This window comes from Caballeronia glathei, from assembly GCF_000698595.1.
Taxonomy (GTDB): domain Bacteria; phylum Pseudomonadota; class Gammaproteobacteria; order Burkholderiales; family Burkholderiaceae; genus Caballeronia; species Caballeronia glathei.
In genome coordinates this window covers 1-55,430 of record NZ_JFHC01000056.1, presented here as the reverse complement: position 1 = coordinate 55,430, position 55,430 = coordinate 1, and the positions used below count along the sequence as shown (strand labels likewise).

The window sequence follows — 55,430 nt, the reverse complement described above, 5'->3', positions numbered from 1 at the left end:
GAACTAATTTCGCAACAGCTTCTTAGTGTGTTCCCCATCGAACACGGTAAGGTTTGTTGCCCTATATTGGACGAACAAGTCGCAACGGATTCAGGTCAACACCTCGTTAGCGACATGCTTCAACGTCAAAGGGCGCGGTCTCGTGGTGATTACCTCTTGCAGCCACCGCGGCGTCGTGAATACGGTCAGACGCGCGATGGAGGTCTCCAGAATCAAGAAAGTGCATGCTGTGGCAGGCGGCTTTCACCTGGCGCCGCAAAAGGAAGACTATGTCAGGCAGACCGTCACGGCACCAAAGGAAACCGATCCCGACTACGTCATTCCGATGCACTGAACCGGCGAAATCTTCGTCCAGATCTTGCAGAAAGAGATGCCTGAGAAGTTCATTCGCTCGTACACGGGTAGCCGTTACGTGTTTGGGGCTTGACGATTTGCGGGGAGGTTGGGACGTTGCCAGTCGCGTGCGCCGGTTGATCTGGAGCGCACCTTCGGTTTTGGCCGCGCAGAGCAAGACGAACCCGGAGCAAACAAAGACGCTGCAAACAAGCGACGCTAAACGGGGACACCAGAGGACCGCGCGGATTCAGCTTCGCGTCACTTCGTTCCGGCCTCGCCGCGCTCGGAGAAAGTACGGTTCTAAGAGGCGCATAATCCGAGCTGAATTGAGTTCCCTCAGGCGGCAGACGTGCCGCAAGCGGCGCATCCCTTGCCTGTAACGTCGGCGGATTAACGAAGATCCCTAATCTGAAGGAGGTTGAAAATGACTCCCAGCGGCGCGGCGGCAGGTGAACCAATCAACGTTGGTCAATTGTGCATTCAGTACCTGATTGATGGAACGGCCACAGGTGGGATGGGTGTTTTCGAGTTGACGGTGTCACCCAACTCGCAAGTTCCGCCGCCGCACTGCCATACGCGCAGCGAAGAATGCGTCTATGTTCTTGAGGGCGTGCTTCGGTACTCGGTCGACGGGATCGTCCGGGACCTGAAGCCCGGAGAATGGATGTTTACCCCACGAGGATCGGTTCATCACTTCAGCAACCCGCACAATGGCACAGCCCGCGCACTGATCGTCCTTACGCCCGATATCGGCGCGCAGTATTTTCGTGATGTCGCGACGATCGTAAATGCCGGTGGGCCGCCCGACCGCGAGAAGCTGATCGGTGTCATGTCCAGGTACGGGCTGGTGCCGGCACCCGTTCAATGAACCGACGACCACGTCGGCAACCGCCGTTCGATGCGGCAGGACGCGAGGCCGAAGTCTGGCGAGCTGCAGCCGTGCGTCCTTGAATTCAGCCAGCCTTTAGCCAGACAACGGATCTGCATTCCGTAATCCGTTCGAAAGCGCGCTCACTCAGATAGTTTTTCTTTGCCGCCGCTACAGATCTTCTCGTTTGCCGCGCCGTTCGCCGGCGCCGATAGTTGAGTCACCGGGACGCAGCGCTGCTTCCGATTATTCGAATGACTCAACTCTCATGCAGGAGCAAACATCATGAAGCTGGCAAACAAGGTGGCACTGGTGACGGGCGGCACGTCGGGGATTGGTCTCGAAACCGCCAGGCTGTTTCGCGACGAAGGCGCGAAGGTCGTCGTTATCGGCACCAGCGAGCAGCGGCTGCGGGAAGCGGAACATGTGCTTGGCGAAAACGCCATGATATTGCGCGCCGATTTGCGCGATCCGCTGCAAATCGACAAGGCAGTGGCCGAAGTGGTCGAAACGCACGGCGCGATCGATATCGTCTTCGCCAACGCCGGAGCAGGGAAGTCCGCGCCCTTCGATGCGGTCACGCCAGAACAGCTCGGCGATCAGTTCGCGCTCAACGTCGGCGGTTTGTTCTTCACCATCCAGAAGAGCGCGCCGCATCTGCGCGACGGCGGCAGCATCGTCGTGACCACGTCGTTCCTCAACGCGGTCGGCACGCCGGGCCTGGCTGTCCTGTCCGCCACGAAGGCCGCGGTGCGCTCGCTGGTTCGCTCGATCGGCGCCGAGCTTGCGCCGCGCCGCATCCGTGTGAATGCGGTGAGCCCGGGCCCGATCGATACGCCGTTTGCGAGCAAGCTGGGGCTGCCAGAAGACGATCTGCGCAAGTCGGGCGAAGCGCTCGCCGCGGCGGTGCCGCTCAAGCGCATCGGCAGTGCGGTGGAAGTCGCGAAAGCTGTGCTCTTCCTCGCCAGCGACGACGCGTCGTACGTGACCGGCACCGAACTGGTGGTCGACGGCGGCTTGTCGCAAATCTGAGGGCCCGATGGCGGCGAACGGCCGGCAATGAAGCGATGCCGGCCGGTCTTCCCCGCCAACGTGGGTTGCGCCCGAACGCACCGGCGGCTGACGCAATCGTTCGGCAACGCGGTAAAGTCGGGGCTCTCCACCGTCCCATCCGACGACAATGCGCGCACCGAACAACCTCAACGCCCTGCGAGCCTTCGAAGCGGTCGCAAGACATCTGAGCTATACCGCGGCGGCAGCGGAACTGAACGTGACGCCCGCCGCGGTCGGTCAGCTCATCCGCAGTCTGGAAACCTATCTGGACGTCGAGCTGTTTCATCGCTCCGCGTCCGGGCCATCGCGGCTTACCCTGACCGATGCCGCGCGGGCCGCGCTGCCCGATCTGCAAGGCGGCTTCGACCTGCTGTCGAACGGGGTGGAACGGATCAAGGCAAGCAAGTCGCGCATCGCTTTCACGCTGACCGTACCGCCCGCCTTTGCGGACAAGTGGCTGCTGTGGCGCGTCGAACGTTTTCAGCGCAGGCATCCCTATTACGATCTGCGCATCGATACGAGCCGGCATCTGACGGATTTCACCGCGGAACGCATCGACGTCGGCATCCGCTACGGCGCGGGCGTGTGGCCCAATCTGGTCGCGACGTTTCTGCTGCGCGACGAGTTTTTTCCCGTGTGCAGCCCGGCGCTGCTGCGCGGCCGGCACGCGCTGAAAACGCCGGCCGATCTGCGACATCACGCGCTGATCCACGATATTTCGATGAGCGATTTTGGCGTCTTTCCGACGTGGCGCTCGTGGCTGCTGCACGCCGGCTGTCGCGACGCCGTGGACACTGACCGCGGGCTGCAGCTCAACGACTCGGCGCTCGCGATCCAGACGGCCGTTTCCGGCAACGGTGTCGCGCTCGGCAGAACGACGCTGGTGGAACGCGACCTCGCCGAAGGTCGCCTCGTGAAGCCGTTCGAAGCGGTGCAGGGCTGCGAACTCGCCTACTACCTCGTGCACCGGAAGGAAAGCGGCCAGTCCGCGCCCGTACTCGCGTTCAAGGAGTGGCTGCTGGAAGAAGCGGGCACGCGTTAGGCCATCTTCAGCGCTTGGCGCGCGCCTGATGAGTCACCAGCGACGTCTTCAAGTCGCGGACATTGAAGCGGACGGCAGCAGCGCTTCTTTTGCGGCCGTCCGGGATCTTGTGCACCGAACGGCCGCCTGCCACTCATCCATGAACACCGGGTGACTACAGCGAACGTTCGATCGCCTTCCCGAGCAGTTCCAGACCCAGGTCGATCTCGTCCTCGTGGACGGTCAACGGAGGCGCCATCCGGAAGACACCGCCCATACCGGGCAACTGCACGATGTTCATGCTGAGCCCCAGATTCATGCACTCGCGGGTGATCCTTGAGCCGAGTCCATCCGCCGGCTCCTTCGTGCGGCGGTCCTTGACGATCTCCATACCCAGAAGCAGCCCTCGTCCGCGAATGTCGCCGATGCACCCGAAGCGTTCCATCAGATCCATCAGGCCGCGCCTGAGTCGCTCGCCCATCAGGTTCGCGCGCGCAACCAGTCCCTCGCGCTCGACCACGTCGAGCACTCGCAGACCGACAGCTGCGGGAAGCGGATCGGACACATGGGTCGTATAGAACAGGTAGCCCAGTTCATGGGCCCGCTCCTCTATCTGTGCGGAGGTCACGACGGCCGCGAGCGGCAGGCCGGCGCCAAGCGTCTTCGACAGGGTGAGGATGTCGGGCGTGACGCCATCGCGCTGACAGGCGAACATGGTGCCCGTGCGCCCGATCCCGGTTTGCGCTTCATCGAGGATCATCAACATGCCGCGCTCCTCACATTTGCGCTTCAGTGCGGCCATGTAGCCTTCCGGCAGTTCGATGATCCCGCCGGAACTGAGGATCGGCTCTGCAATGAAGGCGGCAAGATTACCGCTGGACTGACGATCGATGAGATCGAAGGCGTAGTCCAGTTCCGACAGGTAATCGTATTCACCGTTGCGCTCGAAACGCGGCCGGTACAGGAACGGGGCGGGGATCGCGAACGAGCCGACGGCTGCCGGACCGACGCCCTTGCGACCTGCACTGTAGGTCGCGGATGCCGCTCCCCCCGTCATGCCGTGCCAGGACTGCGCAAAGCCCACGATTTCATATTTGCCGGTGACCAGCTTCGCCATGCGAATGGCGGCCTCGTTCGACTCCGCGCCCGTACTGAGCAGCAGCGCCCGGTCGAGCCCGTCGGGCGTGATCTCGGCCAAGCGGGTCGCCAAGTCGACCACCGGTCGCGAAAGCATCCCGCTGAAGAGATGGTCGAGCTTGCCAGCGTATTCGTTGATGACCGACACGATCTCCGGATGGCTGTGCCCGAGCACCGCGCTCATCTGCCCCGAGGTGAAATCCAGGATCGCGCGGCCGTCCGCGTCATAGACGAAGCTGCCCTGGGCGCGCTCGATGATCATCGGCTCGAAGGTGCCTCCATAGCGGATGAGGTGCTGCCTGGCGTTACGCCAAAAAGTTGCATCGTTGTTCCGGGACACCTTGCTTCTCCTTGACGGGTGGCGAGAATAACTTGCAGTCTAGAGGGCTCTCTGCTTTCATAGAATCGAATAGTTCTTATGGAAGATAGAAGCGAGCCTAATATCTTGAGTCTTTCACTCGAAATCGATCTGCTGCGTTCGTTTATCGTCGTTGCCGAAGTCCGCGCGCTGAGTCGCGCGGCCAGCCGGGTCGGCCGGACCCAGTCCGCGCTGAGTCAGCAGATGAAGCGGCTCGAAGAAATCGTAGATCAGCCGCTGTTTCAGCGCACGGGGCGTGGCGTGGTGCTGACGAATCCCGGCGAACGCCTGTTGATCCACGCCCAGCGCATTCTGCGGCTGCATGACGAGGCGATGGCCGATCTTTCCGGCAAGGGGCTGTCGGGGACGATCCGCTTCGGCTGCCCGGACGACTACGCTGCCGTTTTTCTCCCGCATTTGCTGCGGCAGTTTTCAAGCCAACACCCGCATGCGCTGGTGGAGGTCATTTGCGCCCCGACCCCGCGATTGCTCGAACAGCTGGAGATGCATGCGCTGGACCTTGCCATGATCTCGTTGCCGGAAGACACGGCGAACGAAGACATCATTCGCCGCGAACCGCTCGTCTGGGTTGGCTATCCGGGGCTGGATTCCGCGCACTTCGACCCGTTGCCGCTCGCGCTTTCCGATCCGGACACGCTCGATCACGTGGCTGCTTGCGAAGCGCTGCAACGCTCGGGGAGAGCCTATCGCATCGCCTGCGCGAGCAGCAGTCTTGCGGGCCTCACGGCCCTGGTCCGTTCGGGGCAGGCCTTTGCCGTCATCACACAGACTGCCGTCGCGCCGGATCTCTGCATACTCAATGCCGATCCGGCGCTTCCGCCTTTGCCCGGCATAGGCATTACGCTGAAGTTCGAACGGGAGCGTCCGTCCCTTCTGATCACGGCATTCGCGGAGCACATCCGGCTTACGTTGCCCTTGCTTTGATTGAACAGGCTTTGGGCAGAGGTCGGCGACGTCTCGTCGCCGCTTTGCCGCTACGGCCTGGCGTGTTTCATCGACTGGCCGAATGCACACCCTGATTCCGGTCATTCGATGACGAAGCGCACGAACGGCCGAACGGGGTATCGCTGGCTTCGTCCAGGTTTCAGGCGCTAAGTGCCTGTTTAAACGGTTGCGCGTCGGTTGCCCGATCAACCGTGGATTCCGTTCGACGCTCGAGCGACACCTTGCGCTTTTCTTCAGCGTTCGCGATGAAGTCGGACAGTTCGCGCTCCATGGCTGAATCCTTGGCGCCCGGCTTCCATGTCGCGGCGCCGTATCGCCGGCGCGTGGTCCGGGCAAGTGCCAAGGCTGCCATCGCAGCCTTCGCACATTCGTATTCGACCTGGCCGCAAACGTCGATCGGCTCGCCGAATTCGCGGAACGCTTCCACATACTCCCGCGCGGCGTGCGCCGTTGCCGGGTACTCGCGCAGCTCGGAGATGACCTTGCGGCTCAGGACGTGCCACTGAAGCTTGTCAGGGTAGGCGAAGGCGGGGATGGAGACGCCCTTGCTGGCTTCGCGGCTCATGGGGCCGGCGGGCTCCGCTGTTGCCCAGGCGGCCTTATGCATCATCGTGCGGCAGGTTCGAGCGTAGCTTTCCAGCGATAGCGCAAGCTCCAATGCCGTGTCGCGCCGCTGACGCTTGCGCTCCCTGGCATCCCTTGCCGAGATCCACGCGAGCGTGATGACAGAGCCAACCGCCCCTGACGTCAGTGCCAAAGTCAGCGGAGTGTTCCAGCCAAGTTGCTGGAGATGTTCAAGCCATTCGTGCCACATACGATGCGCCTCGGAGATAGAGGTGCACAGAGTATAAGCAATCGTTTGCGGAGTATTGAGAGCAAAGAATGCGGTGTGTGTTTTCGCCACAAACGTTTCGATGGGGCGCTGCGCATCTTGACAGACCGTGCCGAACGAGGCCAATCGTTGGTCCCAGCGCCAGGACCGCGAACCTCGCGACATCGGAGAGCACGGTGCGGCCCTTCGGCGATCGGGCGGCGGCCGTGTCGGAGGCGGGCGACGGACGGTCGAAGGGGCGGGGCATCGGGTCAGCGCGCGGTGGTTGAGTGCCTCATGCATACCGGCATCGCGGCATCGATTCCGTTCTTCTGCGGCTTCGTGGGCTCACTCACGGCCGGCTGGTTCTCCGATCTCATCACGAGCGGCAGCACGAATCGCCGCTCTGGCGCGAAGCCGGCAACCGATTTGCGCCGCCCGGCCGCGCAGCAATCAGATATTGTCCTCGACGACAACGGCCACCGCCCCGGCATTCACCGTGATCCGTGTCCTCTTCGCAAGCGCCGCCGCCGGTGCGCTACCGTCCGCATTGAGGGGCTTCACCTTGTTGAAGATCGCCACGAACTGCCCCGGTGTCACCGTCGCCGAGGCGTACCCGATTCCGTCATGATCGGCATAGGCCATGTCGGGATTGTTCTGCCGGACGAACGCATCGACCGCCTGTGGCGACGCGACCAGCGCTCCGAGCGGCATGCCGGCCGAATAAGTCTTGATGTCCTCGAAGAAAGGCCGGCTGCTGATCCCCGCCGACATCAGGTCGACCATCACCGGCGTACCCGTCGCGGGATTCGGCACGTCGCGCACGACACCCGCCTGGAACGCATGCAGGTCGCCGGTAATCGCAACGAGGTTGCTGATTCCCTGGGACTTCAGGAACGACATCAGTTCGGCCTTGTGCGCCGGATAGCCGTCCCAGGCGTCGCAGTCGAGCACGAACACGACGTTCCCGGGCGCCGGGGCAATCGCGCTCAGATCGAGCCACAGGCGATTCATCATCACCTCGTTGCCCCAGACCTTCCATGTCGCGATCGAACCCTTGAGCGTGTCTTTCCACCATTGTGTCTGCGCGGGGCCGAGGATCGACGGCGGCCGCCCGAGCCGTTGCGTGGCGAGCGTCTCGAACTGCGAGAGCACCGCCTGCGGCACGAAGTAGCGGGAGCCGACGAGGTCATTGTCGTTGACCGGATCGTGCCCGAGCGTTTGCGCGATTGCCGCTTCGCTGACGACGTGATCGTCGCGATACAGCCGCTCGTCGGTCATGACGAGATGCACGAGCGAGCCGAAGTGGAAGTCGCGATAGAGACGGATGTTGTCGTAGTTGCCGTTGCGCAGGTCGAACGACACATCGCCCCAGTCGACGGGCAGATATTCCGCCCATGCCTGATTCGCGTTGCGCCGCCGCTGGGTCTCCTGCCGGTTCTCGTTCGTGTAGGTCTGATGGTCTTGCCAGCAGTCGTCGGAGAACTCGTGATCGTCCCAGATCGCGATCATCGGAAAGCGCGCGTGTATCGCCTGCAGACGCGCGTCGCCGCGATACGTGCGGTAGAGCGTGCGGTAATCCGCGAGCGAATTCGCGTAGGTGCCGCCGCTGCGAAGCGGCAATCCGTCTGGCAGCGTGAGCGGCGGATGCGCCGGCTCCGCCGGGCCCGGCTGAGCAGCCGGCCCGACCGTCTCGTAGATGTAGTCGCCCAGGTGCACGACGAAGTCGAGATCCGTTTCGGCTGCGAGCAGCGACATCGCCTGCCAGTGGTTCGCGCTCCAGTTCTGACAGACGAACCAGGCGAAGCGTACGCGCGGGTTCGCTTCATTGGCGGAGGGCGCGGTGCGCGTCGTGCCCGTCGCGCTGATGTCGCTGCCCGCGACGAAGCGGTAATAGTAAGTGGTCTTCGGTGTCAGCCCGGTAACTTTTGCGCGCACCGTATGGTCGAAGTCGGGCACCGCGCTGAGTTGAACGCTGGCGGCGAGTTGCGAGAAATCCTGCAACGGCGACACCTGCAACACCAGTGCGACCGCGCCTGGCGCCGCGCCGCTCGAGCCCGTGCAGCGCGTCCAGAAGACGGCGGAGACATCGCGCGGGTCGCCGCTCGCGACGCCCTGCGGGAATGCGAACGTGCCGGTCGGCGGAGGAGGAGGCGTGCTGCTGCCCGGGTTGTTGTCGTCATCGTGGTGACACGCGGTGAGCGTCCCGGTCGCGGCGGCGACCGTATAGAACGCGGACAGCGAGAGGAAACGTCGACGGTCCATGGCAGCGCCTCGCTCCTGTGGGCAGGTGGCGCTTGCGCCGCACGTTCCGGGCCCGGGCATGAGCCATGACGGGGGACGCGAGCGCGGCCTTGGTGATTGGAGCGGTAGCGGGGTGTGACCGTCGATGGACGAAGCGCGGGACGCCAGTCGTGTGGACGTTTTACAAGCTATGAACCGCCGCTCATTGCGTCAGGGAAGGCATTGCATGCGGGGGCGTACATCCAGTGCAAACGCGTTTGCGCCACCCATGCAGTCTCGCCCGCGTACATGCTTGTGCCCCTGCACATGGACTCGCAAGAGAGGGGCCATGCGTGTCTTCGGTCTTTCTCGTCATCACAGCGGCGCGAGATCGAGGCGGAAAAAGAGCGAATTGCGGTCCGGAAAGTCATAGCGAACTGGCAGGTCGGCTGCCGTGACCTGTACGAATCCCTGCCGCTTGTAGAATTGATGCGAGCGTACCGACACCGATGGCGTATCCAGGACGATGGTCGTGATGCCGTTCCTTCCAGCGTGTGACATCAACTCATCGAAGAGGCGGGAAGCACAGCCCATGCCGGCCCCTCGCCAGGCCGCCGAGACGAAAAACTTCTTGAGCACCGCGACCTGTGGTGTCTTGATCTGCAGACCGATCGTGCCAACGACATGCCCGGTGCCATCCAGCGCGACCCAGAAACCGCCTCCCGTATCCGAATAGTTTCGCGGAATATCGAGCAGGTCGGGCTGGTCTTCGAGCGCAATGCCGACTCCCGATTCGGCGTTCTGGATGTGCAGGATCAGGCCGATGACTTCGTCCTTGTGCGCGTGTCGATAGGTGGTGACGGCAGGCTGACCGGGTTGGGCGTTCGAGGGCATGGGCGCGGAGCGGAGTATGTTGACCCCCCCGACTCTAAGGCCCGACCGTAGGGCGATCTAGAACGTTCTTGCGCTGTTTCGCATGGCAACGGCGCTGGGCGTCATACCGAACATGGACTTGAAGTGGCGCCCCATGTGGCTTTGATCCGCAAAACCCGTCGCGACGGCCGCTTCGGAAGGCGCCATGCCGCGCATCAACAGCCGCTTCGCATCGACGAGGCGTAGCACCAGGTGATATCGGTGCGGGCTCAGCCCGAAGGCTGCGGCAAAGCGCCGGCAAAACTCGGGCACCGAAAGAGACGCTTCGCGCGCGAGTTCGTCGAGCGTCACATGGCGGTGGGGGAACGTCCGCATGAAGTCACGGGCTCGAAGGAGGCGCCTGTCCGGCGCAACCGCTGACGGCAGCCGCGTGGTGGCATCGTTCGGATGCAGTGCGCCGAGCATGCGCTCGCAAAAGAGCGTCCATTCGCCATGCCAGGTGGACAGAGCCTGCGGGCGCTCCAGGGACATGGCCGCGAATGCCGCAAACCGTGCGACCAGGCCGGGATTCCGTACGGAAGACGCAAGGACGTGTGGCGACACGCCTTGAATGGCGCACTGCGTCTTCCATTCATCGTCAGGGATGTAGATCATCACGTACTCGCACCCCCGATCGCCGACGCATTTGCCCGCATGCGCCACGTTGGGTGGAATCGCGTAGACCCGGCCTGCGTCGAGAACCTGCGGCTGTCGCTCTTTCGCCGCGATGTCTTTCGTTCCGCGCACGACCGCGCCGATCGCCCACGTGTCGTGCGCGTGCGCAGTGAAGCGGTGATGATCGAAGCGAGCGTGGAAGACTTCGACGCCAGTGCCTTCAAGAAAGCCGTAGCGCGTGAACTGCTTCGAGGTCGTCTTGTGGACACTGACTGACATGCGGGAGACCTGTCTGGCGGGAAATCCGAGGGGACGTGTCTTCTCCGTTCATGTCCGCTCGTGGGTAAGGTACATCGCTTGATGGCTGATGCGCGGCGGCGTCAGCGCGCGCATTGGACAGTTTAACCGATCCCGCAAGCCGGGGCAGGCCCGGTCCTCAAGCGCGACTGCGTCGCGCGGCAGGTCCGGACCGGCTGCTGACAAACGCGTGCTGACACGCGCAGAGGGCTTCGCGCGACCACGCGCACCTGTGTCGTGACAGCATGGCGACGTGCGGCTTGGCGCTCGGCCACTTGTGCGAGCTGTGCGAGCGGTGCGTCATGCGCGGAGTCGAGACCGCCATGGGCATCGGTATCGAGGTGACGCCACGCGGCGATGCGATGCCCGGTTTCCATCAGTAACGCGCTCGCCTTTCGCCCGTGTCAGGCTGTCGGCGCTCTTTATGGAACAAGCGCGCCGCTCGTCCTTGCCCCGACACGCGCAACTGGCGAGAGGCATTGCGAGGCGGGTGACGACAATCGCAAGGCCGCATGCCGGCCTTCGATGTGCAGTGCCGGACACGTGTTCCCAGGGGCGTGCGCCGTAGTGCATTCGAATCTCGCCTGTAACGGAAAGGTCATGCGCAGCCGCGCCCACGATTCCGGTTGACCCGGCGACTGCTACGAATTATTTCGTCCGTTTTGCGCCGCTTCGCCAGTGTTCGGTTTCGCGCTTCGAAGATGTAACCACGTAACGCGCGGACAAATTGCTGTAGCCGGATTGGCAGCTTCGCTCACTAGGATGTGACTTACGCGCTGTCTTCGAACAAACGTCCGACGCCCTGGAGAACGGAATGCTGAGTCCCCATGAGATTTCCACGCTGCTCCTGATCCAGCGTTCGCCCTATCAGGTGGAAGCGCTTGGGGATGAAACGGCGCGTCTGCGGCATGAACGTCTCGTTGAGGTCGAATTGCTTGCGTCCGGTCACGCGTTTGCGCGGCTGACCTCGAGTGGCCTCGAAATGCTGCGCAGGCTGGATGCTTTCAGCAAGCGCCAGGCGCTCCCCCGCGATGAGCGCAGCGAGCGCCGCGCGTGAACAACCACGCTCCTGCGCAGCGGCACGCCCGATGACGGTTCCCACGGCCTGAATGGTCCTCGAAGGGATGCCGCGCAGCGTTCGATGTCACCGCCCGCGGCGCCGAGCCATGTGAATCGCCGGATAGCGTCGCCTTATCGATCCGCCAGCCGGCCGGAAATGGCGCGCACCATCACCGCGCCAATCACCATGAATGCAGCGACGGCATAGAGTCCGATGCGGTTGTCGTGCGTCGTGACGTTGAGCCAGCCGACCATGTAGGGCGAAACGAAGCCCGCCAGATTGCCGACGCAGTTGATCCCGGCTATGCCCGCCGCCGCCGATGTACCCGCGAGGAACGCCGAAGGCATGCCCCAGAACAGCGACAGCGCCGACAGGATGCCCGCCGCCGCGACGCACAGCGCGATCACCGCGAGCGCCGGCTGATGCCCGACGTAGCCGCTCGCCGCGAATCCGGCCGCGCCGATTACGAGCGCCACCGAGAAGTGCATGCGCCGCGAACGGAAGCGATCCGCGCTCATGCCGGTCAGGATGATCGCCGGAATCGCAACCAGATACGGAATCGCGGAAAGCCAGCCGATCAGAGAGACGTTGGTGAGGCCGCTGTCCTTGATGATCGACGGCAGCCAGAAGCTGATGCCGTAAAGCCCGATGATCTGGCAGAAGTACACGGCGCTGAGCTTCCAGATGTTCCTGTCAGCGAGAAAGTCGCGGGCGCTCGCATGGGTCGTCTTCGCGGCATCCTCGCGCTCGATCGCCTGCGTGACGTTCCACTTCTCGTCGTCGGTCAGCCACTTCGCGTGATGCGGCTTGTCGACCATCAGGCCCAGCACGGCGAAGCCTGCGATCAGCGCGGGAATCGCTTCGAGCAGGAAGAGCCATTGCCATGCGGCCATCACGGTCGAGTGCGTGAACGCGCTGAGAATCCAGCCCGAGAGCGGCCCGCCGACCACGCCCGCGAGCGGGATCGCGATGTAGTACACGCCGAGCGCGAAGCCGCGTTTTTTAGCCGGGAACCAGTAGGTGAGATACAGCATGATGCCGGGCGAGAATCCCGCCTCCGCCACGCCGAGGAAGAACCGCACGATGTAGAACTGCAGCGGCGTCTTCACGAAGAGCGTGAGCGCGGAGACGATCGCCCAGGTGATCATGATGCGCGCGATCCAGCGCCGCGCGCCCACGCGATGCAGGATCAGGTTGCTCGGCACCTCGAAAATGAAATAGCCGATGAAGAAGATGCCCGCGCCGAGGCCGTAGACGGCGTCGCTGAAGCCGAGATCGGAGAGCATCTGCAGCTTCGCGAAGCCCACGTTCACGCGGTCGAGATACGCGCACAGATAACAGATCACGATGAACGGCATGATGCGCCACGTGATCTTCCGGTAGACATCGGCGCGCGAAGACGGCGCGACGACGACGGTATCGCTGATATGGCTCATGTCTCCTCCGTCGCCCTTTGGCGGGCGTTGAGAGATGAAGTGCCCCGCGCCCCGCAGGGCGCGCGGGCGATGTGTGCTTCAGCTCGCGAGCTTGCGCGCGGGCACGTCGAGCTTCATTTCGGCGCGGAACATGTCCTCCATCTCGCGGCGCACGCGCACGGCCTCCTTGCCGGAATCGAACGCGACGTCGCTCCAGCGCACCGGCTGTCCCGCCGCCACCGGCCGTTGCAGCACCATGTTGTGCGCGAGGCCGATCGGCAGCGCGCCGAGCACCAGCGAGTCGGCTGCGGGCATCAGCTTGCCGTAGACCGTATGGCCGCCTTCGCCGTCGAGCCGCTCGCCAGCGCGCAGGTCGCGCTTGGCTGTCGCCGCGACGTCGCCGCTGAAGCCGGCGGTGGCGCCGGTCGCTTCGCCGCGCACGGCGATGCTGGCAATCGAAACGCCCAGTTCCAGCCCGATCAGGTGATACGGCTTGTACATCGCCGCGTAGCGGCCGGTGCTGTCCGTTTTCAGGCCGTATTGAGAGAAACAGTCCCGCACATAGTCGGTCGGGGCCTCGAAGACGGCGTACACGCCCCAGCGCAGATCGCGGAATACAGGACGTCCGTCGCGCTCCAGCGACGACACGACTTCCACGCTGCCGCGATGGGGCAGGATGCCGCCGTCGGAGGCGGGGCGCAGCAGGTTCGGCAAGTCGTCGACGCCGCATGCCGGGAATGCGAGGCCGTCGGAAGGCGGACGCAGTTCACAGGCGTTCGCGACCGCCGCCATTTCGAGCGCCGACTTGGTGCCGTCGAGAAACGAGTTGAACATCTGTGCGTTGAAGTCGCCCGAGCCGACCTGTTCCTCGGTGAAGCCGTAGTAGCTCCACACGGTATCCGGCGTCGACTGGTGATAGACCGGCAGATACTTCGTGCCCTTGCCCGCGCAGATCACTTCGAAACCCGTCGTGCGGGCCCAGTCGACGAGTTCGGCGATGAGCGCCGGCTGGTCGCCAGAGGCCATCGAATAGATGATGCCGGCCTCGGCCGCGCGGCGCGCGAGGAGCGGCCCGGCGAGCACGTCGGCCTCCACGTTCACCATGACGATGTGCTTGCGATGCTTGCAGCAGAGGAGCGCGTGATGAATGCCGGCCGCCGGGCTGCCCGTCGCGTCGATGACGATGTCGACGTGATCGCTCGCGATCATCGCGTCGGCGTCGTCGGTGATGAAGGTCGAGCCGTTCCTGATCGCTTCGCTCCACGAACCCGCGCCGTAACGCTCGGCTTCCCAGCCCACGCGCTGCAACGCGGCGCGTGCGCGGTCCGGCGAAAGATCCGCCACGCCGACGAGATGGACGCCCGGCGTGCGCGGCGCCTGCGACAGATACATGGAGCCGAATTTTCCGGCGCCGATCAGCCCGACCTTGACCGGCGTTCCAGCGTCTGCACGGGCCTTGAGTTTCGCGATGAGCGACATGCTGTCTCCTTCGTTGTAGAGGTGTTGGGCGGCGCGGCTTGCTGCCGCTTGCTTCACTGAGTGCCCGACTGCGTGATCGAGCGGGGTGAAGGCAAGATAGCAGGCTGTTTCCTGCAATAGAATGCGCATATCGACAACCACGCTGTGCAAAAATCCCCATGCGCCAATTCGACTGGGACGATATTCAGGCTTTCCTCGCGATCTCGCGTGCGGGCCGGCTGACTGCGGCAGCGCAGCAAATGGGCGTCGATCATTCGACGCTGAGCCGGCGCATCGCCGCACTGGAAACGGGGCTCGGGGTGCGGCTGTTCGATCGGCGGTCGGTTGGTTTCGTGCTGACGCCGGAAGGCGAACGGGTCCTTGCCGACGCCGAGGCGATGGAAAGCCTTGCGATGCGCATGCGGCACCGGCTCGAGGACGCGTCGGTGGGGCTGACCGGCAGCGTGCGCGTCGGTACGCCCGAGGGCTTCGGCACATACTTTCTCGCGCCGCGCATTGCGAAAATCTCGGCGGCGCATCCGCGGCTCGAAATCGAACTGATCGCCAATCCGCGCATGTTCAGCCTGTCCAAGCGCGAGGCGGATCTCGCCGTGAGCATGACGCGTCCGGCACAGGGGCGCGTCTACGCGTACAAGCTTACCGACTACACGCTCGGCATCTACGGATCGCGTGCCTATGTCGAGAGCCACGCGCCGATCACTAGCCTGCACGACGTGCTCGCGCACCCGTGGATAGGTTACGTGGAAGACCAGATGTGGTCGGCGGAGCTCAACTACCTTCCGCAGATATCCACATCACTCGTGCCGAATGTGCGCATCTCGAACGTGATCAGTCAAATGGCCGCGGTGACGGGCGGCGCGGGGCTCGGTGTCCTGCCGTGCTTCATGGCGCGCACGGATTCCAGTCTGGTGCGCCTGCTTGCGGACGAAGTCGCGTTGACACGTTCGTATTGGATCATCACTCACGCGGAAACGCGCGACGTGGCGAGGGTCAAACTGATCGCAGATTTCATACGCTCGGAGGCCGGGCAGTTGCCTGGCTTTTGGGACGCTTGAGACGTCTTGCGTGCTTGAAGGGGAAAGTCTCCTTGCCACGGGCGGGCGCGCCAACATTGTCGATCCGTGTCCAGGAAGCTCCGGGCGCAGGCAGAGCGTGAGCCCATTGGCGACGCATTCGACTCTCGCATCGCTTCGGACTCTGCCGAAGTGTATTTCTCATATTGGGAATTTTTCCGTCGAATTTGTTTACATAGACTCCGTTCCAGATGCATGCCGGCCCGCCCACCACGGACGACGCTGCGGCGGCGAAGAGGGCGGCGCCCTGTGCGCCGCATCTGAACCAACAACAGGACGGAGTCAATCATGTCTGAAAACAGCTACGAAACCGGTCGGCTCAATTTGCCGTTCGTTGGAATCTGCACGTTCGCGAAGTCTCCTCTGTGCCTCGACTGGGACAAGATCGACGCGGACGTCGCGGTGATGGGCGCCCCCTTCGACTGCGGCACGCAGTGGCGGGCTGGCGCCCGGTTCGGTCCGCGCTCGATTCGCGATGCGTCGACGCTTTTCTCGTTTGGACACGGCGGCGCGTACGATTTCGAGGACGACGTCGTGTATCTGCCCAGCAACGAAGTTCGCATCGTCGATATCGGCGATGCCGACATGGTTCACACCAACACGGAGAAGAGCCACGCCAACATCGAGTACGGCGTGCGCAAGATTCTGGCTGCGGGCGCCTTGCCGGTGGTGATGGGCGGCGATCACTCGATCAACATTCCGTGCATCAATGCGTTCGAAGGCCAGGAGCCGTTTCATATCGTCCATATCGACGCTCACCTCGATTTCGTCGACGAGCGCCATGGCGTGCGTCACGGCCACGGCAATCCGCTGCGGCGTGCGGCGGAAAAGAGCGTCGTATCGGGCATGACGCAGATCGGCATCCGCAACGTGTCGTCGACGGCGCGTGAAGGCTATGCGCAGGCGCGCGAGATGGGCTCGGACATCATCTCGGTGCGCGACCTGCGGCGCCTCGGCATCCAGGGCGTCCTGGACCGGATTCCGAAGGGCGTGCGCTATTACCTGACGATCGATATCGATGGCTTCGATCCGTCGATTGCGCCCGGCACGGGCACGCCGAGTCACGGCGGCCTGCTGTATTACGAGGGACTGGAACTGTTCGCCGGCCTTGCGGCGCAGGGTGACGTGATCGGCATCGACCTCGTGGAAGTCGCGCCCGACTACGACCATTCGGGTTCGACTTCGATCCTGGCGGCGCAATTGCTGTTGAACACGATTGGCCGCGTGATGCATCAACGCAAAGTCAAACGAAACCTTTCCCGTTGAACCGGGCGCTGTCGAGCCACCGCTCAGGGCTAGTCGAAGGCAATCGGGAACCGGACAGCGGGGCCACGAAGCGATGTTTTTCTGTGCCAAAGCGCGGCGCGCTCGCCACCTCCGGTGACGGCGCAGTCTGGCGCGTCACCATATGAGGAGAGCGCGATGAAAAAGCCGTACGCAGGTGCAGGCTGGCTGACAGCAGTGGCTTTGAGCACGATGTCCGTGGGAGCGACGGCGGGCGAACAGGTGGTCAGAATCGGTCTGACCGGACCCTTGACCGGCCCGCAGGCCGCCATCGGCAAGGACGATGAAAACGGCGTCAGAATGGCGATCGAGCGCCTGAATGCCGAGGGTCTCGTGATCGGCGGTCAGAAGACCCGGTTCGAACTGGTTTCGCAGGATGACGCCGCCGATCCGCGTACCGGCATGACGGTTGCGCAAAGCCTGGTCGACGCCGACGTGAAGGTCATCTTCGGACCTTTCAATTCGGGCGTTGCGATCCCGATTTCAAACCTGGTGAACGTATCGGGCATCGTGATGGCGACGGTTGCCTCGAACCCGTCGATCACGCAGCACGGCTATCCGTTCGTGTTTCGCATCTCCGCCAGCGATACGCAACTTGGCAGCCGCATGGGCGAATTTGCGGCAAAGGAACTCAAGGTCAAGCGTATCGCCGTGATCGACGACCGCACTGCGTATGGGCAGGGTGTCGCCGATGAGTTCATCAACGCGGCCAAGGCCAACGGCATCGAAATCGTGGATCGTCAATACACGACCGACAAGGCGACCGACTTCGTCTCCATCCTCACGCACGTCAAGGGTGCGAACGCAGAAGGCGTTTTCTACGGCGGCTACTACGCCCAGGCCAGCGCCTTGCGCAAGCAGATGAAGCGCCTCGCGATGAACGGCTACCTGCTCGGCGGTGACGCGATGTGCAACGCGGAACTGGCAAAACTGGGCGGCGAGGCGGTCGATACACGCGTGTATTGTCCGCAGGGCGGCCCTGTTCTTGACCAAACCCAAAAGGGCCGTCAGTTCAAGGCGGACTACAAGCAGCGCTTTCATACTGAGCCGTTGACTTACAGCGCGGCCTTGTACGATGGCGTGAATATCGTCGCGCAGGCGATGCGGAAGGCCAACTCGATCGAACCGGCCCAATATCGCGCTGCGCTGGCGAGCATCGATTCTCACGGCGTTTCAGGACACTATCGGTTCGACAAGAACCGCGACCTGACGGACTCGCCAATCACGATCTATACCTATCGAAACGGGGTGCCGACTCCGCTCGCATCCTCCCAGCCCTAGAGCGACGTTGTTCGACCATCGCGAAGGATCGGGACGCGTGACGCCGGCGTAGCCGTGCGGTGCCATGCGAACGAGCGGGGCGCGTGAGGCGTCTTGCCATCGTGCCTGTTCACGCCCGCGGGCGATGGCCGTGCGGTGTGGTGCGAACGCGCCGCACCGCTTACGTCGTATATGCCGTCCGCTGCACCAGCCGGTAGCTTTCCATCAGGTCGACCATGAATACCTGCAGGATGGTAGGGGCAACGGCGGCCCGCCGTATGATCGCGCAAAATGGCCACTGGGAGCCGAACTGGTCGGGGCATATCTGATGCATGTCGCCGCGCGCGACCCATCGGGCAGCGTAGTGAATGGGCAGAAAGCCGATATACGCGCCCGATAGAATGAGAATGGCCTGCGCCTCGATATTGTCCACGGTCGCTGCGGCCTTGCTGACCTTGAGCATTCGCAGGTCGTGCTGCTGCAGATAGCCGCGCGCGACGACCCGGCTCGACGCGATGGCCTGTTCGAGTGCGGCACCGTCCGGCGAGTGGCCGGCGAGCGCATGATTTTTCCCACAATACAGACCGTCCGGTTCGCAATAGAGATCGGTGTAGGTCAGTCCAGGCACGTGCAGCGGAAAATGCCCGACGGCGATGTGCAGCCGCCCGTCCAGTACCCGCTCCTCGAGTTCGGCAGGCGTGCCGACGTAGAGATCCAGATGCACATCGTGCCCCCTCGACACGAACGCCTGCAGCGCCTGCGGCAGTGGCGAGGCCGAGTCGGTCACCGTGTTGTCGATGATGCCGAGGTACAGCTTCCCCGAGATGTGCTTTTTCAGCGCAGCGGTATCCACACAGAAGCTTTCTACTGCCACCTGCAGCCGCTGCGCCGCCTCATAAGTCGCTACGCCGTGTTCGGTGAGGCGAAATCCACTCCGCCCCCGCTCGCAAAGCTTGAGTCCCAGACGCGTTTCGAGCGTCGTCATTTGCTCGCTGATCGTCGACTGGCTGACGTTCAGCGTCGCCTGGGCAGCGGAAAATCCGCCGCACCGCACCACCGTCATGAAAACCCTCAGCAGTTTGAGGTCCACGTCCTGCAACTGGATCACCGTCGCCGCTCCTCTTGCACGCTTGCTTCGAAATTCCCGATGTGAATATCTGATTCACGTGATTTTCACCCCCGGGCGTGTCGTCCATAGTCTCTCTAAACGCCGCGCCGCCACAAGCCGCGTTTATATCGATGGCCCCGGCCGTTTGTGAGCGGCTCGACCTGCCGCCGCCTCCGCGAGGTCGTCGAATAAGCGTTGCAGGAACGCGAACCTATCTGCGCGAAACCGGCCCACGAGAGGCCGAATCGCAGCCAATCCGTAAGACAGGAGACAATGATGGATACCGTCGTACAAAATTATCTGGAGCAGTTCGGCGTCCGGGAAGAGACGCGCCGCTTCGTTTCCAGGGCGCAGAAAATGCTCATTGGCGGCGCCTGGGTGCCGCAAGGCGACCGGGAATCGTACGCGGTGATCGAGCCGTCCACAGGGGGCGTGATCACGCACATTCCCCTCGGCACGACCGCCGATCTGGATCGCGCGGTCGAAGCTGCCCGCAAACAATTCGACGGTGGCCCGTGGCGGCGGCTCAAGCCGCTCGAGCGTGAACGGCTGCTCCATCAGCTCGCGGACCTGATCGAAGCCAACGCAACGGAGTTGGCGGAGATCGAATCGATCGACGTGGGCAAGTCTGTCGCCAATGCGCGTGACGTCGACATTCAAGGCACGATCGATACCTTCCGCTATTTTGCCGGATGGGCCTCGAAGCTTCATGGCCGCACGGTGGAACCCTCGCTGCCTGGCAATTACGTTGCGTACACGCGCAAGGAACCCATCGGGGTGGTCGGCGTGATCGTTCCGTGGAACTTCCCGCTGCAAACCATGGCGTGGAAGGTGGCGGCTGCGCTCGCTGCCGGTTGCACGACCGTCATCAAGCCCGCCGAACTCACCTCGTTGTCCACGCTTCGCTTCGCGGAGCTGGTGCAGGAGGCCGGAATCCCGGACGGCGTCGTCAACGTCATCACCGGGCGGGGGCGCGACATCGGCGCGGCCATGGCCGCCCATCCGGGCATCCACAAGATCACGTTCACCGGTTCCACCGAGATTGGCCGCACTGTCGGTCAAGCGGCCGTGGGCGGCATCAAGCGCATGACACTCGAGCTGGGTGGCAAGTCCCCGGTGCTGGTGCTGGAGGACGCCGACATCGAGGCGGCGGCCCACGCCGTCGCAAACGGCATCTTCTTCAATTCCGGGCAGGTGTGCGATGCGGGCAGCCGGGTTTACATCCAGCGCGGCATTCACAACAAGTTCATCGGCGCTCTGATCGAATACACGCGCACGCTGAAGATCGCGCCGGGCCTCGATCGGGATTGCTTCATCAGCCCGCTCGTTTCCGAGCTTCAGAAGGATCGCGTCGCTTCCTATATCGAAGCCGGGCGGCGCGAAGGCGCGGAAGTGGTGCATGGCGGCCATGTACTGGATCGGCCAGGCTACTTCGTCGAGCCGACCATCTTCACGCATTGCCGCAGCGACATGAAGATCGTCCGTGAAGAAATCTTCGGCCCCGTGCTGGTGACGACCCCCTTCGACGACATCAACGATGCGTTGTCGCAGGCGAACGATTCGCCGTATGGTCTCGCCGCCGCGATCTACTCCAATGACCTGAACCGCGTGCACAAGCTGATCCCGCAATTGCACGCCGGTACGGTCTACGTCAATGCGCACAGCACCATCGACCCCTCGATGCCATTCGGTGGATTCAAGGCGTCTGGCTTCGGCAAGGACCTCGGCCCCGAACAACTCGATCATCTGATGGAGAGCAAGGCGGTCTGGATCACGCTGCACTGAATTGCCGGACCGCTGACGGCGTTCTCGACGAACGTGGGCCAGGCGCCGCGTGACGAGGCCGCGTTGCGGTCCCCACGCATGCCGGGTCGAGCCTTATTCCATCAACCTCTTATTGCAGCCAGGGGTACATGATGCAAGCAACAGACGAAACAGTTACGTGCGCCGTAGCCGGGGTCGAGCACGGCGCAATCGAAGGTCATTCGATCGATTTCATTCCCGATAACGAACGAACAGACAGGCTATCCAGACAGGGTCCGTTCTGGTTTCTGGGGAACTTCACGTTCTTCACGATGACCATCGGCTTTGTCGGTCCCAGCATTGGTCTGAGCGCCCTGTGGACCACGATAGCCGGCACGCTGGGCATCATGTTCGGCACCCTGTTCATGGCTTTCCACGGATCGCAGGGCCCCCATCTCGGCCTGCCGCAGATGATTCAGTCGAGAGCGCAGTTCGGCTATCGCGGGGTCATCGTGGTCTTGCTGGCGACGCTATTCGTGTTCGCGGGATTCAATATCGTCAACCTCGTGCTGATGATGCAGGGTCTCAAGTCACTGTTCAACTGGGACCCGTTCAAAGTGGCACTGGCAGTCACCGTGCCGGCTTCGATTCTCGCGATTCTCGGCCACGACTGGATGCACCGCAGTTTCAAATGGGCGTTGTACCTGTCGCTTCCCCTTTACGGCCTCGTCACGGTGGCTGTCCTGATGCACTGGGTGCATGACGTGCCGCTCGCCGCCGTTGCGCCGGGTGCTACGCCGGCAGCGCCGCTCGGCTTCAACTGGACCGCATTCATTGCGCAATTCGCGGCGGCCGCCAGCTACAACATCGCCTATGCGCCCTATGTATCCGACTACTCGCGCTATCTGCCGAAAAACACGCCGAGCGGCAAGCTGATCGCGGCGGTGTTCCTTGGCGCATCGCTGTCGGGCGCGTGGATGATCGCGATTGGCGGCTGGCTCGCGGACCATCTGCACGCGACCGATGTGCTGGTCGCCTTGAATCAGGTGGGTAGCGACATGGTGCCCGGCATGGGAAGCGTCGTGGTGGGTGTCACGATCCTCGCATTTCTGCCCGTGATCGCGATGAACATCTATAGCGCCAAACTGACGGCCATCACGGCACTGGATTCGTTCCGGAAAGTCAGGCCGACGCCAAAGGCGCGCATTCTGGCGATTCTCTTCGTGGTCGTCCTTCAGCTTGGCGTGGCGCTCAGCATCTATACCTCGGGCAAGGGCCTCTCCGTCCTGAATATTTACCTCGTCATCATGCTGTATTTTCTGGTGCCCTGGACCGCTGTCAATCTGACGGACTACTTCTTCGTCCGCAGGGGCCGCTATGCCATTCCGCACTTCTTCATGCCTCACGGCAACCTGTACGGGAAGTGGGGCGCGCGCGGTCTGATCGCGTATGCAATCGGCTTTGTCGCGATGATTCCGTTCTTCTGCGTCCTCGACGGCGCCAACGAAGTGTACGTCGGCCCGCTTGCCCGTTCGATGGGCAGCGTCGATCTGGCCTGGCTGGTCGGTCTGTTCGTCTCGGGCATTGCGTATTACGCGTTGTCGCGCTCACTCGATCTGAAGTACGAGGAATCGGTGATCGCTCATATCGAGAAGAAAACCCCGCAGTACACGACCGGCGACAAGGGTCGCTGCTGAACGACAGGCAAGTTCGTCACGATCCAGGAAACAGGTAAATATCATGGCTACCGATCAATTCGATTACATCATTGTGGGCGCCGGATCGGCCGGCTGCGTATTGGCCAACCGGCTCACCGAGGACCCGGCAGTCCGCGTTCTGGTGCTGGAGTACGGCGGCAGCGACCGCAGCGTCATCATTCAGATGCCGAGCGCGTTTTCGATGCCGATGAATACGTCAAAGTTCAACTGGCGCTACCAGACCGCGCCCGAGGCCCATCTGAACGGACGCCAGCTGCATTGCCCGCGGGGCAAGGTGCTGGGCGGATCGTCGTCGATCAACGGCCTCGTCTACATTCGCGGACACGCCTGCGACTTCGATGAATGGGAGGAGCTGGGCGCGCGCGGCTGGGGCTATCGCAACTGTTTGCCCTATTTCCGGCGCGCGGAGACCTATAAGTTCGGCGGCGATGATTACCGGGGCGCGGAGGGGCCGCTCTGCACCAACAACGGCAACAACATGGAGAATCCGCTCTACGGTGCGTGGATCGAAGCCGGGGCAGAGGCGGGATACATCAAGACGGAGGACTGCAACGGCCACATGCAGGAAGGCTTCGGTGCGATGCACATGACTGTCAAGGATGGCGTGCGCTGGTCCACTGCCAATGCTTATTTGCGGCCCGCGATGAAGCGGCCCAATCTCACCGTGGTGACGAATGCGATGACACGCCGCGTGATTCTCGAGGGCAAGCGCGCCGTCGGGGTGGAATACGACCAGGGCGGACGCACGCATGTCGCGCGGTGTCGTTCTGAGGTGTTGATCGCCTCGGGCCCGATCGGCTCGCCGCACTTGCTGCAACGCTCCGGAATCGGGCCGGCCGACGTGCTGCGCCAGGCGGGCATCGAGGTCAGGCATGACCTGCCCGGGGTCGGCGAGAACCTGCAGGATCACGCGGAAATCTACATTCAGTATGCGTGCAAGCAACCCGTCACGCTCAACGCGAAAATGGACCCGTTCAGCAAATTCATGATCGGCCTGCGCTGGCTCTTGTTCAAGGACGGTCTGGGCGCCAGCAACCATTTCGAGGCGGGCGGATTCATTCGCTCCGAAGCGGGTTTGCGCTGGCCGGACATTCAATTCCACTTCTTGCCCGCCGCGATGCGCTATGACGGTGACAAGCCGCTCAAGGGGCACGGTTTCATGGTGCTGACCGGGCCGAACAAGCCGAAGAGCCGGGGTTACGTGCGATCGGTGTCGGCCGATCCCTATACGCATCCCGAGATCCGCTTCAATTACCTCGATCGCGAAGAGGACCGCGAGGGATTTCGACGCTGCGTGCGTCTGACCCGGGAGATCATCGGGCAACCGGCGATGGATCGCTTCCGCGATGCCGAACTCGCTCCCGGCCCGGACGTTCAAACGGACGAGCAGATCGACGCCTTCGTCAGGGCGAACCTGGAAAGCACGATGCATCCGTGCGGGTCGTGCCGCATGGGGGAAGACGGCATGGCGGTGGTGGATTCCGAGCTGCGGGTGCACGGCATCGAGGGCTTGCGGGTGATCGATTCATCGGTGTTCCCGACCGAGCCCAACGGCAACCTGAACGCACCGACCATCATGCTCGCCGAGCGTGCATCGGATCTGGTCCGCGCGGTTTCCATGCTGCCTCCGTCCGACGCCGACGTGGGCATGGCGGAGGGATGGGAGACGCGGCAGCGCACGCATGCGCCCACGCGAGACGTGTTTGCGGGGTAGTTGATTACCGGCGCCGAGAGCGGTGGTTCGCTCCCGGCACCGAGCAGGTGCGGGCAACCAGCCAGGGCTGAAGATCGTTGGCCGAGGCGGCTCGCGACCGTCGCGTGTAGGAAGCACTTCGGCCATTCTTTCGCTTCGCTGAGGGTGGCGTTGCCTTTCAGTAGCGCAACTCGACGCAATGCGGCGGTGACCGGTCAGATCGCCGGTTCAACGGGATGATGTTCCTGGGAGAAGGTCTGGCGGCGCACCGGCAGGCCCAATAGGTTCTCGTGCCGATTACATGCTTTGTCAGGACGCACTCGTCGGCGCAGTCGTCGCTCTGGCATCCGAATGTCGCCCCGGCGACGTTGCCCGGATCGAGCACGCACCACACATTGCACATGCCGAAGTGCGGGGAGCGCAGGATGCCCTTGATCTCCGAAGGGTACTCCGAACGCTCGAGCGCGCGCACGACCGTCTCACCATCCCGTTCGAAAACGGTGAGGAGCTTGCCGACCACCTTGATCATCCGCAAACCCTCCGATAATGCCCCTCCTGTGAATCGACGAGGCAATGTCCGGGAATACGCCGCTGCGCCAGGAAGCCAATGCGGGGGACGTGTCAGGAACCGGTTGCAAGGCCCGACGCGCACGCACACGCTCGATCGTCGAGCATCGCCCCAGCAGGGCTTCCCTACTTGTAAAGTAGATGGCGATTTCAGCAGGTTCCAATCGCTTCCGTTAATGACGCGGATAGCTCCTTGCTATCCCGTCTCGCACGCCAGCAAGGCGTGCCGCGCAATAGCACTGAGCTATCAACGGCATTGCACGAAACTAATTCTGTTGCTTGTCTCTCATGCATATATTTTAGTTGGAGGATGACCGGCGGCGCGTGTGGTGCCCGATCGCGTGGCCGTGAGCCATGCCCGGCAATCATTGCGCCGTGCCAGAGCCGAGGACGTGCGATCGTCGATGCACCGTTAAAAGCTGGCGCCCCTGTCGAGCGATCGTGAATACGTCTTCTCAAGGAGACAACGTATGTCAACCGATGCAAAGTGCCCGTTCACGCATGCCGCTGGCGGCGGTACGACGAATTACGACTGGTGGCCCAAGCAACTGCGGCTGGACCTCCTCAGCCAGCACTCCAGCAAGTCCGATCCGATGGACCCGGGCTTCAACTACGCCGAGGCGTTCAGGAGCCTCGACTTTGCTGCATTGAAGAAGGACCTCGGGGAATTGATGACCCATTCGCAGGAATGGTGGCCCGCGGACTTCGGCCACTATGGTCCGCTTTTCATCCGCATGGCCTGGCACAGTGCCGGCACGTACCGCATCGGCGACGGCCGCGGTGGCGCCGGGCGCGGCCAGCAGCGTTTCGCGCCGCTCAACAGCTGGCCGGACAACGTGAGCCTCGACAAGGCCCGGCGCCTCCTCTGGCCGATCAAGCAGAAGTACGGCCAGAAGATTTCCTGGGCCGACCTGTTGATCCTCAGCGGCAACGTCGCGCTCGAGACCATGGGTTTCAGAACCTTCGGTTTCGGCGGCGGCCGCGAGGACACGTGGGAGCCGGATCTGGACGTGTATTGGGGCAACGAGAAGACGTGGCTCGGCGGTGACGTCCGCTATGGCAAGGGCGGCGCCGGCAACGAGGACGACCAGGGCGTGATCGTGGCCGACGAAGAGATGCACGGTGAAGAGAGAAGCCGCACCGACGGCGGGCGCAACCTGGAACGGCCGCTGGGCGCCGTGCAGATGGGGCTCATCTATGTCAACCCGGAAGGCCCTGACGGCAATCCGGACCCGGTCGCGGCGGCCCACGATATCCGCGAGACCTTCGCGCGCATGGCCATGAACGACGAGGAAACCGTCGCGCTGATCGCCGGCGGCCACACGTTCGGCAAGACGCATGGCGCCGGTCCGTCCGACAACGTGGGCCCCGAACCCGAGTCCGCCGACCTCGAGAACATGGGCCTCGGCTGGAAAAACAGCTTCGGCACCGGCAAGGGCGCCGACACGATCACGAGCGGCCTGGAGGTCACCTGGACCGCAACGCCGACGAAGTGGGGCGTGGGTTTCTTCGAGAACCTGTTCGGTCACGAATGGGAACTGACGAAGAGTCCCGCTGGCGCCAATCAATGGGTCGCCAGGGACTCCCCTGAAACCATCCCGCATGCTCACGATCCCTCGAAGAAGCTCAGGCCGACGATGCTCACCACCGATCTGTCGCTTCGCCTCGACCCGGCCTACGAGAAGATCGCGCGGCGCTTCTGGGAGAACCCCGACGAGTTCGCCGACGCCTTCGCCCGCGCATGGTTCAAGCTGACGCACCGCGATATGGGACCGCGGGCCCGCTATCTCGGCCCGGAAGTGCCCGCCGAGGAACTGCTCTGGCAGGACCCGATCCCGGCGGCCGCTCATCCACTGTTCGATGACAAGGACATCGCCTCGCTCAAGCAAAAGGTCCTGGCGTCGGGGCTGTCGATTCCCGAGCTGGTATCGACTGCCTGGGCGTCGGCGTCCACCTTCCGGGGCTCGGACAAGCGCGGCGGTGCCAACGGCGCGCGCATCCGCCTTGCGCCGCAGAAGGACTGGGCGGCCAACGAGCCCGAGCAGCTCGGGAAGGTGCTGAAGGTGCTCGAAGGCATCCAGGGCGAATTCAACGGTGCACAGTCCGGAGGCAAGAAGATCTCGCTCGCCGACCTGATCGTGCTGGCCGGCGGCGCGGCCATCGAGCAGGCGGCACAGAAGGCCGGCAGCAAGGTAACGGTGCCTTTCTCGCCGGGCCGCATGGACGCCTCGCAGGCCCAGACCGATGTGCAATCCGTCGCGATGCTGGAACCGCTCGCCGACGGCTTCCGCAACTTCCTGAAAGACAGGTTCCGCGTTCCGGCCGAAGTTTTGCTGATCGACAAGGCGCAGTTGCTGACGCTGAGCGCACCCGAGATGACGGTGCTGATCGGCGGCTTGCGCGCCCTGAACGTGCATGCCGGGAAGAATGCGCACGGTGTCTTCACCGACCGGCCGGAAACGCTCACCAACGACTTCTTCCGAAACCTGCTCGACATGGGTACGGAATGGCAGTCGGTTTCATCGGCACGGGACCTGTTCGAGGGGCGTGACCGCAAGACGGGCGAGAAAAAGTGGACCGGCACCCGTGTCGATCTGATCTTCGGTTCGCATGCCCAGCTGCGGGCCTTGTGCGAAGTCTACGCAAGCGAGGATGTGCAGGAGAAGTTCGTCCGCGACTTTGTCGCAGCCTGGGTCAAGGTGATGAACCTGGACCGGTTCGATCTCGTCTGAGCGAGTCGTCGCGAGGCGTCGTCAGGGCTCACACGCTGACGGCGCCTTGCCCTGCCGCAGGACGCCGCTTCAGCTTCGCTGCAATGCAATGGCTTCCCGTGCACCGCGCTGAAGCAGCCTGATAGCGCCCAGCAGCGGCCGCCGGAACGCGTCACGATTTGCCCGCTTTGGCGGAAACACCTCCGTGATCGCCAGCATCATTTCAACGAGGCGGGAACATTCGCCGTCAGACGCGCGGCCATCGGATCGCTGATGTCGTATCGCGTGCCGTCATCGGCGTGGCCGCGCAGGAACACGAGCACGCCGCAACGGCCAGAGCGAGTCGTTCGATCGGCTGTCCCGCCGACGGTCCTGCGAACAGCAGCTTTGTCTTCATTCGATTCCCTTTTGCAGGGCAAGTTGGTGTGTTCGCCGGGTTCGCACCGATCCGGATGTGTTCGTGCATCGGCGTCGCACCCGTCGCGGCGGCCCGCAGGAGACCCAATACCCTCATCGACGCCGATGGGCCTGTCGCAACACGGGTCGGGACCCTCCATCGCAAACGGACGGCGGCACCCACATTCGAAGCGTTCGCCGTGCACCGAAGTAAAGCGTTTTACAGAAAAAACTGACAAATCGGCCAAGCCTGTCGACGAATCAAAAAATGGATGCCCCAAAACGCATCGGAGACCGATGAACCATTTTAGTGCATGTTTATAGGCATTTTTGCAACGCGGACTGCAAATCTTACGCAGCAGACGATAGCCTGAAAATTTTTTGGAAGTGCTTGACACGCGAGATATGGCCGCTTCAAATCCTGTAAAGCGCTTTACAAGCCGAAGCGCTGCAACAGCGAAATCGACGGACTTTTTGCGAGGCACAAGTGACGCAACGCCGTTTCATACCGGGTTTGAAGGATGTCGCGCGCACGGCGGGCGTTTCGATGACGACCGTCTCGCGCTACCTGAATGCCGATCTCGTGCTGCCCGCCGATACCGCGCAGCGGATCGACACGGCGATCCGCCAACTCGGCTACGTGCCTAACCTGCATGCTCGTAGCCTGAGCCGCGGTCGATCCGACACGATCGGTCTTGTCATACCGACCATCGCCAATCCGTTTTTTGCACTGCTTGCGGCGGCTGTCGAGGAGGCGGCTGAAGCGAAGGGACTTGGCGTGCTGCTGAGCACGACTTCCAACAGCGCAAGCCGCGAACTGCAATACGTGACGAGAATGCGGCGCAATCAGGTAAGCGGCCTGCTGTTCGTGAGCGCGCATTACCACACGAGCGAACTGGCGCAGGCGTTGAACGACACCCGCGGTCTCGTGCTGATCGACGAAGACATTCCCGGCGTGCGGAGCTCGAAAGTGCTCTACGACAACTATCACGGCGGCTGGCTGGCGGGGCAGCATCTCACTGAATATGGCCACCGGCGCATTGCGTTCATCGGCGGCCCGTCGGAGCTCGCCAGCACGCGCGATCGCTTCGCGGGCCTGCGCGATGCGGCTGCGCAAGCCGGTGCGGAGGTCGTATTCGAGTTGTACGGACCTTATTCGGCGGCGCATGGCGAAGATGCGGCGCGAGCGCTGCTGAGCCTCGCGCGTACGCCGACAGCGGTGTTCGTGTCGAGCGGCGAGATCGTGATCGGCCTGCTGGATGCGCTTCATCGCGCGGGCGTCGAGGTGCCGGGCCGTCTGTCACTGATCGTGTTCGACGATGCAGGCCCGCTGCATCTGTTCAATCCGCCGTTGACCGCGATCCGCCAGCCGATCGCCGAAATGGGCGCGCGCGCCGTCGAACTCATGCTGGCCGCTTCGCAGGGCGAAGCGGCCGAAACCGAAATCCGTCTCCCGGTGGAACTCGTGAAGCGGGCTTCCGTGGCTCCGCCGGCATCCGTTTGAAGCTTGCTCAATCTCTGGAGGTTTACATGAACAAGGCACTACGTATTGCGTTTTGTTGTTCCGCTGCGCTAATCGGCCTCGCAGGCTTCAGCGCACCCGCGTCGGCAGCCGGAAGTCCGACGTACGCGCTGATTGTGATCAACCAGCAGGCGGTGTTCTTCAATCAGATGCGGGCCGGCGCGGAAGAGGAGGCGAAGAAGCTCGGCGTGAAGCTCGTCGTGTTCAACGCGAACGACTCGTCGTCTGCGCAAGTGAATGCGATCGACGACTACGTGCAGCAAAAGGTCGATGGCATCGTGGTCGATGCGATCGACGTGAACTCGGTGCGCGGCGCGGTGCGCACCGCGAGCGCGGCGGGTATTCCGGTGATCGGTCTGGACGCGGTGCTCCCGCCGGGACCGCAGAAGGCGCAGGTTGCTGTCGACAGCACCGCCGGCTCGAAGGAGATCGCTGCGCACTATCTCGACTACCTGTCGAAAAACCCGCATGGCAGTGCGCGCATCGGCATCGTCGGCGCGCTCAGCTCGGTGATCCAGAACACGCGCCAGAAGGTTTTCCAGGAGGTCATCACGGCGAGCGGCAAGGCAACGGTGGCGGGTGTCGTCGACGGGCAGAACACGCAGGACGTCGCGCTCTCGGCAGCCGAAAACCTGCTGACGGCCAATCCGGATCTCGACGCGATCTATGCCACCGGCGAGCCGGCGATGCTGGGTGCGATCGCCGCCGTGCAGGCGCAAGGTCGCGCCGACAAGGTGAAGCTGATCGGCTGGGACCTCGCGCCCGAAGTGATCCGCGCCATCGACCGCGGCGTGGTGCTCGGCGTCGAGCAGCAGGACCCGGCCGCCATGGGCCGTGCTGCGATCGAAGCGGTGCACAACGCGCATAACGGCAAGCCGGTTCAGGCCGTGGTGACGCCGCCGATCACGTTCGTGACCAAGGCGAACGTCGGCGCCTGGCGCAGCCAGTTCGCATCGAAATGACAACGCAAACGCTCATGACCATGCAGCCATCCCTATCCGCCACAGGCGCAAAGCCGCGCATGCCTATCCTCGCGATGAAGGGCATCCGCAAATCGTTCGGGTCGTTTCCCGCGCTGCGCGGCATCGATCTCGACCTGTACCCGGGCGAATGCGTCGGCCTGATCGGCGACAACGCGGCGGGCAAATCGACGCTGACCAAAGTCATGGCGGGCACGTACCTGCCCGACGACGGCGCGATCTTCGTCGAAGGCAGCGAAGTGCGCTTCGCCGGGCCAGCCGACGCGCGGGCCCGCCACATCGAAATGGTCTATCAGGACCTGAGCCTGTGCGACACGGTCGACGTGGTCGGCAACCTGTTTCTCGGCCGCGAAATGTGCAAGGGCGGCATGCTGCAGCGCAAGCGCATGCTGGCCGAGGCGCGCACGCTGCTCGACCGGTTGAAGATCCGCATTCCGAATCTGAACGGCACGGTGGAACAGCTTTCGGGCGGCCAGCGGCAGTCGATCGCCATCGCGCGCGCCGCATCGTTTTCGCCGCGCGTATTGATCATGGACGAGCCGACTTCGGCACTGGCAGTCGCGGAAGTCGACGCGGTGCTCGACCTGATCAATCGCGTGAAGGCGCAGGGCGTGGCAGTCGTGCTGATCACGCACCGGCTGCAGGACCTGTTTCGCGTCTGCGACCGGATCGCCGTCATGTACGAAGGAACCAAGATCGCCGAGCGCCAGCTCGAGGAGACGAGCCTCGAGGACCTGGTTCAGCTGATCGTCGGAAGGAGGCACGGATGAGCACCACGTCATACACCGAGCGCGAGATCGGCTCGCGTTCCCGCGACTACTTTGCGGCCAATGCGCAGGTGCTGTCGATCGCCGGATTCTTCATCGGCTGCTGCGCCGTCTTTTCGCTCGGCAGCAGCACGTTTCTCACCGCCGGCAATGCGTTGAACGTGCTGCGCCAGCTGGCGCCGATTCTCGTGGTCGCGATCGCGATGACATTCGTCATCACGACGGGTGGCATCGACCTGTCGGTTGGGTCGATGGCGGCGCTCACCAACGCGCTGGTCGCGATCCTGATTCACCACGGCGTGCCATGGCCCGCCGCGGTGGTCGCGATACTCGCGCTGGGCGGCGCTATCGGCTGGCTGCAAGGTTGGATCTCGGCAAGCCAGGCCATTCCGTCGTTCATCGTGACCTTGGCGACGATGTCGACCTTGCGCGGCATCGCCCTCTATTCGACGAAGGGCTTCTCGGTGCCGATCGAGTCGGGCACGGGCTTCGACTTCATCGGTACCGGCACGCTGTTCGGCATTCCGGTGCCGGCGTTGATCGCGGTGATCGTCTCCGCCGTGGGCTATGTGTACCTGAATCGCGGACGCTATGGCAGACGTGTCGTCGCGGTCGGATCGAACGCGGAAGCGGCACGGCGTGCCGGCATGCCGACGCTGCGCATCAAGACCTCGGTGTTTCTGCTGACCGGCCTCGCATCCGCGGCGGCCGGGCTGATACTCGCGTCGCGCCTCGGCTCCGGTTCATCGAACGCGGGGGCGGGCTTCGAACTGGACGTGATCGCGGCCGTCGTGCTCGGCGGCACGTCGCTGATGGGCGGGCGCGCAACGATCACCGGCACGATCCTCGGCTCGCTGACCATCGCGGTGATCGGCAACGGTCTGATCCTGATGCACATTTCGCCGTTCTTCACGCAGATCATCACCGGCTTGATCATCCTCGGCGCCATCTGGCTGAACACGCGTGTGTTCGGCCGCTATAAATCGGCAAAGAAATAACGCACCCGCGACCACATGATGACTTACAGCACAAAATCCAACTCGGACCGCCTGCTCACGGCCAACGCAGGGCCGTGGCAGGTCATGCAGGAACACCGGTTCGTCGTCGACATCGAGCAGAACCGCCTGCCGGCAGACGCGTTCGTCCGCTACCTCTCCTACGAAGGGCGCTTCGTCGAGACCGCAATCGCGATCTTCGGCCATGCGCTCGTGAAGGCCACGTCGATCGAACAGAAGCACTGGCTGATCGGCGTGCTCAATGCGCTGTCCACCGAGCAGGTGCCTTACTTCGAGCGAACCTTCGAAGCGCTGGCATTGCCTGAAGTGCGCAGCGACATGCTGTTGCCCCCCGCGGTCGCGGCGTTCGATACGGGCATGCTGGAGATCGCCCGGCAAGGCACGTATGAAGACGTGGTCGTCTCGATGCTGGCCGCGGAATGGATGTACGGCACCTGGTGCGCGCGCGCGAACCAGACGCCGAGCGACAACCCGTACATACGCGAATGGGTGGCGCTGCACGCCGAGCCGACTTTTCGCTCTCAGGTGAAATGGCTCAAAGCGCAGGTGGACGGATGGTCGGCCGAACGGTTCGACTTCGAACGCAGCAGCGCGATCTTTCACAAGGTGCTCGCACTTGAAATCGACTTTCACAGTGCGTGCTACGAAGTTTGATGTCTCTTGCCAACACAATCACATGAGCACACAACCGGTCTTCAAGGAAAAACCCAACGCGATCGAAACCCTGTTCGGCAGACGCCGGGCGGTGATCGGCGTGATCCACTGCCTGCCGCTGCCGGGCGCGCCGCACTACGAGGGCCAGCCGATCGGAGAGATCATCGACGTCGCGATCGCCGAAGCGAAGGCCTATGCGAAGGGGGGGCTCGACGGACTCATCGTCGAGAACCACGGCGACATCCCGTTCGCGAAGCCCGACGATCTCGGGCCCGAAACGCCTGCGGTAATGGCCGTGATCGCCGACGCGGTACGGCGCGCGGTAGGGCTGCCGGTCGGCATCAACGTGCTGGCGAACGGCGCATTGCAGGCGCTCGCCGTGGCGAAAGCCGCCGGCGCATCGTTCGTGCGCGTGAACCAGTGGGCCAATGCCTATGTGGCCAACGAAGGATTCATTGAAGGGCCTGCGGCATTGGCCACGCGCTATCGCGCGCGCTTGCGCGCGCAGGACATCAAGATCCTGACGGACGTGCATGTCAAACATGGTGCGCACGCCATCACAGCGGACCGCTCGCTTGCCGAGCTCGCGCGCGACGTCGAGTTCTTCGACGCCGATGCGGCGATCGTCACCGGTCAGCGTACCGGCGATTCAGCGACGATGGACGAACTGAATGCGATCGCGAAAGGGACCTCGCTGCCCGTCGTAATCGGGTCGGGGGTCAACCCGTCGAACGTTGGCGAACTGTTTACGGTCGCCGATGCCGTGATCGTCGCGAGCTTTCTGAAGCGCGACGGCGTGTGGTGGAACACGGTCGATCCGGAGCGCGTTGCGGTGTTCATGAAAGAAGCCGCGAAGGCGCGCTTATGAAGCGGCTGTTCGTGGTCGGCAACGCAGTTGCGGATGTCACCTTCACGGTCGAGCAGTCGCCGCGGGCCGGCGAGTCCGTTCTTGCGACAGCCGTGCAGCGCGCGCCGGGCGGGAAGGGGCTCAACCAGGCGGTGGCGGCGCACCGGGCTGGCGCTGCCGTCGTGTTTCACGCGACTATCGGCAACGATGCAGAAGGCGCAGGCATCCACGAACGGCTCGAAGCGGAGCACATGCATGGATTGCGCCTCGTGCGGTGCGACGTTGCGACGGACATGTCGGTGGTGACCGTTTCCCGCGGCGGTGAAAACGCGATCGTGACGGCCGCCGGCTGTACGCGCGCACTCGAAGCGCGGGAGGTCGTCGCGCAGATTGCCGACATCGCGGCAGGCGACACGCTGCTGATGCAAGGCAACTTGTCGCTCGACTGTACGCGCGCGCTCGTCGGGCATGCACGCGATGCGGGCGCAACGGTGATCGTCAACGCGGCGCCGTGGTGCTGGCCGGATACGTCGGCGCTCCAGCGTTGCGACGGGGTGATCGCGAACGAGGGCGAGATTCGCGACATAACCGGCATCGACGATCCGGAGCAGGCGGCGCGCCGGTTGCTCGCGCAAGGGCCCAGGTGGGTTGTCGTGACGCTCGGGGCGCGCGGCGCGCTGATCGTGCGCGACGGCCATCTCGTTCGCTTGCCGGCCGTAGCCGTCGTGGCCGTCGATACGTCGGGCGCCGGAGATGTGTTTTGCGGAGTGCTGGTGGCGAACCTTTCGCAAGCGGCGCCATTTTCGTATGCGATCGAATGTGCGCAACGTGCCGCCGCGCTTGCCGTGAGCCGGCACGGCACGTTTGCGTCCATCCCGGCTGCCGACGAGATGCGGCATGTGATGCGGACGGTGTCCGGCGAAGCGTCCGGGCAGGATGGTATGAGGATGAGGGCGGAGGACTCTTCCGTGGCCTGAATGTCCCTGAAAATGAGGCAAGGGGAAGGCGTGGCTGCGCGCCTTGCCTGCGGATCGCCGACCGTTCCCCGCGCAGAGTCGCACGGACGCAGACGATATGCCGAGCCCGGCGGAGCCCGTGATGGATCACGAGCACCGCCGGAGTCTGTCGTGTGTGACGGCTATTTCACCAGCATGCCGGTGAGCCAGTAGGCCTGGCTGAGGGTGATGATGCCTGCGATCACGGCCAGCCCGATGCTGTGCTTCAGCGTGAAGCGGAACAGGTCCGATTCCCTTCCGATCAATCCGACGGCCGCGCACGCAACGGCAATCGACTGCGGCGAGATCATTTTCCCGGCCACTCCGCCCGTCGAGTTGGCGGCGACGAGCAAAATATCGGAGACGCCGATCTGATGCGCGGTGGTCGCCTGCAACGCGGCGAACAGCGCGTTCGACGACGTGTCCGAGCCGGTCAGGAAGACGCCGAGCCAGCCGAGCAGCGGCGCGAACAACGGATACGCGGACCCGGTCTTCGCGAGCAGCAGTGCCATCGTCACTGACATGCCCGAGTAGTTCTCGACGAACGCGAACGCGAGGACGAGACCGATCGACAGGATCGGGCGGCGCAGTTCCCTGATCGTTTCGGCGAACGTGCCGAGCGCGGTTTTCGCGGGCATGCGCAGGAACACGATAGCGATCAGCGCGGCGAGGAAGATGCCGGTCCCGGTCGCGGCGACCAGATCGAGCTTGAACACGACATCGAGCGGCGTGGGCGTTGCGACCACTGGCGCGCCCCGGATGATCAGCCGGTCGATGAAGGGCATGTGAAAGGACAAGGTCGTGGCCGCAAGCAGCCCCTTTGGTCCGAACAATGCCTTGAAGCCGCCGAGACCCCATACCGTGATCGTCGCGGTCAGGAAAAGGAACGGCGACCACGCCCTCACGATCCGGCTCATCGAATAGGGGCTTGGGGAACCCGCGCCACCGAAGCCACCTGCGACACCCGCCCCGCCTGCGCTGAACGCCGCGGCACCGCCGCTGGAGACGGCGGGCGCGAACGCCATTTTCGGTTGCCACATCTTCAGGAACAGGCCGAGCGAGACGAGGCTCACGATCGACGACGCGACGTCCGGAAGCTCCGGTCCCAGAAAGTTCGAGGTCAGATACTGCGTCACTGCAAAGCTGCCGCCCGCCACGAGCGCGGCGGGCCACGTTTCGCGCAGGCCCTTCTTGCCGTCCATGACGAACACGAGCCAGAACGGCAGGAAGACGGACATGAGCGGCAACTGCCTGCCGGCCATTGCACCGATCGAGAACGGATCGAGATTCGATACCTGACCCGCCACGATCACGGGAATGCCGAGCGCGCCGAACGCGACTGGCGCCGTGTCCGCGATCAGGCAGAGGCCTGCTGCATAGAGCGGATTGAAGCCGAGCCCCACGAGCAGCGCGGCGGTAATCGCGACGGGCGCACCGAAGCCGGCCGCGCCTTCCAGAAACGCGCCGAACGAGAAGCCGATCAGGAGCATCTGGAGGCGGCGATCGTCGGTGAGCCCGGTGATCGAACTGCGGATGATGTCGAACTGGCCCGAGCGGACCGCGACCTTGTAGACGAAGACCGTCGCGACGATGATCCACGCAATCGGCCACATGCCATAGAAGAAGCCGTAGAACGCCGATGCCAGCGCCATGCCGAGCGGCATGTGAAAAATCGCCACCGCGATCAGCATCGACAGCGCGAGGGTCAGGGCCGCGGCGACATGCCCTTTCATTCTGAGTACGGCGAGGCAGATGAAGAACAGAATGATAGGTCCGCTTGCGGCGAGCGCGGAAAGGCCGACGCTATCGAACGGCAGGTAGTTCTGATGCCAGACATCCATTTGCACAAGTCTCCTTTCTTTATTCATGTGGACGCGGCACTGGCGGCCGCGCCTGTCGTGCCTTACATTTGTGCGCCGATCATCCAGGGCACGAATTCCTCATTGCCTACGCCGAGCGCTTCGCTCTTGCTCTTTTTTCCCGACGCCACGTCGATGATCATCTGGAAGATTTCATTTCCCTTTTGATCGACCGTTGCATCGCCGTCCATGATGTCGCCGCAGTTGATGTCCATGTCGTCGACCATGCGCGTGTACATCCGCGTGTTGGTGGCGAGCTTGATCGAAGGCGCGGGCTTCGCGCCGAAGCATGAACCGCGTCCGGTGGTGAAGAGCACGAGATTGGCGCCGCCCGCGATCTGTCCGGTGGCACCCATCGGGTCGTAGCCGGGCGCGTCCATGAACACCAGTCCCTTCGCGTTCACGGGCTCCGCATAGCGATACACATCCATCAGGGGAGTCGAGCCGCTCTTGGCGACCGCGCCCAGCGATTTTTCGAGGATGGTGGTCAGTCCACCCGTCTTGTTGCCCGGGGTCGGATTGTTGTCGATGCTGCCCTTTTCGCGCTCCGCGTAGCTCTCCCACCAGTGAATGCGCTCGACGATCTTCTCTCCCACCTCGGGCGTGATTGCGCGCCGCGTGAGCAGGTGTTCGGCACCGTAGATCTCCGGGGTCTCGGTGAGAATCGCCGTACCGCCGTGCTGCACGAGCAGATCGACGGCGGCGCCAAGCGCCGGATTCGCCGTAATGCCCGAATACCCGTCCGATCCGCCGCATTGAAGGGCGATGTTCAGGTGCGACACCGGCAGCGGCTCGCGCACGGCCTGGTTTGCAACCGGCAGCATTTTTTCGATCGCAGCGATGGCGGCGTCCACCGTCTTCTGCGTGCCGCCTTGCTCCTGAATGACGAGCGGAACCATCATCTCGCCGGTCTCGACGCCTTCGGCGACGAACATGGCGCCCATCTGATTCGCTTCGCAGCCGAGCCCGATGACCAGCACGCCCGCAAAGTTCGGATGCCGCACATAGCCACCGATCGTGCGGCGCAACTGCTGGATGCCCTCGCCGTTGTGGTCGATGCAGCAGCCGAAGCTGTGGGTGATCGGCACGATGCCGTCGACGTTCGGCCAGGCGTCCAGCACGCCGGGCACCGAGAAGTGCTGCGTGACAAGCTTGGTCACCGTCGCGGAACAGTTGACGGTGCTCACCACGCCAATGTAGTTGCGCGTCGCCACGCGACCGTCAGCTCGCCGAAAGCCCTGGAACGTGAGGGCTTGCTGCGCGGGCGGCACAGCTTTCACGTCCTTGCCATAGGCGTAGTCGCGCGCGAAGTCGCCCATCGAAAGGTTTTGTGTATGAACATGAGCGCCGGGTTCGATTGCCTGCGAGGCGAAACCGATGATCTGGCCGTAGCGCCGCACGGGGTCGCCGGCTTTCAGCGCGCGCAATGCAACCTTGTGCGCAGCCGGAATATCGTCAGTGACAACGAGGCCGTCGAGTTCATGCAGCACGGTGCCTGCGGCGATCGCACCGCGCGCGATCGCAACGTCGTCATCGCCATGCAGCGTGACGACCAGTGAGGTAGAATCCGCCATGGTTTTCCTCTTGGATTGTGGGGCTCGTGAGCGGAGGCGCCGAAATCGGTCGTCCGTGTGTGTCATAGTGATTTCGTTCACGAGGCGAGGCAAATCGGTCGGACCAATTTCTTGAAGCACCGAGATGGGATTTCACAGCCTTTCATCTGGCGTACTGGACAGGACCGTCCGGCAACTCGAAGAGAAGGTGCTCGAAGGCAGTTGGGGAGCCTTGGCGCGCTTGCCGGCGGAGCGCGCGCTTGCGGAAGCGCTGGGGGTGTCGCGCTCGACCGTGCGCGAAGCCATTCAGCGGCTCGTCAGCAGGGGAATGCTCGAAACGAAGCGCGGCAGTGGCGTGTACGTCGTGCAGAAGCAGCCTGCGCGCCTGAGTGCCCCATGGCTGCAGCTTGTGGTGGACAACCCGCCATTGAGGGCTGAAACGCTGGAGTTCCGGCTGGTTTTCGAGTGCGCGGCTGCGCGCTTCGCCGCACAACGTTCGACGCCGCAGGAGCTGGACCGGCTCCAGTCGCTCCTGTTGAAGATGCGCGATGCGGTCGCGGCGCAGGACGTGGATGCGGAAGCCCTCGTCGACGGCGAGTTTCATACGGTGCTGACGGCGGCATCGCACAACCGGATGCTCGACCAGTTCTATGCGAGCGTCATTACGATGCTTCGCGAGCACATTGCCGCGAACACGTTCGATGCGACGGTCAACAACGCGAACGCCCTCATTCAGTCAACGATGCGGCTAAGCCAGCACGAATCCATTTATCTCGCGGTTCGGGAGCGCAATCCCGACGCCGCGCAGCAGGCAATGTTCGCGCACATCGCGTTTGTCGGAAAACAGTTCGAGCCCGGATTTCATCAATAGCTCATCAATAGCTGCCGCGGCGCGCATGTTTTCCGCTTCCGCGGGCTGAATGGGCAGACTGGCGTCACAGCAGGCAATGCCGGACGCGCTGCCGAACGAAACCCTTCATGTTGCTTACGTCACACCGCGCGCAAGGGTCTGGATTACATCGCCAGAATTTCGCTCACTGCACTATCGATGAACCTGGCGTCGACAGAATTGGCGCATGGCCCGCCCGCGAAATGCCCCCACACGGACTCGATCGGCCGCAACTCTGCGTTGGGCATCTTCGACACTTCATACTCGCTGTCCTCCGGCGGAAAATACAGGTCCGTGCGCCCGGGCATCACGATCGCCTTTGCAGTGATACTGCCCAGCGCCCGGTCGAAATCCCCGTTGTAAAGCGGATTCGCCGAAATGTCGCCGTGCTGCCAGCTCCACATCATCGACAGAATGTTGTTCGCGTCCTTCCTGAGGAAATCGCCCTCCCAGAAATGGGTAATGAAGTCCTCCAGCGACCCATACCCCATCGCTTCCATGTCGAGGCGCTGACGCAGAAACGCCTGTGAAAATCCCCATCCGGCAAACACGCGGGCAGCGGCGCGCATTCCGCGCGTGGGCGGTGCGTCGTAGAAGCCGTCCCTGAATTCGGGGTCCAGAAGCAACGGCGCCTTGAGCCCCTCGATAAACACGAAGTTGTGCCGCGAGCATCGCGCTGCCCCGCAAGCCGGAAGAATGCGCTCGACCATCTCGGGATACATCGCGGCCCAATGGAACGCCTGCATCGCGCCCATGGACCAGCCGACGACGAGCCTGAGCGACTCGATGCCGAACTTCTCAGTTACGAGGCGATGCTGCATGGCGACGTTGTCGTACAGCGTCACATGCGGATAGCAACCGCGATCATAAGGCGGCGGATTGTTGCTCGGCGAGCTCGACACGCCGTTGCCAAACATGTTCGGCACGATGATGAAATACTCGCGCGGGTCGAGCCCCTTGTGCTCGCCGATCAGCCACTCGTTGTCGACATGGCTGCCGCTATAGAACGTCGGATAGACGATCGCGTTGTCGCGCGCGGCGTTGAGCCGGCCATACGTCTTGTAGGCGAGCTGCATGTCGGGCAGCGTGGCGCCGGACTGAAGCGTGACGCGGCCGAGATTGAAGGTTTCGAAGTCAGTCATGTGAGCCTCGCATTTAGTTTGCGACAACGTTGAGGAATTTACGGGTGCGCTCGTGAGTCGGGTTGTCGATGACCTGCTGCGGCGTCCCTTGTTCGACCACTTCTCCGCCATCCATGAAGACGACGCGGTCCGCGACATCGCGGGCGAAGCGGATCTCGTGAGTGACGACGATCATCGTCATGCCGGCGTCGGCAAGTCCGCGCATCACACCAAGCACTTCACCGACGAGTTCCGGATCGAGCGCAGATGTCGGTTCGTCGAAGAGCATCAGCTTCGGCTTGATCGCGAGTGCACGTGCAATCGCCACGCGCTGCTGCTGCCCGCCCGACAAGCGATGCGGCAGAAAATCCGCATGCGCGGCAAGGCCCACGCTTTTCAGCAGATCGCGGCCTAGCGCTTCCGCTGCGGCGCGCGGCACCGCATAGACCTGGCGCTGTGCTTCAACGATGTTCTCCAGCGCACTCAGGTGACTGAAGAGATTGAAATGCTGGAAGACCATGCCCACGCGCGCCTCGGCGCGAGCACGTGCGAGGTTGTGCAGGGGCCGCACCGTGCCGCCGCCACCCGGTACTTCGCGATACCCCACATATTCCGAGTCGACCTTGATCGTTCCCCAGTCGAGCGGCTCGAGATGGTTGATGAGCTTGAGCAGCGTGCTTTTGCCGGAGCCGCTCGGGCCCAGGATCACGACCACTTCGCCATGCGCGATCGACAGATCGACGCCGCGCAAGATCTCGCGCTTGCCATACGATTTCCAGATGTTCCTGCACGCGACGAACGGTTCTCCGCAATGTCGCGGCGTGCGGTTTTCGACAGGCAGCAGCGTGCCTATCCATGCGTGATCGGCCGCTTCCGGCTCTTTGGCGGCGACCGGCAACGCGACCGGTGCGGCCGCCGGATTCACATCATGCTTCGATGCGCGCAGCCCGAACCACGAGAACGTGATTTTCCGGTCGCGTTCGTGATCGAAGAGACGTTCGAGCCACACCTGAACCAGTGAGATTCCGCTCGTCAGGAACAGATAGATCACGGCAGCCGCGCCGAACACGGTAAAGAACTTGAAGTTTTGCCCGACGACCTGTTGCGAGCGAAACGTCAGCTCGTTGACGAAGATCACCGATGCGATCGACGTCAGCTTCAACATGCCGATGGTGTCGTTGGCGAGACCCGGGATGACCGCGCGCATCGACTGGGGCAGGATGATACGGCGCAACGTCAGCAATGGCCCCATCCCGAGCGCGGCGGCGGCCGTGGATTGCGAACGGTTCACCGACAGGATTCCCGCACGAAACAGCTCAGCGCTGAACGCCGCTTCGTTCAATGCAAAGCCGATAACCGCGGTCGTGACTTCATCGAACCGCAGGCCGATCAGTGGCAGCGCGTCGAAGATGAACACGAGTTGCAGCAATTGCGGCGTGCCTCGAACGAACCAGATGTAACCCCATGCTGCAGAGTTCAATGCCTTGAAGCGCGACAGCCGCATCAGCGCAAGACCGAGGCCAAGCGCGAGGCCGATCGACATCGCAAGCAGCGTGATCTTCACCGCGATCCATGCGCCACCGAGCAGGAACGGCGACGCGATGTAACCGCCCAGTTCCCTGAACCCTTCGATCACTTGAACGCTCGCGAGATCCGCGGCGATCGCCGGCTGACATGCCAGCATGGCCAGCATGGCGAGTGCGCCGGCAATTCCGTGTTTGAAGCCCGATGCATTCATTTGCGAACCTGGTCGATGACGCGACCGGCGCGCCAGGCGGCGTGCCGTGCAGAGAGCCTTCATTGAGTCAGCAGCGTGGTCGGCGTCTCCAGCGACGGGTCGACATCGTATTGCTGGAAGGTCTTCTTCTGCGTCTGATTGGCCTGCATGATCTTGAGCCCGTCGGATACGGCGGCGATCATGTCGGTGTTGCCCTTCTTCACGCCCACGCCGATCTTCATGCCGCTCGTCAGCATGAAGCCGCGTGAGTAGAGTTGCGGATTCTGCTTGGCGAGGCCATCGACGAGCGCCAGGTCGTACATCATCACGTCGGCCCGATGACTGGCGACGAGACGCGCGCCCGACGCAATATCCGCGGACGTCATGATGGTCACGTCAGGCTTGTTCTCCGCCTTGCATTTGGCAGCCTGCGTTTGCGCCATGGTCAATTCGACAGTGCCGATGCCCGCTGTGACCGTGAGGCCGCAAAGCTTGGAGATGTCGTCGATCTTCTTCGGGTTGCCTGCTGCCACGAGGCCGCCCGTGCCGGCCTGCATATACGTGACGAAGCTCGTTTCCTTCGCGCGCTCCGGCGTGTAGTACAGCAGGTCCCACATGACGTCGATCTGTCCCGCACGCAGCGCGGGCAGCAGGCCCGGCCAGCCGGCGGTGAAGAATTCGGTCTTCACGCCTGCGCACGCGAACACGGCGCGGGCCATGTCGGCATCGGCGCCGATGATCCTGTTGAAGTCCTTGCTGTCACGGAACGCATACGGCGGCGACTCGGGGTCCACGCCGATCCTGATGGTCTTGCCCGCGAGCGATGGATACTTCTGCGCCACCTTGGAAGGCTCGCACGATTGCGCCGACGCACCCTGCGCAAGGAGGAGACCGGTGAGTGCGCATAGCAGCAGCTTGATTGTCTTTGACATGAACATGGCGAATCCCATTCAGGTTGAGGGATGTGAGAGCGAACCAGACGGTCCGGCGAAGCGAAGATGACTTGATCTAGCGGCCAATCAGATCCATGTGGCTTGCAATCGAACCCGGCGTCGTAATGCAGACGCGGCCTTCGTTGCGTGCATGGGCAATGTGCTCGAGCGCCCGCCGCAAGTGGCACAGGCGATGGGGCTGTCCCATCAGGTACGCGTGCAGCGCGATGCCCATCACCAGCGGCTGACGCGCCGATTGCCGCAGCATTTCCTCGAAGTGATCGATCACGAGGTCGGCGAACGATCGGGCGTCCATCTGGCGCGCAAGGATCATCGGGATATCGTTGACTTCCTCCGGATAGGGAATCGCCCACAGCGGCTGACCGTTGCGCGTATGCAGGCGCGTGGGCTGATCGTCGTGACACCAGTTGAGCGTGTACTGGTAACCGGCTTCGGCGACGAGATCACTGGTGACATGGCTCTCCGAGAGCCACGGCGACAGCCATCCTGCTGCCTGTTGCGCGCTCTCCGCTGCAATCCGCTCGCGGCATGCCACGATCAGCGCGCGTTCCCCGTCTTCGTCGAGCGTCCCCTGCCGCTCGGAGTTCGTATGACCGTGCGCGACGAGTTCATCTCCTCGCTGGGCGAACGCGGCGACCAGTTCGGGGCAGTGATCGTAGAGCGCCGTGTTGATGATGGCCGCGGTCGGCAGCGCGAGTTCATCGAAGAGATCGAGGCAGCGCCATGCGCCCACGCGCAGCGCATACTCGCGCCATGCGTGATTCAGCACGTCGGGCTCGGGCATGACCGGTCCGATGGTCGGCCCGAGTCCTTCGCCGAACGCGAAGTGTTCGATGTTGAAGCCGATATAGACGGCGAGCCGCGAACCGTCAGGCCAGCGATAGGCCGGGCGGCCGTTGATCGGCGAATATTCGAAGCGCGCGTGACGGGGCAGCGCGCGATATGCGGGAGAAACCATGGTCCAGTGAGTCCTGTCGGTCGGCGCGTACGCCTGTGATTACGTCAGAACTCATGGTAGGGATGCCAAAATAGTCGCATCGGCCTTGCTGCGAACAATCTCTTGACCGCACGCGCATCAGCGGCCGCTGTTCGCGGCTTCCCGCGTTGAGGAGCGCCTTGCGGATGTTCGCGTGAACCCCTCAACTGCCGTCCACCTACTGCGTCCGGCCGAAGTCGACCGCCAGCGTGCATGGGGCACCAGGCAGCCGGAAGTGCGCCACACCGCAGAGGGCGGTCGAGTGCCGCGCCCCATGCGCGCGGGCGATCCACCTCGGCGTACGACCCGGTGGTGAAGCGCAACAAGTCCAACCGAACCCTGACGAACATCAGTCGATCCAGTTCAATGGCAATGTCCGTGCCATCGACAGCAACCCATGTCAGAGCCACTGCGCTGCGCTATAGCAGTGCGTGGGCGCACCTTCATGGCGCGTACGCACAACTCACGCGCGAGGCATCTTTCTTCGGAGGGATCGTCAGTACCGGTCCCGGTCGCAACAGGCTTTCGTTGTCGACGATGCCTTCCTTGAACAGCAAGTGCTCGAGCACCGGCCTGATGTCGAACCTTCGTATCTCGAAGTCGCAAAAGAGGGCCATGCCGACGCTTTCCCGAGACAAGGCCGCCGCGTTGATTGCGACGGTGACGGTTCACGCGATCGGCACATGATGGCCGGGCACGTGCGCTGTCACCGCTCTCCCGTGAGCCGAGGTATCAGGCATGTGACGTATCGTCGATGGACAGCGGCGCTTGCCCTGGACCACAATCGCTCGACCAGTTCAATGCGTGAGGAGCACTCGATGGGCCAGGCTGAATTCCATGACAGGCAGATTCCGAAGCCGATCGGGGGCGAGTTGCCGGTCCCCGTTGCGTTCGGCGACATGGCGGAGGAGCGCGCGCATCGCAAGTTGAAGCTTGCGGCGGCCTTTCGCATCTTTGCAAGATTCGGCCTTGCGGAAGGCATCGCCGGCCATATCACGGTCCGCGACCCGGAGTTCCACGACCGCTTCTGGGTCAATCCCTATGCGAAGCACTTTTCGGCGATCCACCCCGATGATCTCGTCTGTATCGACGACGAAGGGAAGGTGCATCACGGCACCGGCCCGGTGAACGCGGCGGCCGTCGCGATTCATTGCGGGATTCACGGCACCAATGCCGGTGTGGTCGCGGCCGCGCACACGCACACCACCTACGGCCGCGCGTTCTCGTGCCGGCCGAGATTGCTGGCGCCGATCAACCAGGAAGCGTGCCTTTTCCATGACGACCACGTGCTGTTTCGCGGCGACGTCGTGGTCCTCGCCTCCGAGGAAGGGCGGCGCATTGCAGCCGCGATGGGCGACAAGCGTGCGGCGATTCTGCTCAATCACGGTCTCTTGACGGTCGGTTCATCGGTCGACGCTGCTGCCTACCGGTTCCTCGCGATGGAGCGCTGCTGCCAGGTGCAGCTGCTGGCGGAGGCCGCGGGCGAAATCGAATCGCTTCCCGAGCAGGACGTGCGTGCGACCCGCATGCAACTGGGCTCGGACTATGTGGCGTGGCTCGGCTTCCAGGGCCTGTACGAGCAGCTCCTGCGCGAAAGCCCGGATTTACGCGCGCTCGCCTGAACGCAGCGGGCGCAGCACGGCCCGTTGCACACGCGGCGATGCGCCCCGCTGCGCGCGCCATCCCTCGCGATAGTCTCGCACCGCCGAGTTCAGCCATGTTTCGAAGCGCGCAAGCGGCTCCCAGTCGCGCTTCTGTTCCGGGAACGAATAGTAGACGGTCTCCGGGTTGCGGATCGTGTGCGGATGCACCTGCACGAGCGCGCCGGATCTCAGTTCCCGATCGATCAGGATGCGCGGCAGCAGCGCCACACCCAGCCCCGAGATCGCCGCATTGATCGCCATGACGAACATGTCGTAATGCTGGTTCGAGGCATTGTGCTGGGTCACGCCGGCGCTCGCCGTCTCGGACCATTCCAGCCACGCGCGTGGCAGGTCGCGCGTGTGAATCCACGGCAGCTCATCGATCTCCTCGATGGTCAGCCCTTTGTGCACGCGTTGCAGCGAGGGTGCGCTGACCGCGAGAATCTCGTCATCGGTGACGAGCGGGACGCCGGGCATGGCGGGCCACAGGTTCTGGCCGAAATAGATGGCGGCGTCGAAATCGGAATTGTCGAAGAAAGTGGGCTGATCGCGGCCCATGATGTGCAGGCGGATGTCGGGATTCTGCGCATAGAAATCGTGCAGGCGCGGAATCAGCCATTGCGAGGCGAAGGTCACGCCGATTGCAAGCTCCAGATGAAGCTCGCTCTGTTTCCTCACGACCTCCAGCGTGTCGCGCCGGATCTGGTCGAGATGGACACGGATACGCCTCGCATATTCTCCGCCGGCGGGCGAAAGCACGAGTCGCTGACGCACGCGCTGGAAAAGCGTGATGCCTAGGTGCGCCTCGAGTTCATTGACCTTCTTGCAGATCGCGCCATGCGTTTGCGACAGCTCCGCGGCGGCCTTGGAAAAGCTTTCGTGCCGCGCGGCGGCTTCGAAGGCCTGCAACGCACTCAGACTCGGAATACCTCGACGCATGCCCCACTCCCTGCCTCAGCGAAAATTGTCCGATCCATCATGCATCGAGCATAACGCATCAATTTTCACTCGGTGGCGAGGCGCGTGGGGCCGACACCGCGCAGGCGCGCTTCCAGTATCACGACAACCGTGGCGGCAATCACCATCGTGACCGCGATGCCGATGAACGCTAGCTCGAAACTTCCCGTCGCATCCTTCACCCAGCCGATGAAATAGGGCAGCAGGAAGCCCGAGGACACGCCGATGCTCGTTATCAGCGCAATCCCCGCAGCGGCGGCGCGGTCGCTCATGAAGCGGCTCGGCAATTGCCAGAAGGTCGTGATCGTGCAGAAGCAGCTCGATGCGCCGATCGCAAACGCGATGATCGACTGGTACGGCGACTTCAGCAGCAGCGCCACGGATAGGGCCGCCGCGCAAACCAGGAGCGGTCCCGCGACGTGCACGGCGCCGATCTGCCGCCGGCTGACGAGCCGCCCCCAGATCAGCATGATCACGACCGCGCAGCCGAACGGAATGGCCGTGATGAGCCCGACGTCGACGATGCTGTACTTCACGCCAAAGCTGCTTTCGAATGACTTGACGACCTGCGGCAGAAAATACAGCAGCCCGATGATGCCGGCATTCGTGCCGAAGTACACGACACCGAGGGCCCAAACCTTCGGGTTTCTGAGCGCGTCCCAGGCGGTGGCCGGCGAGGTGCTCGTCGAGGCGTCCGCATGCTCGGCGGCCAGCGCGGCGGCGATCTCCTTCTTCTCAGCGGAGGACAGCCAGCGGGCTTTTGCCGGGTCGTCAGCGAGATGAAAGTAGGCCACGATGCCCAGAAGAATCGACGGCAGGCCTTCGAGGAAGAGCATCGCGCGCCAGCCGCTCAGGCCGAACAGGTTCGCGTGGGCCATCAGCCAGGTCGAGACGGGCGCACCGAGCACGCCCGTCAACGGAATGGCCGTGACGAAGAGCGACATCATCCAGACCCGGTTGCGCGCCGGCATCCAGAGCGTCAGGTAGTACACCATGCCGGGGAAGAGGCCCGCTTCGAATGCGCCGAGAACGAAGCGGGCGGCATAGAGCCAGCGTCCGTCTGGCACGAGGCTCGTGAGCGAGGACACCGCGCCCCATGTGAGCAGGATGCGCGTGATCCAGATCCGCGCGCCGAAGCGATGCATGCACAGGTTGCTCGGTACCTCGAACAGGATATAGCCGAGAAAGAACAGGCTTGCCGCCAGGCCGTATTGCGCCGTGGTCAGTCCGAGCTCGGCATTCATGGTCAGCGCGGCGTAGCCGACATTGGCACGATCGAGCTGGTTCGCAATGTACATCGCGATCATCAGCGGCGCGAGCCGCCACGCAATGCGCTTCATCAGGCGGTCGGAAATCGCAGGTTTCTGAGGGCTCGTCGGCATGTTTTCTCTTGGAATCCGACGCGTGGAGGGCGCCGTGAGAGCAATTTAGCTTGGGGAATCGCGTTACCACAATCTACGAAAAATATTGAGCCATTGACGAAAGCTCACAGGTGAACGGCTTTGCGAGCGGATTCCGCGAGCCATGCGGGCACTGGATCAGCACTCGCGTGCGCGACGATTTATGGCGGAAACATGACCGTCAGCAGTCTGAGACGTCATTCAAAACAGCATCGCGCCGGGGTCGACTATCCTTGAATCGTCGGTCCCGGATCAGGATGTTTGTAATGAGCTAATGAACAAGCTTCGGAGGTGGGCCATCATGAAATCGTTTATCTTTGCAGCGGTTGCCGCGTCGGTGCTCGCGGCTCCGATCGTGTCATTCGCGCAATCGGACTCGCCCGTCACGAGAGCCGAGGTGCGCACTGAACTCAAGCAACTCGAACTGGCGGGCTACGAGCCAGGCGCTGGAGACGAGTCGAATTATCCCGCGAACATCCAGGCGGCACAGGCGCGCATATCCTCCAGCAACTCGGCAACGGGCTATGGCGGAGCGGTCAGCGGTTCATCGGCATCCGGAAGCGGAACCGCGATAAAACCCGCTTCTCCTGCCGACATGAACAAGCTTTACTTCGGCGGTCAATGAATCGGTGCCGTCCGTCTGCAGCCGTGGGCGCGGGGATTGCCGAAATCACCGCGCCACGAACTGTCCCAGGTAGCGAGTGGCTACTCCAGGAGCAAGCCCGCTCTGCATTCGCAAAGCCGATGCATCGGCAGCCGTTGGCGATCGTCCGGTGAGCCGGGCCATCTGCGGACACGCGCCACACAATCCGCGCAGACACTCGCAGGTCCGTACCCCACAACAGGCGCTGGATTCTGGCGATCGCTCATCTTCGCCACGGCGTCATGCGCGGATACGCAATTCAACGTCTTGACGCTTCACAGCTAGGCGACCTTGCACTGGTCCCTGACGCCAGCCCACCGCGCGACCGTGCGCGCGTCAAGTGCGATCTCCTCTGACAGACGTTCCGAGTCTGCAGGATTGGTGAACCTAGAACTTCATTCCCTACCGCTTGATCGTGGCGCCGGCGCTCGGGGCATTTTCCCTGCGCCAGGCCGCCGGAGGCTTTCCTACGAGCCGCTTGAACGCCCGGATGAACGCGGCCTCGGACGCATAGCCGACATCCTGGGCTACTGCAGCGACGGTCGAACTGGTATTGCGCAAGAGCCCCGCGGCCAGTTGCATCCTCCATTTCACCAGGTACTGCATCGGAGGCAGCCCTATCATGTCAACGAAGCGCTCATGCAAGGCCGAGCGTGAGAGACCTACCCGCTCACCCAGTTCCTCCACGGTCCACTCGTGCGCCGGGGCGTCGTGCATGACTGCAAGCGCGCGGCCAACGAAGCGATCCCGCAGCCCCGCAAGCCATCCTCGACTGTCTTCGGGCAGGGAATCGACGTATCGGCGCACCGCGTCGACGAACATCATTTCGCTCATCCGCTCGAGCATGGCCTCGCCGCCCGGCCGCTTGCGCTTCGACTCCGCGACGGCGTGATGCATGAAGTGGTTAATCCAGCCTTCATTTGCGGTCTCCTTCACATGCAGGAGTCGCGGCAACACAGCAACCAGCGGGTTGAACGGCCGTATGTCGCAGCCCAGGAAACCGCACACGACCTCCGTTTCGCAGCGGTCTTCCGGGTGCGCGTCTTGTCGAGCTTCGGTTGCGTCGAAGTTCATCGTGAAGGGTAGCTGATCGATGCTGCCGGGGAGCCCGGCAGCGCCGGCCGGCGGCCGGATTCCCGGCGCGCTCGAAATGACATGTGCATCGCCTTGCGGGAAGACGAGGATGTCGCCACTGCCGAGGCGCACGGGCGCCTCTCCCACTATGGCACCCCAGCAGAAGCCGCGCGTGACCACGTGATACTCCATGACGTGCTCACATCCCGGCAAGACGATATTCGCAACCTCTCGCGCAGGAAGCGCCTCCGCAGCCCAGCTCCGGCTTCCATTCACATGATAGAAAAGCGCTCCGCGCAAACGTACCGTGCGCAACACATCGGAGAGGATGTCGTGGCTCATTTCGGCTCCCGCGCTTTTTTACCAGATATTAAACCGCGGAATGACGGGCACGTTCAACGTGCTCATCTCGGGAGCCGTGAAACCGGAGGCAAATCCCGCAGCACGCGAATCCAGGAAAAGAGCATCGGGCAATTCGCGACGACTTGCGGGCAGGTGCGCAGAAACCGGTACGGGGATACTGCATCTGCTCGCCATTCGGGCGATGCTCAAGATCATCTGGGGACGAACCATGCATGCACTGAATACTTCCGCAGCACCCGCTCACTTGTCTCGCGCGCAGCCTGACTTCGCGGCGATCAAGGCAAAGCAGCAGGCAACATGGGCGAGCGGAGATTTCTCTGTTATCGGCACGACCTTGCAGCTGGTCGGCGAGTCCCTTGCCGAGGCGATCGACATACGTGCCGGCGAGCGCGTCCTGGACGTCGCAGCCGGTAACGGCAATGCCACGCTCGCGGCGGCCCGTCGCTTCGCGCGTGTGACATCGACAGACTATGTCCCCGCGTTGCTTGAGAGAGGCAGGGAGCGCGCGGATGCCGAACGCGCGGACGTCGTCTTCAAGGTAGCGGATGCAGAGGACCTGCCGTTCGATGATGCATGCTTCGACGTTGTGCTGTCGACGTTCGGTGCGATGTTCACGCCGGACCACACGCGCCCTGCGAGAGAGATGTTGCGGGTAGTCCGGGACGGTGGCCGCATCGGGCTGGCGAACTGGACGCCTGAAGGTTTCATTGGTCAGTTATTCAAGGTGATCGGAGCCTACGTTCCGCCGCCTGCGGGAATGCAGTCTCCCGCACTCTGGGGCACCGAGCCTCATCTCGTGGCGCTCTTCGGGTGCGAAGCTGTCGACATCCGGTGCGAGCGCAAGCTGTTCAATTTCCGCTACCGCTCGAGCATGCACTGGATCCAGGTATTTCGCGACTTCTATGGACCCACACACCGCGCCTTCGCGGCACTTGAACCTGCGCGACAGATCGAACTGGAGGGCGAGATCGTGCACCTGCTCGAGCGTATGAATGTAGCCGGACCGTCCTCCCTCGTCGTGCCCAGTGAGTATCTCGAGGTCGTCATTCTCAAGCGATGATGCATGACGGGATCATTGGGCCCGCGGCCGGATGCGGCCGGTGCTGCCGCGCTCAACCGCAAGGCAGATGTGCGGGCCCGCTGGTGCGGTCATCGAACGCGTTGCGGGTCCTGGGCCATGCAATGGCAAGCGATCCCGATCTCATTCTCCGGAATACGGTGGTGCCTCGTCGCGTTATGTAGAGGACAATTTCGTGATCTGTGCGATCACGGATTTGTCCGGGATTTACGCACACGGTGCCCCGCGTCCGGCTTGTATGCGGGACGCTTTGGCCTTGGGATCGTTCGTGTAATGCACGCCAGGTCTGAGCGAGACAACGGATGGCAACGGGTGCGAAAGTTCGGATTGTTCAGAGGCATACAGATGATTGACTTACATTGAGGCAGGTCATGACAGAACCGAACGCAACGATTCGCCGGCATCACCACGTCACCCTGTGCGTTGGCGATGCGCAAGAAGACTATGATTTTCACACCAGGGTTTTGTCGTTGAAGAGCGTCAAAAAGACGGCGCTTTACGATGGAACGGAGCCTATCTATCACCTGTATTACGGGAACGACCGCGGCGAAGAAAGCACGTTGATCACAACGTTCCCGATGCGGCAGTCAGGGCGAAAGGCAAGAAAAGGATCGGGCCAGATCAACGTAGTGTCATTGTCCGTACCGGTATCGTCGCTTTCATTCTGGCGCCAGCGACTGAAGGAGCATGGTCTGTCGTTCGTCGAGTTTGAACGATTCGGTGAACGCGGCCTGCGGCTCCAGAATCCTGGTGGTATCGAATACGAGCTCATCGGCATCGCAGACGACGATCGCAAGCCCTACTCGAACGGAGAGGTGCCGGCCGACCTGGGCGTTCGGGGAACGCACTCGGTCACCGTCAGCGTTCCGACCATGACGCCATCGGAGGAGTTCATGCAATCTGGCTGGTCCGCCCGTCTGCTGGACACCGACGGCGATTACGCGCGCTATGTATTCGGTGACGGCGGTCCAGGAAAGATCGTCGACTATCGTATTGAACCCGGCCTTCCGCCGGCAAGCTGGACGTTTGGAGAAGGCATCGTTCATCACTGCGCTTTTCAGGTCGACGGACATCCCGAGCAGACGAAGGTCAAGGCGCGCCTCGAGGGCCTCGGTTTCACCGACACGTCCGACACCAAGGATCGCGGTTACTTCGACTCGATCTATGTCCGCACACCTTCCGGTGCGCTGTTCGAAGCGACGGTGTCAAAGCCGCAGGGGTTCACCATCGATGAACCCTACGAGGAGCTGGGAAAGACCTTCAAGGTTCCGCCCGCCTTCGCTGCGCGTAAGGAGGAAATGATGGCGTATCTCCAGCCGCTGAAGTACTGAACCTGCCATCGGCTTAACATCCACGATCGAACGAGGAGCCATGACCGTTCCCGCGCAAGCGGGAAGGGGACGCCTCACGCTCCGGGTAACGCGCGCCACCATGCGCGGCCCGTTGCCGTCGTGCGGCTCACGGCCCGTCGCCAACAGCTGGCGCGGGCTTCTGAAAGTCCAGACCAGCCTTGTCCCAGGTTTCGAGAGCGTGTCTTAACGCGGGCCACGTGATCGGCTTGTGCAGATATCCGTCGAACGACGGAAAATCGTCGCCGCGCAGATCGGTTCGGCCCGTTACGGCGATCATGCAGGCATCCTGCGATGCGCCCGCGGAGCGCAGCCGCTCGCAGGTTTCCCGGCCGTCTCCGTCAGGCAATCCCACATCGCACAGGATCACGTCGAAACTGCGAGTCATTGCATACTCCAGCGCAGTCTTGCAGTCATATGCAACGCAGACTGTGTGGCCTATCTCCGTTGCGAGCGCGGCCAAACTGTCTGCTGAATCACGAGCATCATCGATGACCAGGATTTCCATAGAGCCCCCGACATCTTCCAATCGGGCACGCGGCGCGTGCGCATGCCTGATAAGCAAGCAAAGTGCCAGTTTGCGAGAGTCATGTGTGTGGCGGGTCGGATCGGGCCGGCCGCCGTCGCGTTGTAATTCGTCCCTGTATCACGTTCCGGATGAGGGATTCTTGTGTGCAGAAGCCACGAAGCAAATCCAGCGGATCGCATCGACTTCTTCAGTCTATTCCCGAGACCCGATTTCGACCGCTAGCGCGAGATTCACAAAGACTACGCGGCGCCGATCTTTAGACGGGTCGACGGGCAATACACGACTGAAGCGGCTCGGACAAACGGACGTCTGATCAGCGCCAAGCGCCAGTTACCGGCCGCTCGCCCCGCCGCACCGTGTCGTGTTCGGTAACAAAGAGACCGGGGCGGTCATACCAGTTCTACGTCGTACCTTTCCAGCCAGTCCGACATGGCAAGCGCGTGATCCATGTCTCGTCGTTCCCAACCGATACTGACTTCGCCCAGCGGCTCATCAAGCATCTCGCGGATGGCGTCTACGTTAAAGGTCTGCGCCGTGCGCGGCGACGGCTCGGAGATCATGCGGGCCATGCCGTCACGCAACGCCTGTTCATATGCCGGGTCTTGCGTGGCCGGATAGGGGCTTTTCACGCGACGGAGGATGGCCTCGGGTACGACGTCTCCGGCTGCTGCCCGCAGCAGGCTCTTCTCGCGCCCATCGAATGTCTTCATGCTCCATGGTGTGTTGAACACGTACTGCATCAGTTCGTGATCGCAGAAAGGCACCCGGACTTCGAGGCCCACCGCCATGCTCATCCTGTCCTTCCGGTCCAGCAGGATCGGAAGCCAGTTGGCGAGATGGAGGTGGCAGACCTCGCGCATACGCTTCTCCAGGCCTGTCTGGCCGACATGCGGTACCGCGCGGAGCGCCGAAGCGTAACAGTCGGCCTCATACTCCTTCAGGCGAAGCTCCTTTGACAGGTCCGGCGATAACAACGTCTCGAGCCTCGACGATGCATGCCGCATCCACGGAAAAGTGTCGAGGTTGACGGTCTCGGGCGTGTGGAACCATCTATAGCCGCCGAAAACTTCGTCGGCTGCCTCACCCGACAATGCGACCGTCGAAGTCTCGCGCACTGCCTTGAAGAGCAGATAGAGCGATGGGAACAGGTCGCCCCCGACAAACCATGCCGAGTCGAGCGCATCGACGACAGCACGCCGCACCTCCATGTTCGCGAGGTCGCGATTGTTCAACACGACCTCGGTATGTCGCGTCTTCACCTGCTTGACGAATTCACGTACGAACGGCGTATCGGCGGTGTCGCGATACGCGTCCTTGACGAAACCCTTGCCATGATCTGCAAAATCAACCGAATAGGAATGCATTGCGTTGCCGTTGCGTTGTCGCAGTATCCGGTCGGCCGTCGCCGTGACGAACGACGAATCGAGTCCGCCCGAAAGCAGGCTGCAAACCGGCACGTCGGCGACGGTCTGCTCGCGCATGATCCGGTCGAAGTGTCCACGAATCGTTTCGATTGTAACGTCGAGCGAATCGGTATGCTCGTGGCCTTCGAGCTTCCAGTAGCATCGTTGTTCGATGCCATTGCGCGACACACGCAGCACGTGTCCTGGCTTCACTTCATGCATGCCCTCGTATGCCGCGTCGCCAGGCATGCGGAACGCGCTTATCAGGTGCCGCAACCCGTCCAGGCCCACTCGAGGGTGCACGTCGGGGTGAGCCAGGATCGCTTTCGGCTCGGAACCGAACAACACGCCGCGGCCGAGCGGATGATAGAACAGCGGCTTCACGCCGACACGATCGCGCACCAGAAGCAGCTCCTTTTTGCGCGAATCCCAGATCGCGAACGCGTAGATGCCAACCAGACGATCGACAAACGATTCGCCCCACTCCAGGTAGCTGCGCAGCACGACTTCAGTATCGCTTCGGGTCGTGAAGCGATGGCCACGCTTTACCAACTCTTCGCGTAGTGAAACGAAGTTGTAGACTTCGCCGCTGTAGGTCAAGCACGCAACCGTCTTGCCTTCTTCAGTAGCTTGCATTGGCTGCACTCCGCCTTCCAGGTCGATGACGGAGAGCCTGCGGTGACCAAGTGCTGCGTGGCGGTCGATCCAGATACCTTGAGCGTCAGGCCCGCGCAGTGCCATTGTGCTTGTCATTGCCTCGACGATCGGCTTTTGTTCGCCCAGATCGCGTTCGTAGTCTACCCAGCCCACAATTCCACACATGATGTCTTTCCTTTGAAGCCTAAAGGATATGCAACGGGCCGATCGTCATCTGGCTCTCTAAGATCACAAGGGCCCAACGAAGGGGTTGCAGCGCTTCCTCGGATAACGCTTCAAGAGATGGAAAATTCCGGGACCTCAGGTAAGCGGATTGATTCGCCTTGTCTCAAGGCTAAGGAAACATGGCTGTTAGGGCTCTTTTGAAAACGGAGTGGGTAA

The 55,430-nt window shown here is 62.8% G+C and carries 47 protein-coding genes; 25 read left to right on the top strand and 22 right to left on the bottom strand.

Going from position 1 to position 55,430, the window contains the following annotated elements; genetic code table 11:
* The first annotated feature begins 175 nt into the window (after positions 1-175).
* From BG61_RS43590 to gcvA, 4 genes are all read left to right on the top strand, one after another.
* Positions 176-334 (top strand): hypothetical protein, encoded by a 159-nt coding sequence (locus BG61_RS43590; RefSeq protein ID WP_174479748.1) that lies wholly within the window; start codon positions 176-178, stop codon positions 332-334.
* A gap of 426 nt (positions 335-760) precedes the next feature.
* Entirely contained in the window at positions 761-1,204 is a 444-nt protein-coding gene (locus BG61_RS27945) for a cupin domain-containing protein (RefSeq protein ID WP_035931007.1), read from the top strand.
* Between the two features lie 285 nt (positions 1,205-1,489).
* The gene (locus BG61_RS27940) at positions 1,490-2,236 is read left to right on the top strand and encodes an SDR family oxidoreductase (protein WP_035931006.1); all 747 of its coding nucleotides are present in this window, start codon (positions 1,490-1,492) and stop codon (positions 2,234-2,236) included.
* Between the two features lie 148 nt (positions 2,237-2,384).
* A complete protein-coding gene (gcvA, locus tag BG61_RS27935) occupies positions 2,385-3,299 on the top strand; it encodes a transcriptional regulator GcvA (protein WP_035931005.1) in 915 nt (304 codons plus the stop codon).
* Between the two features lie 154 nt (positions 3,300-3,453).
* Here gcvA and BG61_RS27930 read toward each other — a convergent pair whose 3' ends face one another.
* Positions 3,454-4,755 carry an aspartate aminotransferase family protein gene (locus BG61_RS27930; protein ID WP_035931004.1) on the bottom strand — a complete coding sequence of 434 codons (1,302 nt, stop codon included), beginning with the start codon at positions 4,753-4,755 and terminating at the stop codon, positions 3,454-3,456.
* 78 nt (positions 4,756-4,833) lie between these two features.
* Between BG61_RS27930 and BG61_RS27925 the strand changes: the two genes are divergently transcribed.
* The gene (locus tag BG61_RS27925) at positions 4,834-5,718 is read left to right on the top strand and encodes a LysR family transcriptional regulator (protein ID WP_035931003.1); all 885 of its coding nucleotides are present in this window, start codon (positions 4,834-4,836) and stop codon (positions 5,716-5,718) included.
* Positions 5,719-5,878: 160 nt separating this feature from the next.
* Here BG61_RS27925 and BG61_RS27920 read toward each other — a convergent pair whose 3' ends face one another.
* From BG61_RS27920 to BG61_RS27890, 7 genes are all read right to left on the bottom strand, one after another.
* Positions 5,879-6,697 (bottom strand): hypothetical protein, encoded by an 819-nt coding sequence (locus tag BG61_RS27920; RefSeq protein ID WP_232256143.1) that lies wholly within the window; start codon positions 6,695-6,697, stop codon positions 5,879-5,881.
* 306 nt (positions 6,698-7,003) lie between these two features.
* Positions 7,004-8,815, bottom strand: coding sequence for an alkaline phosphatase D family protein (locus BG61_RS27915; RefSeq protein WP_035931001.1), 1,812 nt, complete (start codon positions 8,813-8,815; stop codon positions 7,004-7,006).
* Positions 8,816-9,148: 333 nt separating this feature from the next.
* The gene (locus BG61_RS27910) at positions 9,149-9,667 is read right to left on the bottom strand and encodes a GNAT family N-acetyltransferase (RefSeq protein WP_035931000.1); all 519 of its coding nucleotides are present in this window, start codon (positions 9,665-9,667) and stop codon (positions 9,149-9,151) included.
* 57 nt (positions 9,668-9,724) lie between these two features.
* Complete coding sequence (locus BG61_RS27905) at positions 9,725-10,579, bottom strand: AraC family transcriptional regulator (protein WP_035930999.1); 855 nt, start codon at positions 10,577-10,579, stop codon at positions 9,725-9,727.
* 787 nt (positions 10,580-11,366) lie between these two features.
* A complete protein-coding gene (locus BG61_RS42950; RefSeq protein ID WP_161783706.1) occupies positions 11,367-11,699 on the bottom strand; it encodes a hypothetical protein in 333 nt (110 codons plus the stop codon).
* 89 nt (positions 11,700-11,788) lie between these two features.
* Positions 11,789-13,093, bottom strand: coding sequence for an MFS transporter (locus BG61_RS27895; protein WP_035930997.1), 1,305 nt, complete (start codon positions 13,091-13,093; stop codon positions 11,789-11,791).
* 78 nt (positions 13,094-13,171) lie between these two features.
* Entirely contained in the window at positions 13,172-14,551 is a 1,380-nt protein-coding gene (locus BG61_RS27890; protein ID WP_035931014.1) for an NAD(P)H-dependent oxidoreductase, read from the bottom strand.
* A gap of 158 nt (positions 14,552-14,709) precedes the next feature.
* On the opposite strand from BG61_RS27890, the gene BG61_RS27885 reads away from it, so the two are divergent.
* The 3 genes from BG61_RS27885 to BG61_RS27875 all read left to right on the top strand — a co-directional run bounded on the left by BG61_RS27885 (position 14,710) and on the right by BG61_RS27875 (position 18,189).
* Positions 14,710-15,606 (top strand): LysR family transcriptional regulator, encoded by an 897-nt coding sequence (locus tag BG61_RS27885; RefSeq protein WP_035930996.1) that lies wholly within the window; start codon positions 14,710-14,712, stop codon positions 15,604-15,606.
* A 306-nt stretch (positions 15,607-15,912) separates the two neighbouring features.
* On the top strand, positions 15,913-16,890 hold the full coding sequence (gene speB, locus BG61_RS27880; protein ID WP_035930995.1) for an agmatinase: 978 nt from the start codon (positions 15,913-15,915) through the stop codon (positions 16,888-16,890).
* A gap of 156 nt (positions 16,891-17,046) precedes the next feature.
* Positions 17,047-18,189, top strand: a complete 1,143-nt coding sequence (locus BG61_RS27875) for a branched-chain amino acid ABC transporter substrate-binding protein (RefSeq protein ID WP_035930994.1) — start codon at positions 17,047-17,049, stop codon at positions 18,187-18,189.
* Positions 18,190-18,349: 160 nt separating this feature from the next.
* Here BG61_RS27875 and BG61_RS27870 read toward each other — a convergent pair whose 3' ends face one another.
* Positions 18,350-19,276 carry a LysR family transcriptional regulator gene (locus tag BG61_RS27870; RefSeq protein ID WP_035930993.1) on the bottom strand — a complete coding sequence of 309 codons (927 nt, stop codon included), beginning with the start codon at positions 19,274-19,276 and terminating at the stop codon, positions 18,350-18,352.
* 276 nt (positions 19,277-19,552) lie between these two features.
* Here BG61_RS27870 and BG61_RS27865 point away from each other — a divergent pair, with 276 nt between their 5' ends.
* From BG61_RS27865 to betA, 3 genes are all read left to right on the top strand, one after another.
* On the top strand, positions 19,553-21,061 hold the full coding sequence (locus BG61_RS27865; RefSeq protein WP_035930992.1) for an aldehyde dehydrogenase family protein: 1,509 nt from the start codon (positions 19,553-19,555) through the stop codon (positions 21,059-21,061).
* Between the two features lie 128 nt (positions 21,062-21,189).
* On the top strand, positions 21,190-22,716 hold the full coding sequence (locus BG61_RS27860; protein ID WP_129572131.1) for a purine-cytosine permease family protein: 1,527 nt from the start codon (positions 21,190-21,192) through the stop codon (positions 22,714-22,716).
* Positions 22,717-22,759: 43 nt separating this feature from the next.
* Positions 22,760-24,451, top strand: a complete 1,692-nt coding sequence (betA, locus tag BG61_RS27855; RefSeq protein ID WP_035930991.1) for a choline dehydrogenase — start codon at positions 22,760-22,762, stop codon at positions 24,449-24,451.
* Between the two features lie 157 nt (positions 24,452-24,608).
* Here the strand turns inward: betA and BG61_RS27850 are convergent, their stop codons facing one another.
* Positions 24,609-24,959, bottom strand: coding sequence for a hypothetical protein (locus BG61_RS27850; RefSeq protein WP_035930990.1), 351 nt, complete (start codon positions 24,957-24,959; stop codon positions 24,609-24,611).
* 508 nt (positions 24,960-25,467) lie between these two features.
* Between BG61_RS27850 and katG the strand changes: the two genes are divergently transcribed.
* Positions 25,468-27,729 carry a catalase/peroxidase HPI gene (gene katG / locus BG61_RS27845; protein WP_035930989.1) on the top strand — a complete coding sequence of 754 codons (2,262 nt, stop codon included), beginning with the start codon at positions 25,468-25,470 and terminating at the stop codon, positions 27,727-27,729.
* Positions 27,730-27,926: 197 nt separating this feature from the next.
* Here katG and BG61_RS44165 read toward each other — a convergent pair whose 3' ends face one another.
* Positions 27,927-28,502 (bottom strand): hypothetical protein, encoded by a 576-nt coding sequence (locus tag BG61_RS44165; RefSeq protein WP_232256142.1) that lies wholly within the window; start codon positions 28,500-28,502, stop codon positions 27,927-27,929.
* Between the two features lie 89 nt (positions 28,503-28,591).
* On the opposite strand from BG61_RS44165, the gene BG61_RS27840 reads away from it, so the two are divergent.
* From BG61_RS27840 to BG61_RS27810, 7 genes are read left to right on the top strand one after another with little or no spacing between them, the layout of a single operon-like run.
* Positions 28,592-29,608, top strand: a complete 1,017-nt coding sequence (locus BG61_RS27840) for a LacI family DNA-binding transcriptional regulator (RefSeq protein ID WP_035930988.1) — start codon at positions 28,592-28,594, stop codon at positions 29,606-29,608.
* Between the two features lie 26 nt (positions 29,609-29,634).
* A complete protein-coding gene (locus BG61_RS27835; RefSeq protein WP_035930987.1) occupies positions 29,635-30,588 on the top strand; it encodes an ABC transporter substrate-binding protein in 954 nt (317 codons plus the stop codon).
* Positions 30,589-30,647: 59 nt separating this feature from the next.
* Positions 30,648-31,376 carry an ATP-binding cassette domain-containing protein gene (locus tag BG61_RS27830; protein WP_232256140.1) on the top strand — a complete coding sequence of 243 codons (729 nt, stop codon included), beginning with the start codon at positions 30,648-30,650 and terminating at the stop codon, positions 31,374-31,376.
* On the top strand, positions 31,373-32,371 hold the full coding sequence (locus BG61_RS27825) for an ABC transporter permease (protein WP_035930985.1): 999 nt from the start codon (positions 31,373-31,375) through the stop codon (positions 32,369-32,371). The genes BG61_RS27830 and BG61_RS27825 overlap by 4 nt, the downstream gene beginning before the upstream one ends.
* A gap of 15 nt (positions 32,372-32,386) precedes the next feature.
* Positions 32,387-33,043, top strand: a complete 657-nt coding sequence (locus BG61_RS27820) for a TenA family protein (protein WP_035930984.1) — start codon at positions 32,387-32,389, stop codon at positions 33,041-33,043.
* A 22-nt stretch (positions 33,044-33,065) separates the two neighbouring features.
* Positions 33,066-33,911: a BtpA family protein gene (locus tag BG61_RS27815; protein WP_035930983.1), complete on the top strand. Its 846-nt coding sequence runs from the start codon at positions 33,066-33,068 to the stop codon at positions 33,909-33,911.
* On the top strand, positions 33,908-34,867 hold the full coding sequence (locus BG61_RS27810) for a ribokinase (protein ID WP_051672819.1): 960 nt from the start codon (positions 33,908-33,910) through the stop codon (positions 34,865-34,867). Before BG61_RS27815 ends, BG61_RS27810 begins: the two co-directional genes overlap by 4 nt.
* 161 nt (positions 34,868-35,028) lie before the next feature.
* Here BG61_RS27810 and BG61_RS27805 read toward each other — a convergent pair whose 3' ends face one another.
* A complete protein-coding gene (locus BG61_RS27805; RefSeq protein WP_035930982.1) occupies positions 35,029-36,726 on the bottom strand; it encodes a lactate permease LctP family transporter in 1,698 nt (565 codons plus the stop codon).
* A gap of 62 nt (positions 36,727-36,788) precedes the next feature.
* On the bottom strand, positions 36,789-38,318 hold the full coding sequence (locus BG61_RS27800; RefSeq protein ID WP_035930981.1) for a UxaA family hydrolase: 1,530 nt from the start codon (positions 38,316-38,318) through the stop codon (positions 36,789-36,791).
* Between the two features lie 124 nt (positions 38,319-38,442).
* Between BG61_RS27800 and BG61_RS27795 the strand changes: the two genes are divergently transcribed.
* A complete protein-coding gene (locus tag BG61_RS27795) occupies positions 38,443-39,168 on the top strand; it encodes a FadR/GntR family transcriptional regulator (RefSeq protein WP_035930980.1) in 726 nt (241 codons plus the stop codon).
* A gap of 143 nt (positions 39,169-39,311) precedes the next feature.
* Here the strand turns inward: BG61_RS27795 and BG61_RS27790 are convergent, their stop codons facing one another.
* The 4 genes from BG61_RS27790 to BG61_RS27775 form a co-directional block, all read right to left on the bottom strand.
* Positions 39,312-40,328 (bottom strand): alpha/beta fold hydrolase, encoded by a 1,017-nt coding sequence (locus BG61_RS27790; protein WP_035930979.1) that lies wholly within the window; start codon positions 40,326-40,328, stop codon positions 39,312-39,314.
* A gap of 13 nt (positions 40,329-40,341) precedes the next feature.
* On the bottom strand, positions 40,342-42,045 hold the full coding sequence (locus BG61_RS44690) for an amino acid ABC transporter permease/ATP-binding protein (RefSeq protein ID WP_035930978.1): 1,704 nt from the start codon (positions 42,043-42,045) through the stop codon (positions 40,342-40,344).
* A 59-nt stretch (positions 42,046-42,104) separates the two neighbouring features.
* Positions 42,105-42,956 (bottom strand): ABC transporter substrate-binding protein, encoded by an 852-nt coding sequence (locus BG61_RS27780; protein WP_232256139.1) that lies wholly within the window; start codon positions 42,954-42,956, stop codon positions 42,105-42,107.
* Between the two features lie 76 nt (positions 42,957-43,032).
* Complete coding sequence (locus BG61_RS27775; RefSeq protein ID WP_035930976.1) at positions 43,033-43,935, bottom strand: polysaccharide deacetylase family protein; 903 nt, start codon at positions 43,933-43,935, stop codon at positions 43,033-43,035.
* Between the two features lie 330 nt (positions 43,936-44,265).
* Here BG61_RS27775 and BG61_RS42945 point away from each other — a divergent pair, with 330 nt between their 5' ends.
* Together BG61_RS42945 and BG61_RS27770 are read left to right on the top strand one after the other, a co-directional pair.
* Positions 44,266-44,640 carry a hypothetical protein gene (locus BG61_RS42945; protein ID WP_161783705.1) on the top strand — a complete coding sequence of 125 codons (375 nt, stop codon included), beginning with the start codon at positions 44,266-44,268 and terminating at the stop codon, positions 44,638-44,640.
* A 131-nt stretch (positions 44,641-44,771) separates the two neighbouring features.
* Positions 44,772-45,575, top strand: coding sequence for a class II aldolase/adducin family protein (locus BG61_RS27770; RefSeq protein ID WP_051672818.1), 804 nt, complete (start codon positions 44,772-44,774; stop codon positions 45,573-45,575).
* Here the strand turns inward: BG61_RS27770 and BG61_RS27765 are convergent.
* On the bottom strand, positions 45,558-46,535 hold the full coding sequence (locus BG61_RS27765; protein ID WP_063741134.1) for a LysR substrate-binding domain-containing protein: 978 nt from the start codon (positions 46,533-46,535) through the stop codon (positions 45,558-45,560). The two genes, BG61_RS27770 and BG61_RS27765, sit on opposite strands and share 18 nt — an antisense overlap.
* Before the next feature lie 65 nt (positions 46,536-46,600).
* Positions 46,601-47,935: an MFS transporter gene (locus BG61_RS27760; protein ID WP_035930975.1), complete on the bottom strand. Its 1,335-nt coding sequence runs from the start codon at positions 47,933-47,935 to the stop codon at positions 46,601-46,603.
* Positions 47,936-48,254: 319 nt separating this feature from the next.
* On the opposite strand from BG61_RS27760, the gene BG61_RS27755 reads away from it, so the two are divergent.
* Positions 48,255-48,578, top strand: a complete 324-nt coding sequence (locus BG61_RS27755) for a DUF4148 domain-containing protein (RefSeq protein WP_035930974.1) — start codon at positions 48,255-48,257, stop codon at positions 48,576-48,578.
* Positions 48,579-48,998: 420 nt separating this feature from the next.
* Here the strand turns inward: BG61_RS27755 and BG61_RS27750 are convergent, their stop codons facing one another.
* Complete coding sequence (locus tag BG61_RS27750; protein ID WP_035930973.1) at positions 48,999-50,012, bottom strand: AraC family transcriptional regulator; 1,014 nt, start codon at positions 50,010-50,012, stop codon at positions 48,999-49,001.
* 229 nt (positions 50,013-50,241) lie between these two features.
* Here BG61_RS27750 and BG61_RS27745 point away from each other — a divergent pair, with 229 nt between their 5' ends.
* Positions 50,242-51,093, top strand: coding sequence for a class I SAM-dependent methyltransferase (locus tag BG61_RS27745; protein WP_035931009.1), 852 nt, complete (start codon positions 50,242-50,244; stop codon positions 51,091-51,093).
* Positions 51,094-51,482: 389 nt separating this feature from the next.
* Positions 51,483-52,442 (top strand): VOC family protein, encoded by a 960-nt coding sequence (locus BG61_RS27740; protein ID WP_035930972.1) that lies wholly within the window; start codon positions 51,483-51,485, stop codon positions 52,440-52,442.
* A gap of 127 nt (positions 52,443-52,569) precedes the next feature.
* On the opposite strand, the gene BG61_RS27735 is transcribed toward BG61_RS27740, so the two are convergent.
* Positions 52,570-52,968: a response regulator gene (locus BG61_RS27735; protein WP_051672817.1), complete on the bottom strand. Its 399-nt coding sequence runs from the start codon at positions 52,966-52,968 to the stop codon at positions 52,570-52,572.
* A gap of 410 nt (positions 52,969-53,378) precedes the next feature.
* On the bottom strand, positions 53,379-55,214 hold the full coding sequence (gene asnB, locus BG61_RS27730; protein ID WP_035930971.1) for an asparagine synthase (glutamine-hydrolyzing): 1,836 nt from the start codon (positions 55,212-55,214) through the stop codon (positions 53,379-53,381).
* Between the last annotated feature and the right edge of the window lie 216 nt (positions 55,215-55,430).

What these genes read in the sequence shown, in the direction of transcription:
- BG61_RS27835 (WP_035930987.1), top strand. Translation starts at nt 29,635, where the DNA reads ATGAACAAGGCACTACGTATTGCGTTTTGTTGTTCCGCTGCGCTAATC.
- katG (WP_035930989.1), top strand. Translation starts at nt 25,468, where the DNA reads ATGTCAACCGATGCAAAGTGCCCGTTCACGCATGCCGCTGGCGGCGGT.
- BG61_RS27830 (WP_232256140.1), top strand. Translation starts at nt 30,648, where the DNA reads ATGCCTATCCTCGCGATGAAGGGCATCCGCAAATCGTTCGGGTCGTTT.
- BG61_RS27875 (WP_035930994.1), top strand. Translation starts at nt 17,047, where the DNA reads ATGAAAAAGCCGTACGCAGGTGCAGGCTGGCTGACAGCAGTGGCTTTG.
- BG61_RS27790 (WP_035930979.1), bottom strand. Translation starts at nt 40,328, where the DNA reads ATGACTGACTTCGAAACCTTCAATCTCGGCCGCGTCACGCTTCAGTCC.
- BG61_RS27775 (WP_035930976.1), bottom strand. Translation starts at nt 43,935, where the DNA reads ATGGTTTCTCCCGCATATCGCGCGCTGCCCCGTCACGCGCGCTTCGAA.
- BG61_RS27865 (WP_035930992.1), top strand. Translation starts at nt 19,553, where the DNA reads ATGGATACCGTCGTACAAAATTATCTGGAGCAGTTCGGCGTCCGGGAA.
- speB (WP_035930995.1), top strand. Translation starts at nt 15,913, where the DNA reads ATGTCTGAAAACAGCTACGAAACCGGTCGGCTCAATTTGCCGTTCGTT.
- BG61_RS27765 (WP_063741134.1), bottom strand. Translation starts at nt 46,535, where the DNA reads ATGCGTCGAGGTATTCCGAGTCTGAGTGCGTTGCAGGCCTTCGAAGCC.
- BG61_RS27740 (WP_035930972.1), top strand. Translation starts at nt 51,483, where the DNA reads ATGACAGAACCGAACGCAACGATTCGCCGGCATCACCACGTCACCCTG.
- BG61_RS27945 (WP_035931007.1), top strand. Translation starts at nt 761, where the DNA reads ATGACTCCCAGCGGCGCGGCGGCAGGTGAACCAATCAACGTTGGTCAA.
- BG61_RS44690 (WP_035930978.1), bottom strand. Translation starts at nt 42,045, where the DNA reads ATGAATGCATCGGGCTTCAAACACGGAATTGCCGGCGCACTCGCCATG.
- BG61_RS27910 (WP_035931000.1), bottom strand. Translation starts at nt 9,667, where the DNA reads ATGCCCTCGAACGCCCAACCCGGTCAGCCTGCCGTCACCACCTATCGA.
- BG61_RS27750 (WP_035930973.1), bottom strand. Translation starts at nt 50,012, where the DNA reads ATGAGCCACGACATCCTCTCCGATGTGTTGCGCACGGTACGTTTGCGC.
- BG61_RS27825 (WP_035930985.1), top strand. Translation starts at nt 31,373, where the DNA reads ATGAGCACCACGTCATACACCGAGCGCGAGATCGGCTCGCGTTCCCGC.
- BG61_RS27895 (WP_035930997.1), bottom strand. Translation starts at nt 13,093, where the DNA reads ATGAGCCATATCAGCGATACCGTCGTCGTCGCGCCGTCTTCGCGCGCC.
- BG61_RS27915 (WP_035931001.1), bottom strand. Translation starts at nt 8,815, where the DNA reads ATGGACCGTCGACGTTTCCTCTCGCTGTCCGCGTTCTATACGGTCGCC.
- BG61_RS27800 (WP_035930981.1), bottom strand. Translation starts at nt 38,318, where the DNA reads ATGGCGGATTCTACCTCACTGGTCGTCACGCTGCATGGCGATGACGAC.
- BG61_RS27780 (WP_232256139.1), bottom strand. Translation starts at nt 42,956, where the DNA reads ATGTCAAAGACAATCAAGCTGCTGCTATGCGCACTCACCGGTCTCCTC.
- BG61_RS27925 (WP_035931003.1), top strand. Translation starts at nt 4,834, where the DNA reads ATGGAAGATAGAAGCGAGCCTAATATCTTGAGTCTTTCACTCGAAATC.
- BG61_RS27805 (WP_035930982.1), bottom strand. Translation starts at nt 36,726, where the DNA reads ATGGATGTCTGGCATCAGAACTACCTGCCGTTCGATAGCGTCGGCCTT.
- BG61_RS27905 (WP_035930999.1), bottom strand. Translation starts at nt 10,579, where the DNA reads ATGTCAGTCAGTGTCCACAAGACGACCTCGAAGCAGTTCACGCGCTAC.
- BG61_RS27760 (WP_035930975.1), bottom strand. Translation starts at nt 47,935, where the DNA reads ATGCCGACGAGCCCTCAGAAACCTGCGATTTCCGACCGCCTGATGAAG.
- BG61_RS27770 (WP_051672818.1), top strand. Translation starts at nt 44,772, where the DNA reads ATGGGCCAGGCTGAATTCCATGACAGGCAGATTCCGAAGCCGATCGGG.
- BG61_RS27890 (WP_035931014.1), bottom strand. Translation starts at nt 14,551, where the DNA reads ATGTCGCTCATCGCGAAACTCAAGGCCCGTGCAGACGCTGGAACGCCG.
- gcvA (WP_035931005.1), top strand. Translation starts at nt 2,385, where the DNA reads ATGCGCGCACCGAACAACCTCAACGCCCTGCGAGCCTTCGAAGCGGTC.
- BG61_RS27850 (WP_035930990.1), bottom strand. Translation starts at nt 24,959, where the DNA reads ATGATCAAGGTGGTCGGCAAGCTCCTCACCGTTTTCGAACGGGATGGT.
- betA (WP_035930991.1), top strand. Translation starts at nt 22,760, where the DNA reads ATGGCTACCGATCAATTCGATTACATCATTGTGGGCGCCGGATCGGCC.
- BG61_RS27795 (WP_035930980.1), top strand. Translation starts at nt 38,443, where the DNA reads ATGGGATTTCACAGCCTTTCATCTGGCGTACTGGACAGGACCGTCCGG.
- BG61_RS27755 (WP_035930974.1), top strand. Translation starts at nt 48,255, where the DNA reads ATGAAATCGTTTATCTTTGCAGCGGTTGCCGCGTCGGTGCTCGCGGCT.
- BG61_RS27735 (WP_051672817.1), bottom strand. Translation starts at nt 52,968, where the DNA reads ATGGAAATCCTGGTCATCGATGATGCTCGTGATTCAGCAGACAGTTTG.
- asnB (WP_035930971.1), bottom strand. Translation starts at nt 55,214, where the DNA reads ATGTGTGGAATTGTGGGCTGGGTAGACTACGAACGCGATCTGGGCGAA.
- BG61_RS27815 (WP_035930983.1), top strand. Translation starts at nt 33,066, where the DNA reads ATGAGCACACAACCGGTCTTCAAGGAAAAACCCAACGCGATCGAAACC.
- BG61_RS27810 (WP_051672819.1), top strand. Translation starts at nt 33,908, where the DNA reads ATGAAGCGGCTGTTCGTGGTCGGCAACGCAGTTGCGGATGTCACCTTC.
- BG61_RS27940 (WP_035931006.1), top strand. Translation starts at nt 1,490, where the DNA reads ATGAAGCTGGCAAACAAGGTGGCACTGGTGACGGGCGGCACGTCGGGG.
- BG61_RS27745 (WP_035931009.1), top strand. Translation starts at nt 50,242, where the DNA reads ATGCATGCACTGAATACTTCCGCAGCACCCGCTCACTTGTCTCGCGCG.
- BG61_RS27860 (WP_129572131.1), top strand. Translation starts at nt 21,190, where the DNA reads ATGATGCAAGCAACAGACGAAACAGTTACGTGCGCCGTAGCCGGGGTC.
- BG61_RS27885 (WP_035930996.1), top strand. Translation starts at nt 14,710, where the DNA reads ATGCGCCAATTCGACTGGGACGATATTCAGGCTTTCCTCGCGATCTCG.
- BG61_RS27820 (WP_035930984.1), top strand. Translation starts at nt 32,387, where the DNA reads ATGATGACTTACAGCACAAAATCCAACTCGGACCGCCTGCTCACGGCC.